Origin of the sequence: Alloprevotella sp. Lung230 (assembly GCF_014385435.1) — a bacterium.
Lineage (GTDB): Bacteria > Bacteroidota > Bacteroidia > Bacteroidales > Bacteroidaceae > Alloprevotella.
The window spans coordinates 1-57,671 of sequence record NZ_JACSUD010000004.1; the positions used below are offsets into that span (position 1 = coordinate 1).

The 57,671-nt window shown below is 53.0% G+C and carries 44 protein-coding genes and 5 pseudogenes (1 of these 49 running past the window's edge); 25 read left to right on the top strand and 24 right to left on the bottom strand.

Annotated features, from left to right (window positions below; translation table 11 throughout):
* The 4 genes and pseudogenes from H8527_RS03590 to H8527_RS03605 form a co-directional block, all read left to right on the top strand.
* Positions 1-1,117 (top strand): annotated as a pseudogene (locus H8527_RS03590) (ATPase); the annotation flags it as partial.
* Between the two features lies 1 nt (position 1,118).
* Positions 1,119-1,685: a glycoside hydrolase family 15 gene (locus H8527_RS03595; RefSeq protein WP_187545681.1), complete on the top strand. Its 567-nt coding sequence runs from the start codon at positions 1,119-1,121 to the stop codon at positions 1,683-1,685.
* 69 nt (positions 1,686-1,754) lie between these two features.
* Positions 1,755-2,507: a LemA family protein gene (locus H8527_RS03600; protein ID WP_187545683.1), complete on the top strand. Its 753-nt coding sequence runs from the start codon at positions 1,755-1,757 to the stop codon at positions 2,505-2,507.
* Positions 2,508-2,517: 10 nt separating this feature from the next.
* Positions 2,518-3,699, top strand: a pseudogene (locus H8527_RS03605) (NfeD family protein); the annotation flags it as partial.
* On the opposite strand, the pseudogene H8527_RS03610 reads toward H8527_RS03605, so the two are convergent.
* A pseudogene (locus H8527_RS03610) lies at positions 3,685-4,976 on the bottom strand (IS5 family transposase). The pseudogenes H8527_RS03605 and H8527_RS03610 overlap by 15 nt on opposite strands.
* Before the next feature lie 313 nt (positions 4,977-5,289).
* On the opposite strand from H8527_RS03610, the gene H8527_RS03615 reads away from it, so the two are divergent.
* From H8527_RS03615 to H8527_RS03625, 3 genes are read left to right on the top strand one after another with little or no spacing between them, the layout of a single operon-like run.
* Complete coding sequence (locus tag H8527_RS03615) at positions 5,290-6,483, top strand: ATP-binding protein (RefSeq protein WP_187545686.1); 1,194 nt, start codon at positions 5,290-5,292, stop codon at positions 6,481-6,483.
* Positions 6,484-6,525: 42 nt separating this feature from the next.
* Positions 6,526-8,085 (top strand): RNA-binding domain-containing protein, encoded by a 1,560-nt coding sequence (locus H8527_RS03620; RefSeq protein ID WP_187545688.1) that lies wholly within the window; start codon positions 6,526-6,528, stop codon positions 8,083-8,085.
* A 13-nt stretch (positions 8,086-8,098) separates the two neighbouring features.
* Positions 8,099-8,899: a metallophosphoesterase family protein gene (locus H8527_RS03625; protein ID WP_187545689.1), complete on the top strand. Its 801-nt coding sequence runs from the start codon at positions 8,099-8,101 to the stop codon at positions 8,897-8,899.
* A 462-nt stretch (positions 8,900-9,361) separates the two neighbouring features.
* Here H8527_RS03625 and H8527_RS03630 read toward each other — a convergent pair whose 3' ends face one another.
* The 6 genes and pseudogenes from H8527_RS03630 to H8527_RS03655 form a co-directional block, all read right to left on the bottom strand.
* Complete coding sequence (locus H8527_RS03630) at positions 9,362-9,709, bottom strand: helix-turn-helix domain-containing protein (protein WP_255498506.1); 348 nt, start codon at positions 9,707-9,709, stop codon at positions 9,362-9,364.
* Positions 9,710-9,753: 44 nt separating this feature from the next.
* Positions 9,754-9,933: a ribonuclease P gene (locus H8527_RS03635; RefSeq protein WP_187545690.1), complete on the bottom strand. Its 180-nt coding sequence runs from the start codon at positions 9,931-9,933 to the stop codon at positions 9,754-9,756.
* A 17-nt stretch (positions 9,934-9,950) separates the two neighbouring features.
* Complete coding sequence (locus tag H8527_RS03640) at positions 9,951-10,109, bottom strand: hypothetical protein (RefSeq protein ID WP_187545696.1); 159 nt, start codon at positions 10,107-10,109, stop codon at positions 9,951-9,953.
* A 99-nt stretch (positions 10,110-10,208) separates the two neighbouring features.
* A pseudogene (locus H8527_RS03645) lies at positions 10,209-11,145 on the bottom strand (IS982 family transposase).
* A gap of 203 nt (positions 11,146-11,348) precedes the next feature.
* Positions 11,349-12,200 (bottom strand): DUF4435 domain-containing protein, encoded by an 852-nt coding sequence (locus H8527_RS03650; RefSeq protein ID WP_187545698.1) that lies wholly within the window; start codon positions 12,198-12,200, stop codon positions 11,349-11,351.
* Positions 12,201-12,202: 2 nt separating this feature from the next.
* Entirely contained in the window at positions 12,203-13,573 is a 1,371-nt protein-coding gene (locus H8527_RS03655) for an AAA family ATPase (RefSeq protein WP_187545699.1), read from the bottom strand.
* Positions 13,574-14,524: 951 nt separating this feature from the next.
* Between H8527_RS03655 and H8527_RS03660 the strand changes: the two genes are divergently transcribed.
* Both H8527_RS03660 and H8527_RS03665 read left to right on the top strand, forming a co-directional pair.
* Complete coding sequence (locus tag H8527_RS03660; protein ID WP_255498507.1) at positions 14,525-15,025, top strand: DUF4372 domain-containing protein; 501 nt, start codon at positions 14,525-14,527, stop codon at positions 15,023-15,025.
* An 18-nt stretch (positions 15,026-15,043) separates the two neighbouring features.
* Positions 15,044-15,799, top strand: coding sequence for an IS4 family transposase (locus tag H8527_RS03665; RefSeq protein WP_187545701.1), 756 nt, complete (start codon positions 15,044-15,046; stop codon positions 15,797-15,799).
* Positions 15,800-16,116: 317 nt separating this feature from the next.
* Here H8527_RS03665 and dnaK read toward each other — a convergent pair whose 3' ends face one another.
* The 8 genes from dnaK to H8527_RS03705 all read right to left on the bottom strand — a co-directional run bounded on the left by dnaK (position 16,117) and on the right by H8527_RS03705 (position 29,578).
* Positions 16,117-18,030 (bottom strand): molecular chaperone DnaK, encoded by a 1,914-nt coding sequence (dnaK, locus tag H8527_RS03670; RefSeq protein ID WP_187545702.1) that lies wholly within the window; start codon positions 18,028-18,030, stop codon positions 16,117-16,119.
* Positions 18,031-19,094: 1,064 nt separating this feature from the next.
* Positions 19,095-20,564: a glycoside hydrolase family 57 protein gene (locus H8527_RS03675; RefSeq protein WP_187545704.1), complete on the bottom strand. Its 1,470-nt coding sequence runs from the start codon at positions 20,562-20,564 to the stop codon at positions 19,095-19,097.
* A gap of 54 nt (positions 20,565-20,618) precedes the next feature.
* Positions 20,619-21,905, bottom strand: a complete 1,287-nt coding sequence (locus tag H8527_RS03680) for a glycosyltransferase family 4 protein (RefSeq protein ID WP_187545706.1) — start codon at positions 21,903-21,905, stop codon at positions 20,619-20,621.
* Between the two features lie 78 nt (positions 21,906-21,983).
* A complete protein-coding gene (locus H8527_RS03685; RefSeq protein WP_187545886.1) occupies positions 21,984-23,942 on the bottom strand; it encodes a glycogen debranching enzyme N-terminal domain-containing protein in 1,959 nt (652 codons plus the stop codon).
* Between the two features lie 457 nt (positions 23,943-24,399).
* A complete protein-coding gene (locus H8527_RS03690; RefSeq protein WP_187545708.1) occupies positions 24,400-25,593 on the bottom strand; it encodes a pyridoxal phosphate-dependent aminotransferase in 1,194 nt (397 codons plus the stop codon).
* Between the two features lie 33 nt (positions 25,594-25,626).
* The gene (locus tag H8527_RS03695) at positions 25,627-26,346 is read right to left on the bottom strand and encodes a Bax inhibitor-1/YccA family protein (protein WP_187545709.1); all 720 of its coding nucleotides are present in this window, start codon (positions 26,344-26,346) and stop codon (positions 25,627-25,629) included.
* A 28-nt stretch (positions 26,347-26,374) separates the two neighbouring features.
* Positions 26,375-27,589, bottom strand: coding sequence for a bifunctional 3,4-dihydroxy-2-butanone-4-phosphate synthase/GTP cyclohydrolase II (locus tag H8527_RS03700; protein ID WP_187545711.1), 1,215 nt, complete (start codon positions 27,587-27,589; stop codon positions 26,375-26,377).
* A gap of 12 nt (positions 27,590-27,601) precedes the next feature.
* Positions 27,602-29,578, bottom strand: a complete 1,977-nt coding sequence (locus H8527_RS03705; RefSeq protein ID WP_255498508.1) for an LptF/LptG family permease — start codon at positions 29,576-29,578, stop codon at positions 27,602-27,604.
* Positions 29,579-30,067: 489 nt separating this feature from the next.
* Between H8527_RS03705 and fabG the strand changes: the two genes are divergently transcribed.
* The 11 genes from fabG to H8527_RS03760 all read left to right on the top strand — a co-directional run bounded on the left by fabG (position 30,068) and on the right by H8527_RS03760 (position 39,641).
* Positions 30,068-30,796: a 3-oxoacyl-ACP reductase FabG gene (fabG, locus tag H8527_RS03710; RefSeq protein ID WP_187545713.1), complete on the top strand. Its 729-nt coding sequence runs from the start codon at positions 30,068-30,070 to the stop codon at positions 30,794-30,796.
* Positions 30,797-30,830: 34 nt separating this feature from the next.
* Positions 30,831-32,054 carry a beta-ketoacyl synthase gene (locus tag H8527_RS03715; RefSeq protein WP_187545714.1) on the top strand — a complete coding sequence of 408 codons (1,224 nt, stop codon included), beginning with the start codon at positions 30,831-30,833 and terminating at the stop codon, positions 32,052-32,054.
* Between the two features lie 20 nt (positions 32,055-32,074).
* The gene (locus H8527_RS03720; RefSeq protein WP_187545716.1) at positions 32,075-33,172 is read left to right on the top strand and encodes a class I SAM-dependent methyltransferase; all 1,098 of its coding nucleotides are present in this window, start codon (positions 32,075-32,077) and stop codon (positions 33,170-33,172) included.
* 114 nt (positions 33,173-33,286) lie between these two features.
* Complete coding sequence (locus tag H8527_RS03725) at positions 33,287-33,532, top strand: acyl carrier protein (protein WP_187545718.1); 246 nt, start codon at positions 33,287-33,289, stop codon at positions 33,530-33,532.
* Positions 33,529-34,443, top strand: coding sequence for a lysophospholipid acyltransferase family protein (locus H8527_RS03730; protein ID WP_187545719.1), 915 nt, complete (start codon positions 33,529-33,531; stop codon positions 34,441-34,443). The genes H8527_RS03725 and H8527_RS03730 overlap by 4 nt, the downstream gene beginning before the upstream one ends.
* A complete protein-coding gene (locus H8527_RS03735; protein ID WP_222935107.1) occupies positions 34,436-34,879 on the top strand; it encodes a pseudouridylate synthase in 444 nt (147 codons plus the stop codon). The genes H8527_RS03730 and H8527_RS03735 overlap by 8 nt, the downstream gene beginning before the upstream one ends.
* 205 nt (positions 34,880-35,084) lie before the next feature.
* Complete coding sequence (locus H8527_RS03740) at positions 35,085-35,540, top strand: thioesterase family protein (protein WP_187545721.1); 456 nt, start codon at positions 35,085-35,087, stop codon at positions 35,538-35,540.
* On the top strand, positions 35,537-37,291 hold the full coding sequence (locus H8527_RS03745) for a beta-ketoacyl synthase N-terminal-like domain-containing protein (protein ID WP_187545723.1): 1,755 nt from the start codon (positions 35,537-35,539) through the stop codon (positions 37,289-37,291). The genes H8527_RS03740 and H8527_RS03745 overlap by 4 nt, the downstream gene beginning before the upstream one ends.
* A gap of 27 nt (positions 37,292-37,318) precedes the next feature.
* Entirely contained in the window at positions 37,319-37,576 is a 258-nt protein-coding gene (locus H8527_RS03750; protein WP_187545725.1) for a phosphopantetheine-binding protein, read from the top strand.
* Positions 37,573-39,309 carry a beta-ketoacyl synthase N-terminal-like domain-containing protein gene (locus H8527_RS03755; protein WP_187545727.1) on the top strand — a complete coding sequence of 579 codons (1,737 nt, stop codon included), beginning with the start codon at positions 37,573-37,575 and terminating at the stop codon, positions 39,307-39,309. The genes H8527_RS03750 and H8527_RS03755 overlap by 4 nt, the downstream gene beginning before the upstream one ends.
* A complete protein-coding gene (locus tag H8527_RS03760) occupies positions 39,288-39,641 on the top strand; it encodes an EamA family transporter (protein WP_187545732.1) in 354 nt (117 codons plus the stop codon). The genes H8527_RS03755 and H8527_RS03760 overlap by 22 nt, the downstream gene beginning before the upstream one ends.
* 204 nt (positions 39,642-39,845) lie before the next feature.
* On the opposite strand, the gene H8527_RS03765 is transcribed toward H8527_RS03760, so the two are convergent.
* From H8527_RS03765 to H8527_RS03785, 5 genes are all read right to left on the bottom strand, one after another.
* Positions 39,846-41,015, bottom strand: a complete 1,170-nt coding sequence (locus tag H8527_RS03765) for an OmpA family protein (protein WP_187545734.1) — start codon at positions 41,013-41,015, stop codon at positions 39,846-39,848.
* A gap of 752 nt (positions 41,016-41,767) precedes the next feature.
* Positions 41,768-42,403 carry an LPS export ABC transporter periplasmic protein LptC gene (gene lptC, locus H8527_RS03770; protein WP_187545735.1) on the bottom strand — a complete coding sequence of 212 codons (636 nt, stop codon included), beginning with the start codon at positions 42,401-42,403 and terminating at the stop codon, positions 41,768-41,770.
* A gap of 17 nt (positions 42,404-42,420) precedes the next feature.
* On the bottom strand, positions 42,421-43,716 hold the full coding sequence (locus H8527_RS03775) for a hypothetical protein (protein WP_187545737.1): 1,296 nt from the start codon (positions 43,714-43,716) through the stop codon (positions 42,421-42,423).
* Positions 43,717-43,752: 36 nt separating this feature from the next.
* A complete protein-coding gene (locus H8527_RS03780) occupies positions 43,753-44,469 on the bottom strand; it encodes a type III pantothenate kinase (RefSeq protein WP_187545739.1) in 717 nt (238 codons plus the stop codon).
* Positions 44,466-46,592 carry a family 20 glycosylhydrolase gene (locus tag H8527_RS03785; RefSeq protein WP_187545740.1) on the bottom strand — a complete coding sequence of 709 codons (2,127 nt, stop codon included), beginning with the start codon at positions 46,590-46,592 and terminating at the stop codon, positions 44,466-44,468. Before H8527_RS03785 ends, H8527_RS03780 begins: the two co-directional genes overlap by 4 nt.
* 153 nt (positions 46,593-46,745) lie before the next feature.
* On the opposite strand from H8527_RS03785, the gene H8527_RS03790 reads away from it, so the two are divergent.
* The 4 genes and pseudogenes from H8527_RS03790 to H8527_RS03805 all read left to right on the top strand — a co-directional run bounded on the left by H8527_RS03790 (position 46,746) and on the right by H8527_RS03805 (position 50,553).
* Positions 46,746-47,186 (top strand): hypothetical protein, encoded by a 441-nt coding sequence (locus tag H8527_RS03790; protein ID WP_187545742.1) that lies wholly within the window; start codon positions 46,746-46,748, stop codon positions 47,184-47,186.
* Between the two features lie 247 nt (positions 47,187-47,433).
* A pseudogene (locus tag H8527_RS03795) lies at positions 47,434-47,862 on the top strand (ribonucleoside-diphosphate reductase, adenosylcobalamin-dependent); the annotation flags it as partial.
* Between the two features lie 61 nt (positions 47,863-47,923).
* On the top strand, positions 47,924-48,295 hold the full coding sequence (folB, locus tag H8527_RS03800; RefSeq protein ID WP_187545743.1) for a dihydroneopterin aldolase: 372 nt from the start codon (positions 47,924-47,926) through the stop codon (positions 48,293-48,295).
* A gap of 32 nt (positions 48,296-48,327) precedes the next feature.
* The gene (locus H8527_RS03805; protein WP_187545745.1) at positions 48,328-50,553 is read left to right on the top strand and encodes a S9 family peptidase; all 2,226 of its coding nucleotides are present in this window, start codon (positions 48,328-48,330) and stop codon (positions 50,551-50,553) included.
* Positions 50,554-51,204: 651 nt separating this feature from the next.
* Here the strand turns inward: H8527_RS03805 and H8527_RS03810 are convergent.
* Positions 51,205-52,227 carry a YafY family protein gene (locus H8527_RS03810; RefSeq protein WP_187545746.1) on the bottom strand — a complete coding sequence of 341 codons (1,023 nt, stop codon included), beginning with the start codon at positions 52,225-52,227 and terminating at the stop codon, positions 51,205-51,207.
* Positions 52,228-52,475: 248 nt separating this feature from the next.
* On the opposite strand from H8527_RS03810, the gene H8527_RS03815 reads away from it, so the two are divergent.
* Positions 52,476-53,648: an RtcB family protein gene (locus H8527_RS03815; RefSeq protein ID WP_187545748.1), complete on the top strand. Its 1,173-nt coding sequence runs from the start codon at positions 52,476-52,478 to the stop codon at positions 53,646-53,648.
* Positions 53,649-53,882: 234 nt separating this feature from the next.
* On the opposite strand, the gene mnmE is transcribed toward H8527_RS03815, so the two are convergent.
* The 3 genes in view from mnmE to H8527_RS03830 are tightly spaced (at most 20 nt apart) and all read right to left on the bottom strand, a layout consistent with a single transcriptional unit that may run on beyond the window.
* Positions 53,883-55,343: a tRNA uridine-5-carboxymethylaminomethyl(34) synthesis GTPase MnmE gene (gene mnmE, locus H8527_RS03820; protein WP_187545750.1), complete on the bottom strand. Its 1,461-nt coding sequence runs from the start codon at positions 55,341-55,343 to the stop codon at positions 53,883-53,885.
* A 20-nt stretch (positions 55,344-55,363) separates the two neighbouring features.
* On the bottom strand, positions 55,364-56,662 hold the full coding sequence (locus H8527_RS03825; protein WP_187545751.1) for a DUF4421 domain-containing protein: 1,299 nt from the start codon (positions 56,660-56,662) through the stop codon (positions 55,364-55,366).
* A protein-coding gene (locus H8527_RS03830; protein ID WP_187545753.1) for a bifunctional UDP-sugar hydrolase/5'-nucleotidase crosses the window boundary here: on the bottom strand, positions 56,659-57,671 show its 3' portion. Its footprint extends 628 nt past the window's final position; the window shows 1,013 of its 1,641 coding nt (coding positions 629-1,641); its start codon lies off the right edge, out of view; its stop codon occupies positions 56,659-56,661. The genes H8527_RS03825 and H8527_RS03830 overlap by 4 nt, the downstream gene beginning before the upstream one ends.

Consider the following 57,671-nt stretch of genomic DNA (forward strand, 5'->3'; position numbering starts at 1 on the left):
TAATCAGGAAACTATGGAAGAGATGCTTCATGACCACATCTGTAAAGTTTGTGGTCGACCTGCACCAGAAGGTTCAGAAGCTTATGACTTCATGCTGCATAAGCTTGAAGACTATAAGCGTCATACTGAAGCTAAAATCAAGAAGGAAGCTGCAGAAAAAGAAATTGAAGAACAATTTCTTTTCAAAAACCGCTACATAGATGAATTACATAGCTTGAGTATTCAGCTTAGTGGAACAGAAGAGTCAAAAATATCAGCTATCGCAGGTGACATTAAAGACCGTATTGAGCTTGTTGCAAGACTTACGAATGATCTCAATGCAATCAATGAGGAAATTCGTGATATTACAGACGAAAAGTCAAGGTTGTTGATTCAAGCTGGCAACATACCAGAGAGTGTTCTTGAAGCACAGTTCAATGACATACGTGGCTTATTCGATCAAAAAGAAAGAACCACAGTGAGACTTGCCCAGTTGAATAATGACCTGTCTAAACTCAATAACGAGATGGATGAGCTACAAGGTATGCTCGATTCATTATCGCCCTCAAGTTCACAAGTAAAAGCGATGAGGGATGTTCATCGAACGCTTGATGAGATTTCTAAGGCTTTTTCTAAGGCCAAGAAAGAAAACCTCAGAAGATTCCTGAATGATATGCAGGATAGAGCGAATGAATATCTTGAAGAGTTAAGTGCGAATGATTTTCATGGAGAAATCAGACTCATGCAAACAGCTGATGATTCGACAGAAATTAGATTGCACAGCTCGAACAATACAGAAATTAAGAAGCCTTCTGGCTCACAAAAAACGGTTATGTACATTTCCGTCTTATTTGCTATTTCTGACTTTACCAAGCAAAAAAGAGATGAGGATTACCCTCTAATCTTTGATGCCGCGACGTCTTCTTTTGGAGATTCAAAAGAGAAGGAGTTCTATAATGTCATTGATAAACTAAGCAAACAGTGTATCATTGTCACCAAGGACTTCATTTCTGAGGGTAAGGTTCGTCAGAAGGATATTGAAGGACTTACGTGTTCTGTATATCGCATTCAAAAGGCTACAGGTTTCGATCAAAGAAATATGGCAACCATTCGTACAACAGTTGAAAACTTGAAATAGTATGGAATCATTATATGAACTTTGGGGTAAAAGAAATCCTCAATGGGAAAAACGCTATCAAGATACAATCTTAGAAGTGTTTTCAGATTATGGTAAGGGCGTAAATAAGTATCAAGACGCTCGTGGTAAAATATTCGGCGCTGGCTATGAAATGTTTATCTTAGCGTTCTTTATTGGCCTATATTACGACCAAACAAAGCCTCTTACTGATGATAAGGCCAAATTAAAGTCTCTAGGTCAAGCTATCATGTATTGGGGTAATATTGAGACCAGAACAGGTAGAAGTGCATATCCGCGCATTCGTGACTACATGTTTGCTGCGTTGATTGCACGTACTGATATTGACTTCATTGCTCTTGAGAAAGGTGATATTACAGCGAGAAGTGTGGTCGATAAGATGATTGAGAAGATGGAGCAATATGCCAACTTCGGGTTTGATTATATTCAAGAAAAGCTTGAGGATGACCCCAACCACTTTTTCAAAGATACCGCCTTCCTTACTGTATTTCAAACATTCCTCAACAAGAAAGAGGAAGAGGTTGATTCTGATGGTCCAGAAGAACTGTAGACAACAATATTCCCCTGCCGAAGAAAATACGTCTGGGTAATCATCTTAAAACTTAATATCAATACGAATATGGCAAATTTATTAGATGAAGTGACTGGGCCGGTTAATGATAATGGCCGTGACATCCATGTAATCGATCGTCAGCTCCCTGTGCAGATTGGCATCGGTTCTACAATTTTTGAAATAGCGCTTTGGGTAACTATTCCAGTACTGGTATTACTGTATGTGCTCATAATGGGTGCTACCCTTGAAAATGCATTGCTGGTGGGTATTGTTGGTTGTTTGGCAGGCATCTTACCTGGAGTGATTTTCATTTTCATGAAGATTTCAGCTCGCAACTACTTCCAGCAACTTGAGCAACGCATTCAGGCTGAAGCTTCTAACATCGACAACTTCTTGGAACTGCGTGTCCAGATTCTGCAGAACGTAGTAGGTCTTGTGGATCGAGCTATCGACCTGGATAAAGATGTGATGAAAGCTGTGGCTGCACCTCGAGGCGGTGGTAGCATCAATCCAGAGAACCGTAATGAAAGGAGCCAACAAATCAATTCTGTCTGCGCACATCTTTTCCCGCAGGTGGAAGCTTATCCTGAGCTGAAAGCTCATAATGCAATTGCTGATGCAATGCAGCAGAACAGTTACCTTCAGCGTGAAATAACAGCTGCACGCACCGTTTATAACAGTCGTGTGACACAATGGAATACGGACATCTTTGCATGGCCAACCAAAATGATTGTGGCAGCTCGTCAAGGTTACATCACACGCATTCCATTTACAGCTTCGGCTGAAACTCGTGAAATGGCCAGAAGTAAGTTCTTTTAAGTAGAGAGCTATGTTGAAAGACATCTACGACCCACTAACAGAGTACATCAATGTATTTCGCGACCGCTTTAAGGTCGTTTCAGAAGAGACGTTTGCTGAATTAGCAGCAGAGGCGAATGTGAACATTGATGCGAACCATGAGACTTGCCGCCAGTTATATGCGACTGAAGATGTACTGTCTTCTGTAAAAACGCGTATTGGTTGGTGGACAGCTCTGTGTGTACTCTTATGGTTGGGCGTAGCGGGTGGTATTGTTGCTGCTCTCTTCTTTAATCAAGAGCTGGAATTACAAGTCCTTGTATGTGTAGCGATAGCTGCACTGGTGGCTATCATATATCTTTTGGTGAGCGTGCATCCTCGATTAAAGAAGTTGAAAGTTGAGCGTGATGATTTGGCTTCAGAAGCAGAACAACTGGAAAATGAAGCTTGGAAGCAAATGGCTCCACTTAATCGGCTGTACGATTGGGATGTGCTTACCCGCATGATGTCTAAAACGGTACCGCGCTTAGAGTTTGACCCCTATTTCACTACTCAACGTTTGGCAGACCTAAAGATGACCTATAACTGGGGCGAGTCCTTCAATGCTGAGCGCTCTGTGGTCTATTCTCATTCTGGTTTGATCAATGGCAACCCATTTGTGATATGCAGAACGAGAAAAATGGAAATGGGATCCAAAACCTACTATGGTTCGAAAACCATTACATGGACCCGGCGTGAACGTGGTGCTGATGGCAAGTATCATACCATTCGCCATTCTGAGGTCTTGACTGTAAGTGTTACCGCTCCATATCCTGAGTACTTTGAAAAGACGCGCCTAATCTATGGCAATACAGCGGCTCCTGACTTGATTTTCTACCGAAAACAAAGTGGGCTGGCAGGTAAAGAGGATACTCTATCTTTCAAATGGAAAAAACATTCACTGCGAAGGAGAGCTCGAAACCTAACGAATGCTGACTTTGCTATGATGACCAATGAAGAGTTTGAAGTAGCTTTCAATACTAGTAATCGCAATAATAATCAGCAGTTCGCCCTTCTGTTTACGCCCTTGGCCCAAGAGAGTATGCTCAAACTTTTGGAGGATAAAGAGGCCGGTTATGGCGATGATTTTGACAAGAATAAGATGATTAACACCATCATTCCAAACCACATGCAGGAGTTAAATCTAGATAGTCGTCCCTTAAAAAGCTTTGACAAGTGAAAAGTCATTCCTTTCCTGCCTCTCGCTTATTATTTTGAGCAGCCACAAAAGAACTCTCATGGCTCTTTTGAAGTTGTAAGCAGCTGCAGCCATCAGTATGTTTACAGCGTCTCCTGCCACACCTTTGTAAAAGTTGCGGCCTAAACGATGATCTGCTTTCAAATGTCCAATGGTAGGTTCTATGCCTGCCCGCTTGCAGAATAGTTTGTGTTTCTTGCGCCTTTGATATCTGCTCTCTGATGGCTTGGGGCTATCTGGTATTAAAATCTGAGTACCATTCACCTCTTTCCTACCTCGATAACCTCTGTCCCCTGCAAGTATTTTAATCTTTCGTTGTGTGAGACGTTCAACTTGCCCTAACGCAGCTTCTATCGTGTGGCCGTCATATTCATTACGAAAAGACATAGCACCAAGAATGATACCCCTAGCCGAACGTATGATGGAGACCTTGTTGCCGAATTCGTACTTCTTGTCTTCTTTTCCCTTACTGATACATTGCACCTGGGCTTCGTGAATGGAATAAAGCTTTTTCCGGCTGTTACGTCTTTGTGAAAGAATGGTTTGAAATCTATCAATGAGTTCAGTGTAGAGAGAATTCTCTCCAAGATTGCGCTTGAGCTCTCGAACCAACCGCCCGGCTATTGTCCGCAATTTCCGGTCTGCTCTCAGTGCCTTCTTGCGGTTCTTGGGGTGATTGCGAAAACGTTGGTCGCGATAAATGCTTTTCAACACAAAGGTATAGCTTTGCCGAAGAGGAAGATGCAGTTTATCGACGAGATGCAGAACCTTGCCCACTATCTTTTTATGCAACTTGGCATCCGTAGGAAAAGTGATGTTCTTTTCCTGAACGGTTGAATCGATAAAAGCAGTATCATGATGATGTTCATCATCATCTTCGTTATTGACACGAATGCTTTCCTGAAAGATGAGTTCAATACCCTCCTCCCCAATGCGATGGCGAAAGTGAACCAATTCGGAAGAGGCACAAGGAGCACCCGGTATAAACTCCTGCATACCACAAAAGTGTTGATAATAAGCGTTTTCACTCCATTGCTCCACAACGGATTCATCTGAGAGATTGCGAAGGTGCTTGAGTATCAACAAACCGGCTTACTTGGGCGACCATTGTGCTGACAATACAAAGGACGGAAAGCAGCATCGAATTTCTCCCAATTTATTTTGTCGGAGAGTTTGTAGAGAGGGTGAGAGGGGTTCAGCATATCCGACAAACTGCTGAATAATGAAGGGCTGATATAGGGCTTTTTAATCATAAAAATCTGCAAGTTTCTGAAGACAAAGATAAGAAAACTTGCAGATTTATCAAAGGAATATATTAATTAATTTACTGAATATCAGATGATAAATGGGAATTTAAGGGACGACTAAGATCGCAATCAAATAAGAGCAAATGAGACCACTTTTACAAGTAAAATCGTTGATGTTAGCATAAAAATCATAGAAAAGTATCTGATTTATTCCTGTAAAGGTATTCATTATCAGTGAAAAACATTATCTTTGCAGATAATTGAACATTTTTGTTCGATTCATTGAACATTTTTACTCGAGCAAATAAACATTCTATAGATGATGGGATATAAAAGAGCACAATATTCAGAAGTAATGGCACGCATCAACGAACCACGCAACAAGATGCAGGTCATTGTGGGCCCGCGTCAGGTAGGCAAATCAACTTTGATAGGTCAAGTGCTTGAAGCTTGCGATATGCCTTATGATAGCTACTCGGCTGATGATGTCGTAGGCGCATCAGCCGACTGGCTGGCAAGTATTTGGCAGACGGCGCGTATGCGCATGGATATGCGTGGGGAAGGGAAGCGCCTATTAGTGGTAGATGAAATACAAAAGATAACCAACTGGAGTGAAACGATAAAAGCGGAATGGGATCGAGATACACGTGAAAAGCGTGACCTCATAGTCGTTCTGTTAGGGTCGTCACGCATGTTGATAGAAAAGGGGCTCACCGAATCACTGGCCGGCCGGTATGAATTGATTCGACTGACGCACTGGACTTTTCCAGAAATGAAAGAGTGTTTTGGTTGGAACCTTTACCAATATGTCTATTTTGGAGGTTACCCTGGTGCAGCTGCTTATATCACTGACGAACGGCGCTGGCGAAACTACATAAAAGACGCCTTGATTGAACCATCCATCTCCAAGGATGTGCTGATGGACACCAAAATCATGAAGCCACAACTGCTTCGCCAGTTGTTTGAATTGGGTAGTAGCTATAGTGGCGAACTGCTATCTCTTACCAAAGTGGCTGCTCAACTGCAAGATGCAGGCAATGTCACTACATTGGCCGGCTACCTCCATCTACTGGATGAATGTGGCTTGCTGTGTGGCTTGCAGAAGTATGCCGAAGACGAAGCCCGCAAATACAACTCCATTCCCAAATTCCAAGTCCATAACAATGCTTTGCGCAATGTATATGCTGATAAGGATTATATGGAGATGGCGGAAGACCCGAAAGTTTGGGGACGTTATGTCGAATCTGCGGTTGGCGCCTACATCGTAAGCCAAGCACAGATCTGTGATTATAAAGCCTATTACTGGCGTGACAGTCATGATGAAGTAGATTTTGTACTTCATAGAAGAGGAAAGACCATTGCCATCGAGGTTAAAAGTGGAAGACGCACCACCAACAATGGTCTACCCAAATTTGAAAAGGCTTATCACCCGCATCGTGCTTTTGTGGTTGGTTCTGGAGGATTGTCATTTGAAGAGTTCCTATCCATGGATTTGAATCTACTTTTCAAATAAATCATTTTATAACCTCATTTGAATTAAAAAACAAAGACATAAATGACAGCAGAAGATATACTGAAACTGAGAAACCTCGGAGAGGTCAGCAAAGTTCAACTCAAGGAGCGCATCCTTGATTCCTACGATATTGGTTGCGAACTAGTGGCCATGAGTAACTCTCATGGCGGTATGTTGGTTATCGGTATTGATGATAAAACCGGTAACATCAACCCTCTCTCCTACAAAGAGGTGCAGGAGACCACCAATAAGCTCACCAATATTGCATCAGAGAATGTAGTACCAAGCATCATTCATACGGTTGATACAGTACCCGTGGAAGGGGGTTCTGTAGTAGTGGCAACTATCAAAGAGGGAAACAACAAACCTTATCATGACAACAAAGGAACGGTATGGCTTAAAAATGGAGCTGATAAACGCAAGGTGTTCGACAATGCTGAATTGGCGGAAATGATGACCGAATGCGGAAGCTTTGCTCCCGATGAAGCTACTGTGCAGAATGCTACTTTGGATGATTTAGATGAAGATACCCTCAAGCAGTACCTGCAAAATCGCTTTGCCATGGTGCTTGAGAAGAAAGGGATGATTGGCGATTCCATGCAGAAAGCGTCACTCGATGAAATAGCCGATACCATTGCCAAAGGGCACAACCTTGAGAAATTAATGCGCAACCTGCGCTTCATGCGCCCCGATGGAAGCCTGACAGTGGCAGCTATCTTGCTGTTCGGACGTTTCACGCAGCGTTGGTTGCCTGTTATGACCGCCAAGTGCATTTGCTTTGCAGGCAATTCCGTAGGAGGAAAAGTGTTTCGCGACAAGGTAAATGATGGTGCCATGGAAGGCAACCTCCTTCATCAGTTCGATACGATCATGGCATTCTTTACCCGTAATCTTAAGAATGTGCAGGTAGAAAAAGAGTTCAATTCGCTTGGTGAATTGGAGATACCTTACGTAAGTTTGATGGAGTTTACCGTGAATGCCCTCGTGCACCGATCTCTGAACTGGAACGCCCCGATTCGCATCTTCATCTACGACAATCGAGTGGAAATTCATAGCCCTGGCACGCTGCCCAACGGCTTGCAGGTGGACGACATCAAGAATGGCACTTCCATGCCCCGCAACAACTTCTTGTTTAGCAACGCCATCTACCTGTTGCCTTACACAGGTGCAGGTAGCGGTATCCAGCGTGCTTTGGAAGAAGGTGTCCAAGTTGACTTCACCAACGACGAGAGCAGGCATGAGTTCATGATAACCATTAAGAGAAATGCGGACTCTGACGCTCTGACACCAGACTTAGGTACCAACTTAGTTGCCAGTTTAGACACCAAGGCCGACTTAGATACTGACTTAGTTGCTAGCTTAGATACCCCTCAAGAGAACTTAGTTACCAAAAGAAGACTGTTGACAAATAAGGAAAAGGATTTGGTGAACTTCTGTAGTGTTCCGAGAACTGCCAAAGAAATCATTGAGCGAGCAGGCGTATCTAACCAAACCAAAAACAGAGAAAGATATGTCACATCTTTGGTTGAAGCAGGCTATCTGGAAATGACAAATCCCGATAATCCAAGGGCCAGCAACCAGAAGTACAGAAAGAAGCTATAAAAATAGCAAAGTCATGGTAAACGTATTTGCACTCACATATCCTGAAGCCAAGAGTGTCGTCATCTTTGGAGACCTCCATGGCGACTTCAACGAGTTGGTGTTCAAACTCTGTATTCAATATCAGATGAAGGACACCTTGCTCGTTGTAGCAGGTGATTGTGGCTTCGGCTTTGAAAAGAAAGAGTATTACGAGCAGATGCTCAGACGAAATGCCAAACGCTTGAATGATGTCAACAACTGGATAGTGCTCGTTCGTGGAAACCACGACAACCCAGCTTACTTCGATGGCACCACCTTCAAGCACAAACGTATGTTGTGTGTGCCCGACTATACCGTGTTGCAAGTCTGCGACCACACCATCCTCTGTGTGGGTGGCGCTATTTCCATCGACCGCAAAGTCCGCATGGAAGCATGGGACAAGAAGAAAGCCAAACATGGATTTGATTCAAATCCTACCGATGGTATTCCCCGTGCTTATTACTGGGCAAACGAAAGTCCTGTTTACGATGAAAAGAAAATGGAAGCTATTCGCACTACTTATAGCATCGATACAGTCATTACCCATACGGCTCCATCCTTTTGCGAACTGCAAACGAAAAGTGGACTAACAAGCTGGGCTGTAGACGATTCTGCACTCATGGACGATGTGCGAGCCGAACGGGGCACAATAGATCAGCTATTAAATCGCCTCCAAACAGACCATCATCCCGTGTCACATTGGTATTATGGTCACTTCCACCAAAGCTGGCATTCCGCCATTGATGGGATTTTGTATCGAATGCTTGATATAATGGAGTTCTGTATGGTGTATTAAGGAAATCGGTTAGCTTATTTCTAGGAGAAGATATGCGATGACGAAGCCCTCCGATTTATGAATAGGACTGTCGGGGTGAACGCCCATATTCTCAAATTATTTTTCATGAGATTTACCCATATTTCAATTTGTTTGGGCTAAAACAGTCCTTCAATCAGATTATATCGTTATAGAGATTAAAAGTGGAAGACGCACCACCAACAATGGTCTACCCAAATTTGAAAAGGCTTATCACCCGCATCGTGCTTTTGTGGTTGGTTCTGGAGGATTGTCATTTGAAGAGTTCCTATCCATGGATTTGAATCTACTCTTCAAGTAGGCGTACAAAAGGACCTTGCCTTTGCAAAAAAGAAAAGAGACTTACCTGTCACGGGGTAGGTCTCTTTACGTAGTGTATTCTACTGCCTGGAGTAGCTTTGCGTGCGGAAAGTGCTCGCAAAAGGCGATGGCTTGCGCTTTGACTTACTGTCTAGCCTCGTCTTCTATCTGTTCAATGCTCTTAAGATGCGCTTCCGGCTTTTTAAGCCAAGCGTCAATCTCAGACTTCAAAAAACGTAATCGCTTGTCTTCTCTATGGTAAGGGATGCGCTTTGCACTTGTCCACGAATAAATGGTTTGTACAGCAGGATGTTCCGGAAGGTAGTTGCTTAGGGCCTGAATAGAGAACCATTTATCTTCTTCCACCGCAAGTTGCTTTTTACCTTGAATCACGTCGATTTTAGCATCGAGTTCTACAAGTTTCCTCTTTATCCATCCTAAAACTTCAGGAATGTCGTCAAAGCGAAGAGATTGTTTGTTTTCTGTATTCATATTCTTTGTTTTTAGTGATTACTTTCTCTCTTTTGTTTGGCACATCAATCATAAATCAGCACATCATCCCGGCTCTCTACGATTTCTTTACCGTTATTCAATCTTACCACCAGGTCTTTGCCATAATCCCCCACGATATAGCCTTCACTGTGACCACGATAAGGGATGAGCAATGTACAACAGCAACCGACCACATCGGTTATTTCTTCAAATTCGTATAACATAATGACTTCATTTTGGTTTATTGTTCCTTTGCGTAAATCACGATACAAGGCTCAACCTCGGCAGCCTGACCGAATAGTGGATAATAGGAAAACTCAGGTTGAGCTTCGCCATCCACCTCGATGTGGAAAACCACTTGCACTTGCCACTGGTTGACGAAGTCATCTACTAACCTCAATTCGGTTTAAGGTTCCCTCCTTTTTACTCAGATTATAGTCCACAACGATTCTTTCGACCTTGTTTTAGGCCGAAGATTCATTGTTTCACGCAAGTAAATTTAGAAAAGTGTGAGCTGTTTCATTTCTGCTTCTCCCTCCATCTCAAACTCCATATTGATAGAGGGTTTTGTATCGTAGAAAGCATAAGCCGCCATCCCTGCCAAAAGATTGACAATAAAGTTTGAGACACTTCTGTGGCGAGTATGAACAATCTGCGCCACGTTCTTGAGCATATCGTTGATGGTCTCGATAATGCTTCTTTTACGGAGCATTATTTTGTCGTACACCTCCATTAAGCGGTTCTTCATATTAGTGCGTATTCCCGTGACAATGTGAACTCCCCTATCGAAGAGTGAAGCAAAAAGAGATTGTGAAATGTATCCCTTATCCGCATAGAGTTTTCCGAACAAATCCTTAGTCAAGTTATTGAAAACCTCCGGGTTACGATCGTCCACATTGGCTTTGGTAAGTGCAAAGTTGAGTAATTCCCCTCGTTCATTACACAGCAGATGCAGCTTAAAACCATAGTACCATCCCATCGTGCTTTTCCCTTTATGAGCATAGCCCTTGAAGACACGATTAGAATACTCACGCTTGTTTTCACACACGGGAATACGCGTTGAATCGATAAAAGTAATCCCTGTACATTCTCCCATCAAAGCTAATTTAAGGAAGAGCAAAAGTGGAATCGCCACTCGTGGCATACGTTCCACAAATCGGGTATATGAAAGTAGGTGGGGGAATTCTTCTTTAAGTTCTCGACAGACGTAGAAGAGATAGAAATGTTTGAAATTGCGAAACGTATTGCTGTGGAACAAGACAAGAATGGTAATCATTTCTGCATCGCTCATTCTTCCCTTTCTATTGCGAGTTTTAGGGATGTTTGGAGAGGGATTTGAAAGCGAAAGCGCTTTTGTGTTCAATTCCAACTCATATTGTATTGCAGAAATCATCTGCAATACAATAAATTTCCGTAACTTTGCTGATAAGTTTCATAGAGGATTGTTTTATCGTTATCTGTTTGGTTTTCAATAACAAATATACGAAAAACAATCCTCTTTTTGGGTTTTTATTGAAACTATTTTAGGGCAAAAAACAAGAGTTCCTTATCCCGAATTGGGGTTAAAAAAATTCTGGAATGCTTATTGAAGGACATTGTGGAAAAGGAAATAGTAGTGTCAGAAAAATCTTAGGTGTAATCACTTTACGGCATCTTTTATTGCAGTCTTCAAGTTTGACAGTCTATCTAATTTGCAATATTTGGAATATTGATACTTCCAATTTTCCTTGGTTAAACCCAAAGACAACGATAATTTTTTATCTGAGAAATTGCAAATATATGGAATCAGATAATCTTTGCCTGAAACATATCTCAAAAGACTATCGTAACAATCAGGAAACAGGTGCCCCTTATCTTTTATAATCTCATCTAACTCTTGATCTGTTATTCCTTTATTTTTCAATTGACTACTGATTTCTGCTATTTCCTTATCAATACTTAAGTTGTCTATCTCACCAACTTTGGATAAAAAACAGGTGGCATGTTTTACCTGGAATCTATCTAATAGTTCTTGGGATATTGAGAAATATCGGAATAATTTCATGAAAGGAACTATTGCCGCTTCCATTATTTTATTATAGTTGACAATTTGTTTAATTTCTTCTTCGCCGTGTTTATAATCTAATGCATCGTAAACTTTATAATAGGCTTCTTCATCAATTACATAATTTTCTATACAGTAGCAGTCAAGTACAAACAGATTCTCTTCCCTCTCCTTAGGTGTTGTCATGTTATATATATCTCCATCTATTATATACAGCTTAGGGAAAGTGCTTTTATCATTTCTGCAGGCTTTAACAACCTCTTCGCAACTGCCCAAAGGGTAAATGTCGTTTATTGTAATATTAGTGTCATCTAGAAGCCGTTTAAGTAGTGTTACATAAAACTTTTTGTCCTTATCGCAATCTTCTGTATAGATATTTATAGTGTTGCGGTATTCGGTGAATATAGTAGAGGCCTGCCGTACTTCAGTAGAAAATTCTATTCCCATTATTAAAACTTTGTTAGGTCCTCACACATTTCTTTTCTTTCAGGTTTAGCAAGAATGGCAGGTGCATGAGTTGCTATAATAAATTGTGTTTTAGGGCTAGCTTGTAGCAGTGCATCTATAAAAATTTCTTGCCAACTTATATGCAAGGACAATTCAGGCTCGTCAATAATTGCTATGCAAGTGTCTCTACTCCGCTTGAAAAAAGCTATATGTGCAAATAGAAGAATTAGTTGTTTTTCTCCAGAGGACAAATCGAAGATAGAGTTACTTTTCTGGTTGTTTTTAAATCTTATTTTTATTTCTCCTCTCTCATCCACTTCGATTTCTTTGCCACTTTCCTCAAAGAATAAATTTACGCTATTTGTAAATCTGTTTATAGGAGCTTTTAAATTTTGGATGTTATTAGCGTATTCTTCTGCGTATTTTATTATTTTGTCTATTTTGTCTAGCTGAGAACGATTAATCATCCATTCAAGCAAAGCATTATAATATGCAGGATTTGGGGTTCTATCTTCTTTTAAACCTGAAGTTTGGGTTAGAATTTTTAAAACATCTTTCATGCCGTTGAAATAGCTTGAAAAACGAGTCATCAAATCTTTCACATCAAGATTTTGAATAACGTCATTTAGGCTTTTTTGACGAATGTCCAGGTTGGAAAGTTCAGCTTTATAGTCTATATCTGTAATTGAAATGTTCTTTTCCACTTTAAAAGATTCCTCAAATACTTGTCTTTTAAAAAGATCCGATAATTTGAACTGACTTTGCGCCGTTCTTCTTATATTATTATAGAACATTTCTTGTATTTCATATAGCGCATTATCAACAGAATCCGATGGTAATTCAACTTGCTGTATTCTCCTTCGATATATAAACTCACTTTCTATAGGATGGAGGTTGTTATTTTCTACTATTCTCCTATTTAAACCTAAAAAGAGGGGAGTTCTTAAATCTTTGATCTTTCTTACAGCTTCTAAATCATCAAAATCACTAATAACTCTGTTCAATTTTTCGAAATCGACAAGGTGGCGCTCATTACGATACTTGTTTACGTTGCAAAGAACTAATGGTATCTTATTAGTAACTTTATTTCGTTTAGAGTCTAAATATTCTATCGTTAAAGTGTGACTATCTTTATAACAACAAATAGACTCTACAAAATGGTCCTCCTTGACGGTAAATTCAACAGAAATAGTTGAAAATTCGATTTGTGCAAGATCTAAATAAGATGGAGTTAAGAGCCCTTGAAGAAGTTTCAAAACAGTTGTTTTGCCAGAACCGTTTATTCCTATCAGAAATGTTAGTCCATCACGAAAATCAATACTATGATTTTGATAACCACGTACTTTCTCTCCTTTAAAGTTAATTAGTTTCATATCTATTCTTTCATTTGAATTATTGGTGTTTAAGGCTGTTTATACATCATTTTCACGAATCTCTAATATTAGTCTGATGTCGTGGAAGAGTTTCTCTTATCTGTCCACAATTCAGTTAAGGAAGTGCATGATTCCCAAAGAGATGTCGTGGAAGAGTTTCTCTTATCTGTCCACAATACACACTGTGATTACTTTTTCCGATGCATCGACAGCTACTTCTGGTTGCAATTAATAGAGCAGTTCTTATGCAAAGAGTAAGAGAGAGTGATTACAATTTCTCTCTAGATACATTATTTAGTTAATCCTGCAATATGAGAGCTGATTCTACTTATTGCAATTTTTTCTTCACTATTAATATGGAAATCCGCATATAATGTTAGAGACTGTGTCAAAGCGCACCTCTCTTATTAAACTGATTGCGACAGAGAGTGATACAATTGTATGCCATAATAAGGGGATTTTTATAGTGCAAATATACTAATTTAGGAGATAGCTTGAGTGTTTTTGCGTGTTTTTCTTTGAAAAGATTTGTCTTTACCTCAATTCTGCAACCTTTACATTCAGTTTTTCACATAGTAGTCAATGCACTTCTTGTTTGTAAAATCCCCTTTTTCGATAGCTCTCTCCTCACAAGTTCTGCCCAAAGCGCATAGTGCCCCTTTCCCCCAGGAGGGGGAGGGAGATTTGCCCTCGAAAACTATACATTATGGACTTGCAGCGTTAAAGATGGACCAATAGTGCAGACATCTATCTGTTGTGTAAATGTTCAGCGTCCATTGTCTGGCAATCTGAACCCATTTGTAGGAACAGCAATGAATGAAAAGATAAAGCGCTTAAGCCTACTTTTCATGTCAATGCAGGGAAAGATGCCGCTGACTTTTGACAATAAATGCTGATAAAAGTTTTTCAGCATGGAGGTAATGATCATAAACACCGTATTCTCTTCCATCTTTGAAAATATTGCTGTCCGGTAAAAGTTTTTCTGATGATAAAAATAAGGCTGAAACCCTCTTGCAGGATTTCAGCCTCTTTTGTTACTTTGCTTGTTGGAAAAAAACTAGTAACATGAGCAAAAGTACATATTTTACCGGACAGCCGGTCTATAGTCAGGTCATAAAATTGCTGGATAAAGCCAAAATTCAACAAATTAGTCTCGAAACGCTAGGGAGCGAGCGCTATGTTAAGCGCTTGACAGGCTGGAAACACCTGATCATTATGCTCTTTGGTGTTCTCAAACACTTTGATTCTCTGCGTGAATTGGAGATTGGCATGAAAGCCGAGACTATGAAACTCTCCCACTTGGGACTTGACTATGTTGTTCGTCGCAGCACACTTGCAGAAGCCAACCGGCGGCGCCCACAAGAGTTCTTTGCCAAGGTTTATGCCTCCCTGTTGGAACGCTACACTCCATTTTTAGCGGACAGCCGCTCTGTGGGCTATCAAAAAGCGTAGGAGAAGCAGCTTTATATGATGGATTCTACCACAATTACGCTCTTTGACAACATTCTCAAGGGAGTAGGCCGACATCCTAAAAGCGGAAAGAAGAAAGGCGGAATGAAGGTACACACCATTATGAAATATCAAGTAGGTGTGCCTATGGTGGTAGAACTGACTTCTGCCGCCAAACACGATCATTATCTTCTCAAAAAGGTGCACCTGCCCCAAGATTCCACCTTGGCAATGGATAGAGCCTACATTGACTATGCTCAGTTTCAAAGGCTTACGGAAGAAGGTGTCTGCTATGTAACCAAGATGAAGAAGAACCTCACCTACAAGGAGTTGTCGTCTACAGCCTATGTTTCTCGTGATGGTTTGGTCACTCACCTCGACAAACATATCCTTTTTGAGAAAGAGAAGGTAAGGCACGAAGCACGATGCGTAGAGCTATGGAGTAATAACTCTCGCAAGTCGGTGACGTTGCTGACCAACAATTTTGAACTCTCTGTTGAGGAACTTGCCGAAATCTACAAGCGCAGATGGGCAATAGAAACCCTCTACAAACAACTGAAACAGAATTTTCCCTTGCACTTTTTCTATGGCGAGAGCGTGAATGCCATCCAAATACAAACATGGGTGGTACTCATTGCCAATCTCTTGTGCACAGTGCTGTCTAGAATGATTAAAAGACACGTTTCTTTTTCTCAAATCGTGACTATGCTTAGATTGACTGACGCTCATGTATTACAGCAATTTCATCGATTTCATGGAAAATCCTCAAAAAGATGAATGCGCAATTTGGGCGGAAAGAGCTAAAGCCCCACCGCCGGAACCATCATTATTTGATTAGGGGGCTTGCTTTCTCAAAAAGAAAGCCCGAAGTCCTATTCTAAAGGGCTTCGGGAAACTTTCTTGTGCCGTTTTGAAGTTTACCGAACAGCAATAATTTCAAGTTATCAGTGTCCACCTACTTCTCCCCTCCTTATCACGAGTACATTTCATCATTAAGGCTGAAATCAAAAGCAATTGGTATAAAGACAAAAAATCCCAGTAACTTATGAGGTTACTGGAATTTCCTTATTTTCAATCAGTGTGGGTGAGCACCTTTATTTCACTTCCTCAAAATCGGCATCTTGGATGTCTTCCTTACCGTTTTGGTTAGGTTGAGCACCTTGGTTGAAGCCACCTTGTTGGAAGCCTTCGGCACCGGGTTGGGCACCGGGAGCACCACCTTGTTGGTACATCTTACCGACAGCGGTGTTGAGTTCGGACGTGGCAGCATCGATGGCTGCAAGGTCTTGTGCCTTGTGGGCATCTTTGAGCTTGCCGAGAGCGGTTTCCACTTCGCCTTTGACATCGGCAGGGAGCTTGTCGCCGTTTTCCTTGAGCATATTCTCCGTTTGGAAAATCATACTGTCGGCTTGGTTGATTTTTTGGATGCGATCAGCTTCGGCCTTGTCGGCTTCGGCGTTGGCTTCGGCTTCGGCCTTCATGCGGTCGATGTCTTCCTTAGAAAGGTTGGAGGACGCTTCGATGCGGATGCTCTGTTCCTTGCCCGTGGCCTTGTCCTTAGCGCTCACGTTGAGGATACCGTTGGCGTCAATGTCGAAAGTCACCTCAATCTGAGGAACACCACGCTGTGCGGGAGCAATGCCGGCGAGGTTGAAGCGGCCGATGCTCTTGTTTTGAGCTGCCATCGTGCGCTCACCTTGGAGGACGTGGATGGTCACTTCGGGCTGGTTGTCTTCGGCCGTGGAGAAGACCTGACTGCGCTTGCAGGGGATGGTGGTGTTGGCTTCAACGAGTTTGGTCATCACGCCGCCGAGGGTTTCGATACCCATCGAGAGGGGCGTTACGTCGAGGAGGACGATGTCGCTCACACCGCTTTCCTTGTTGAGGATGGCACCTTGGATGGCAGCACCCACAGCCACCACTTCATCGGGGTTCACACCCTTGGAGGGAGCTTTGCCAAAGAAGTTCTGCACGAGTTCTTGAACGGCGGGGATACGGCTCGAACCACCCACGAGGATCACTTCGTCGATTTCGTTCTTGTCAAGGCCGGCATCGCGGAGGGCGTTCTGGCAGGGCACGAGGCAAGCCTGGATGAGTCCGTGTGCGAGCTGTTCGAACTTGGCGCGGGTGAGGGTCTTCACAAGGTGCTTGGGCACACCACCCACGGGCATGATGTAGGGGAGGTTGATTTCCGTAGAAGCCGAACTGGAGAGTTCGATTTTTGCCTTTTCGGCAGCTTCTTTCAAGCGTTGCATAGCCATGGGGTCGGCTTTGAGGTCGGCACCCTCATCGTTCTTAAATTCTTCGACGAGCCAGTCGATGATCACTTGGTCGAAGTCGTCACCACCGAGGTGGGTGTCGCCGTTGGTGGAGAGCACTTCAAACACACCGCCGCCAAATTCGAGGATAGAAATATCAAACGTACCGCCACCGAGGTCGAACACGGCAATCTTCATGTCCTTGTTGGCCTTGTCTACGCCATAAGCGAGAGCAGCTGCCGTAGGTTCGTTGACGATGCGCTTCACTTCAAGTCCGGCAATCTGACCGGCTTCCTTGGTGGCTTGGCGCTGCGAGTCGGAGAAGTAGGCCGGCACGGTGATGACAGCTTCCGTCACTTCTTGGCCGAGGTAGTCTTCGGCGGTCTTCTTCATCTTCTGAAGCACCATGGCCGAGATTTCCTGAGGCGTGTAGTTGCGGCCGTCGATGGCCACGCGGGGGAGTCCGCCATCGTTCACCACCTTATAAGGCACGCGACCGATTTCTTTGTCTACTTGTTGGAAGGTTTCACCCATGAAGCGCTTGATGGAGTACACCGTGCGTTCGGGGTTGGTGATGGCTTGGCGCTTGGCGGGGTCGCCCACTTTACGCTCGCCGTCGCCGACGAAAGCCACGATAGAAGGTGTGGTGCGCTTGCCTTCGCTGTTGGCGATAACAACAGGTTCGCTACCTTCAAAAACAGATACGCAAGAATTTGTCGTACCGAGGTCAATACCAATAATCTTTCCCATAATCTTTTTTATTTATTTGTTTTGTTATTATTCTGGTTGTTTGTATGCCTCGTCTGAGGCGTTGTTGCCCCTTTCTTTGCAAGGCGCGTGCCAAAAGGAAAACGCGCGCCGTTCGTCTGCCACGGCTGACAGAACGGCAGAAATGTACTGCGGATTTCTGCCAAAGGCAAAATCAGATGAAGTCCTCGCGCACGTATACTCTACATAGTGCGTGTTTTTTGCCTTCACTGCCTTCACCTTCAACATAAAATCCAGTGAAACAATGGTTTGCGGGTGAAGGCAAATACCTTCACCTGATGGGCTATTCGTTGGAAATCAAGGAAGATGGGAGATTTTAGAAATCGGCTGATATTGAGCAGATTGAACTGCCGCGGTGAAGGCAGTGAAGGCAAAATGCAAGAACACTGTGTAGCGTTGCGCGCGCGAGGGTAGCGATGCGTGCCGATGCCTCCTCCGGCAGCGACCGGCCATTTGCTCAGAGGTAGATGAAACTACATCAGAAGTAGGAAAAACTACCTCTGAGAAAAATAAAACTACATCAGAGAAAAATAAAACCACCTCTGAGGGAAGTACGCAATTCCTGACGAGTCGGCACGCACGTCATGCCCATCTCCGGGGCCCAATATGTTAAAGTCGTGTTAAAACAGGAGGTCGGTGGCTGAAATGAAGAGCGAGATGTCTATATACAGATAAGAGGGTATTCAAAAGCCATCATACGTATGATGTCATCGGGCTGACCTTCAGCCAGCTTCTCTGCAGGGACAGCTCTACCCCACGAGAACGTGGGGTTACTCAAAGGTGTCGCTTTCAGCGACAAGAGATGGTAAACCGCTCAATTTTTCGACAGATTGTCTTTGTTCATCAGTCGTGTAGCCCACTACCCCCCCTCTTCGCAAAGACGAGCTGACGAAAAGGTGAAACAAATCTCATATCAATTCACGCTGAACACCGACTTACCCATAGAGGGCTTTGCCATCGGAGTTGGCCGGTGCAGACGCAACTGTGCCGAAACGGACAGCACGGGGAGTCCATTTCGGCACAGATAGAGATAGAGAGGCAGAGCTTTATTTCTTAGAGGCAGCCGCCTTCTTGGGTTTAGAGGTCGATGTAGCTTTGGGAGCTGCAGCCTTGGCAGGAGCCGATTTCTTCACAACCGGTGCTTTCGTGGAAGCTGCTTTCTTCGGCGCGGCTTTTTTGGCCGGTGCGGTTTCGGTGGTTTTCTCCTTTTCGGAGTCAGGCGAGAGACGGCTGAGGAGGTTTTTGAGCTTTTCGATTTCCTTGTCCTTCATCGCCAATTCGTCCCCCTGGTTTTTGATGGTGGTGAGGAGCGAATTGAGTTCGTCGTTTTCAATCTCAAGCGGGTAGAGGTTGTTGACGCGAGTGATGAAGTCGCCGAGGATGTTCATGTAGTTGGTGAAGGCATCGTAGGGCGAGGAGTAGATGCCGCGGTAGCCACCATAGCTGTTGGCTTTGGTAGAGATGAAGCGTAGGTTGTTGGAGGCTTGGAGGTAGTCCCAGTCCTGCATGAGCTTCTTGTCGCGGGCAATGCGCACGCGATCGGCCACGGAATAGAGTTTGTTGAGCGCCTCTTGCTGCATCACGTTGCCCAGCCAGGGGGAGAGGTCGCGCTCCTCGTCCACCCACGTGGTGGGATACTCCACATCGAGCGGAGCGACGGAGGGGATGTTGTCGCAAATCTCCGAAGGGGTTGAGAAGGTGATGCCCCGCTGCTTCAGTTGTTCGGGTAGCGCCTTGAAGAACTCAAGGATGTTGCTCGACAGCGGCTGGAACATGCCCAGAGCGCAGAGCTCCATAAAGAGGTTCACCACGGGTTCGTCGGCGGGCGTCTCGGCAATCCAGTTGGCATAAGTTTCGGCAAAGAGGGGATATTCGCTCCACGAACTGTCGTTGAAACGGTAGCTGATGTCCTCAGAGAGGGAGGGGTCGCGCAGCAACAATTTAAGTTTGGGATTGCGGTTGCAGTGGTAGATGAAGTGTGGCGACTTCCAGCCCAATGAGTGTTTTGCCCCTTCGGCCAGCATGCCTTTGAAACCCATATCGGCCACCAACTGCCCGATTTCGTCGGAGTACATCAGGCAGGAGTTGCGGAATACTTTGGGTTCTTTGCCAAATAGGCTCTTGATTTTTTTGGAAAGGCGCTTCACCTCATCGACGAAGCATTCGGGGCTCTTGATGGAGGAGAAGCCGTGGCTGTAAGGTTCGGCCAAAAAATCGACACAGCCCGTCTGGTTGAGCTGGTCGAGAAGTTCGAGCACCTCGGGGCTGTACTGTTCCAGCAATTCGATGGCCGTGCCGGAGAGGGAGAAGGCGCACTTAAAATAGTCGCCGTAGCGGTGGGCCATCTCGATGAGGGCATTGAGGGCGGGGATGTAGCTGTTCTCGGCCGTCTCGGTGATGGAACGCTCGTTTTCGTAGTCGTCGTAATAGTAGTGGTCGGTGCCGATGTCGAAGAAACGATAGCGCTTGAGGTGGATGTTTTGGTGGATTTCGAAATATAGACAAACGGTTTTCATATGGAGTCGATGTTTGGAAGATGGATGAAAGCAAAAGATGAACAGCAGCGAGGGTCAGCGGCGATAGAAATTGGCGATGGTCTCATCGTAGCAGCGGCGGATGCGGTGTCCCACTTTCTCCCACGTGATGGCATCGACCTCCTTCTTGCCCTCCTCTTGGAGATAGCGATAGAGGCCCTCGTTGGTGCAGATGGAGTACATGGCATCGGCCATGGCCTCAATGTCCCAATAGTCGGTTTTGATACATTTGTCCAGGATTTCAGCGCAACCGCTCTGGTAGGAAATGATGGACGGCACGCCGCACTGCATGGCCTCGAGCGGGGAGATGCCGAAAGGTTCCGAGACGGAGGGCATGACGTAGACGTCGGAGTCGCGGAAGATCTCGTACACCTGCCTGCCTTTCATGAAACCAGGGAAGTGAAAACGGTCGGCGATGCCGCGCTGTGCTGCGAGGTCGATCATGGCTTCCATCATATCGCCCGAACCCGCAAAGCAGAAGCGGATGTTTCGTGTGCGTTTGAGTACGATAGCAGCGGCTTCGACAAAGTATTCCGGACCTTTCTGCATCGTGATGCGACCGAGGAAAGTGACCACTCTTTCCTTGCGCTCTTCGAGCGGCCGACGTTGGGCGATGATGGCTCGGATGTCGGGGTCGAGGGGATAGACGGCGTTGTGCATGGCCACGCACTTGGCCGGGTCTTGGTGGTAGTGGTTGATGACGGTTTGGCGCGTGAGTTCGGAGACGCACATGATGCAGTCGGCATGGTCCATACCATCCTTTTCGATGCCATAGACGGTGGGGTTGACCTGCCCACGGGAGCGGTCGAAGTCGGTGGCATGGACGTGGATGACGAGCGGTTTTCCACTCACCTGCTTGGCGTGGATGCCGGCGGGATAAGTGAGCCAGTCGTGGGCGTGGATGATGTCGTATTGCTGTTGTCGGGCAATGACCCCGGCCACGATGGAGTAGTTGTTGATTTCTTCTTGAAGGTTTTGCGGATAGGTGCCGGAGAACTCGATGCAGCCCAGGTCGTTGACCGTGCGGTAGGAGAAGTCGGCATAGATGTGGTCGCGCAGGGCATAGTATTGTTCGGGCGACATCTTTGTGCCGAGCCGCTCTTTGAGGTAGTTGTAGTCGACATCGCGCCACACGATGGGGGTTTCGCTCAGCCCGATGATGTTCATGAAACTCTTGTCCTCATCGCCCCAAGGCTTGGGGATGCAGAAGGTGATGTCCATGTCCGGTTGTTGTGCCAGCCCGGCCGTGATGCCATAGGAAGCTGTGCCCAATCCACCGAGGATGTGTGGGGGAAACTCCCATCCAAACATGAGTACTTTCATAGGAGATGTGTTTATTTTGAGTCGGGTCGTGAAGGAAGGGTCCGTGGGGTTCGGTGCTTCCTCACGAGAGGGAGGGGGTTAATCTTCGGTGTTTTGTTTTTCAAGCAGGCGGATGGCATGGAGGATACCTGCCACGTTCATGGCAAAGGAGATGGCACCGCGACCCGAGAAGCGGGGGTTGCCATCGAAGAGTTCGGGGATGGTGCCGATGCAGTGGTAGTAGAGTTCTTCCTCAAATCCGATGAGCTGCCGCTCGATGTAGTTGACACCGCTCATCTTGTAGACGCGCAGGTAGGCTTCGAGATAGAAGCCCATCAGCCACGGCCAGGCAGTGCCTTGGTGGTAAGCGTAGTCGCGCTGTTCCTGTCGTCCCACGTAGTAAGGATTGTAGCCTCCGCTCTTGGGCGAAAGCGAACGGATGCCTTTCGGAGTTTTGAGTTCTCGGGTGACGATGTCGAGCACGGCCTTGCGCTCTTTGAGCGTGAGGGGAGAGTATTCGAGGGCGATGGCAAGAAGTTGGTTGGGGCGGACGTGATAGTCGCGGTTGTTGCCATCGACATAGTCCAGCAGGTAGCCATACTCGTTGAGGAAGGTCTGACGGAAGGATTGCTCAAAGAGTTTGCATTCCTCCTCGATGCGCTCGGCCACCACCAAGTTGGACTTCTCTCCGCTGTCGATGAGCATGTCGCGGAAGAAGCATTTGGCATTGTAGTAGAGCGCGTTGAACTCGACGATGTAGCCCGAACGCGGAATGATGGGGCGGCCATAGGCTTGGGAGTTCATCCAAGTGATGGCTTTGTCGCGGCCGTTGCTGTAGAGCAGTCCGTTGCTGTGAACGAATAGGTTGGGGTGCTTCCCCTCGAAGATGAACGACATCATCTTGCGCAACAGGTCGCCATACTTCTCAAAGCATTGCCGACGACCGACGTATTGGGCATATTGTTGGAGGCAATAGATGGCCCAAAGCAGGGTGTCGGGTTGATCCATCTCGTAGATGCCCACGCGGGCGGGCTGTTCGTCCATGAAGTCGTTGAGCGCTTTGGCAGCGGTCTCCATGTATTTCTCAAACTGCGCCGTCTCGCCGATGGCCAGTGTCAAGCCGGGCATGGCGATGAAAGTGTCGCGTGCCCGAGGCTTGAACCAAGGATATCCGGCCACGATGTATTCCTCGCCTTTGAGTTGTTGGCGGAACTGGTGGGCAGCGTTGACCAAGCAGTGATAGAAAGAGTCGCGAGGGTCGTGTTTTTCGATTTCCTCGTCCAGGATGGGCTGGAAGGTGTCGCAAGCGCGCGCCCCTGTGGAGGCGGTGAAGATAATGCTTTCGCCCGGACGGATAGGCATCTCAAAGTAGCCTGGCACGAGGAGGTCTTCCGTCTCTCCATAGCCGCGTTCGCGCTCTTTGGGATAGTCCAAACCACGATACCAGTTGGGCTGGTGGTGATAGGCGCTTTCGGCAGAGTCGAGTTGCATGAAAAGGTCGGGGTAGCCTTCATAGAGGCGCATGCGGATGCCGTTTTCAACGGTGTCGTAGCTGGTGTCGGCCAGTCCGTTTTCGTGCGTCCACTGCCGCACACTGCGGAACGCCAGATAGGGGCGCAGGCGGAGCGTGGTGGGCGAGTGGGCTTCGAGCAGGGTGTAGCGTACAAAGAGGCGGTCGCGCTCGCTGCGGAACATCATCTCCTTCTTCAGCAGGACGCCGCCGATGCGATAGATCCACGTGGGCACTTTCTCCCACTCAAAACTCTGAATGTATTTGTGTCCCTTCGGGCTATAGTTGTCGCCGACATATTTGTGCAACCCTAAGTTGAACTCGGCACCATGCTGGATGATGGTCTCGTCGAGCGAAGAGAGCAGCACGTGGTTTTCATCGTCCAGGTTTTCCACGGGCACCACCAGCAACCCGTGGTACTTGCGGATGTTGCAACCCACAAGGGTTGAGGAACAATATGCCCCCGACTTGTTGGTGAGCAAGAACTCCTTAGCGATGGCGTCTTGCAAGTTGGTCATTTGCGTTTTGTCGAATTTCAGAAAAGACATAGACTTAATGGAGGGGATAAGGTGAATGAACAAGTGGTCGGCGCCTCGTGCAATGGTGCCCATCGCTGCCGAAAGCGCTTTGGTTTTCACCTCCAAAGTTAAGTAAAAAAAAGAACGTAAGCGTGTTTTCCGAACAAAAAATGCGCTTTTTCTTTGATTTTTCAATCTCCATGCATCAAAACCACCTCAAAATCCCCTTTTTGTAGTGTTTTTTTGCTCATTTCCACTAAAACTGAAAATCCGACTTTACAAAGAAAGCGGTTTGGTCACTATACAACGAGGGCGCATCGGGATGGATGCGCCCTCGTTGTTGGATGATAAGTAGGTCTTCAATATCAATCTGTAGCTGTCTTCATCGTAAGATGTTCTCTACTTTGATATCCTCTTCGTTTCCCTCTTCCGCGATCTCGCCTTTACTCATCGGTCTGTACCCGTTAGAGAGAAGAAAGGTGAGGCATCAATCGTGCAGACGGGCACAAGCGGCCTTGATGCGCTGCATGGCCTCAACGATGTTTTCATCGCTCGTGGCATAGCTCAAACGATAGCAGTCGGGGTCACCGAAGGAAGCGCCACCCACACCGGCCACATGTGCAGCTTCGAGCAGATAGAGTGCAAAGTCGTTGGAGTCGTGGATCGTGGTGGTGCCATCGGTCTTGCCGAAGAAACTGGAAATCTTCGGGAAGAGATAGAACGCGCCATCGGGGTTGTTGACTTCGAAACCGGGAATTTCACGTGCCAAGCGCACAATCAGTTCTTTGCGGCGCTCGAAGGCCAGACGCATCTCCTCGACAGGAGTTTGGTCGGCAGCGAAAGCAAAGGCCGCCGCCTTTTGTGAAATGGAGCAAGGGCCGGAGGTGTACTGACCTTGGAGCTTGGAAATGCCTTTGGCCAACGCCAACGGAGCGGCTACGAAACCAATGCGCCATCCGGTCATGGCATAAGCCTTAGAAACGCCGTTGATGACGGCACAGCGGTCCTTCATCCCGGGGCAGGCGGCTATCGAGGCATGGGCACCAACGTAGTTGATGTGCTCATAGATTTCGTCGGCGATGACCACGATGTCGGGATAGCGGCGCAACACTTCGGCCAAACCTTCCATCTCCTCGGCCGAATAGACGGCGCCGGTGGGGTTGGAGGGAGAACAGAGGATGAGGGCACGTGTGCGGGGGGTGATGGCGGCTTCGAGCTGGGCAGGCGTCATCTTGAAATCTTGCTCAATGGGAGCAGACACGAACACCGGTTTGCCATCGGCCAGCAGCACCATGTCGGGATAGCTCACCCAATAGGGGGCGGGGATGATGACTTCATCACCGGGGTTGATGAGCGCCAAGAGGGTGTTGCACACGGCTTGCTTTGCGCCATTGCCCACCACGATTTGTGCAGGCGTATATTCGAGGCCGTTTTCGCAACGCAGTTTTTCGCAGATGGCTTCGCGCAGGTCGAGGTAACCGGGCACGGGGCTGTAGCGCGACCAGTTGTCGTCGATGGCCTGTTTGGCCGCTGTCTTAATAGCATCGGGCGTGTTGAAGTCGGGTTCGCCCACACTCATATTGATGATGTCGACACCTTGCGCTTTGAGTTCGGCACTCTTCTGCGACATGGCCAGTGTGGCCGATGTGGCCAGGCGGTTGATGCGTTCTGAAAGTTGCATGAGATGAAAGGTTTGGAGGTAAAAGAATAGTTACTATCGGCGGTTGCCCAAGAAGCGGAGCAGATAGAGGAAGAGGTTGATGAAGTCGAGGTAGAGGCTGAGACTGCCCAAGAGGGCGAGCTTCATGACGGTTTCGTCGCGACGGTCGCCAAACTGCACGAGCATATTCTTGATCTTCTGCGTGTCGTAGGCGGTGAGTCCCGAGAAGATGACAACGCCGGCATAGTTGCAAATCATGGCCACGCCGCTGTTGTGGAAGAAAGCATTGGCCACGGTGGCGATGATCAGACCGATGAGCGCCATATAGAAGAAGCGTCCGATGGCCGAAAGGTCGCGCTTCACAAGAAAACCGATGACGGCCATAGCGCCAAAGGTGCCGGCGGTGACAAAGAAAGTTTGGGCGATCGACTCGGCGGTGTAGGCCAGGAAAAGGCTCGAAAGCGTGACGCCGTTGAGCAGGGCGTAGACGACAAACACGATGCCGGCCGTGGCAAACGACATCGACATGATGCGTGCCGAGAGGTAAATCACCATACCGAGTTCGGCAAGTATGAGCATCCAGAAGATGGCGCGGTTGGCAAAGATGGCATAGACGATTTGCGGCTGCGTGGCGATGGTCATAGCGGTCAGGCCGGTCACGGCCAAGGCGAGTGCCATCCAGATGTAGACGCTGCGCATGAGGGAGGGGAAGGAGAGGCTGCGGTCGCGGCCGGGCGAAACGTAGCTGCGGTTGTAGTTGTCTTGTGGGAGCATAAGTGTAGGAGTTGGGGAGGGTTAGGGATTATTTCTGAAAGTGAAGGTTGTGCGACATTCGTTCCTTTTTGGTGCGGAGGTAGCGTTCGTTGTAGGGCGTGGGGGTGATCTCCATCGGCACGTTTTCGACGATTTCGAGGCCGTAGGCTTCCAAGCCGACCCGCTTCACGGGGTTGTTGGTGATGAGGCGGATTTTGGTGATACCGAGGCTGCGCAGGATTTGTGCACCCACGCCGTAGTCGCGCTCGTCGGGGTCGTAGCCCAGGTGGACGTTGGCATCGACCGTGTCATAGCCTTCCTCTTGGAGCTTATAGGCGGCCATCTTGGCCATGAGACCGATGCCGCGCCCTTCTTGGTTGAGGTAGAGGACAACGCCCTTGCCCTCCTTTTCGATGAGCTCCATCGAGCGGTGCAGTTGTGCCCCGCAGTCGCAACGCTGCGAACCGAAGATGTCGCCGGTCATGCAACTGGAATGCACGCGCACCAACACCGGTTCACCGGGTTGCCAGTCGCCCTTGAAGAGAACGATGTGTTCCTTGCCGTCGCTCTTCTGGCGGAAGGGGATGAGGCGGAAGTTACCGTGGTCGGTGGGCATAGACACTTCTTCGCCGCGCTCCACGAGGCTTTCTTCCTTCAAGCGGTAGGCGATGAGGTCCTTGATGGTGATGATGTTCAAACCTTCGCGCTTGGCAAACTCGATGAGCTGCGGCATACGCGCCATCGTACCGTCTTCGTTGAGGATTTCAATCAGACAGGCCACGGGTTGCAATCCCGACATACGTGCCAAATCGACAGCAGCTTCGGTGTGGCCGGCGCGGGCCAACACGCCGCGGTCTTGAGCATAGAGGGGGTTGATGTGGCCGGGGCGGCCGAACCACTCGGGGCGCGCATCGGGGTCAGCCATGGCGCGCACGGTGGCCGCACGGTCGTGGGTCGAAACGCCGGTGGTGCACCCTTTGAGCAAATCGATGGTGACGGTGAAGGGGGTGCCGAGCACCGAGGTGTTGCTCTGCACCTGGTGCTCCAAGCCGAGCCGGCGGCAGCGCTCTTTGGAAAGCGGAGCGCACAGCACGCCGCGGCCGTAGCGGAGCATGTAGTTGATTTTTTCGGGAGTGATGAGTTCGGCGGCGGTGATGAGGTCGCCTTCGTTTTCGCGGTCTTCATCATCGACCACAACCACGAACTTCCCTTGACGGAAGTCTTCGAGGGCTTGTTCTATGGTGGCGAGTTGGAGTTGTTCCATAATGCTATGTTCTTATTGGAGGTTTGACGGATTAGCGAGGAGAGATTCGAGACGTTCGCAGCACTTGACCACCTGCCGCAGGTCGGTGAAGAGGCGGAGGCGGAAGCGCCAGATGCGCACCCACAGCAGCAGGCCGAGGGGGAAGATCACACCGAACGTCCAGTTGTAGCGTTTGCGGACAAAGGGCGTGGTGTGGGCGTGGGCGTAGATGGTGGGGATGTCGTTGAGCACGGCCAGTACCTGCGGGCTGCGGGTGTTGGCGAGGTCGCCCACCACGGCTTCGATGTCGTTGCTCAGTTGTTCCATCCGCTCGTCGGGGCGGGTGCGGAAGAAGATGCGGAAGTAGCCGGGCGCCAGCAGCAGACGCTTCTCCTTGTTGTAGGCGGTGGCGGCGGCACGAATGTGTCGGAGTCGGCGGAGGTCGGCGGCGTAGTCGGGGGCTTCGATGATGACCTCCTTGCGGAAAAGGTTGCGCTTGGTGCGCAATCCGAGCAGACGGCGGAGCAGGGCAAGGTAGGCATCGAGGTTGAAGACGGTGGAGTCGCGGTTGGCCATGTAGGTCAGATAGGCACCGGCCGGAGCGAGGACAAAGGTGGAGAGCCACATACCCACGAACATGTTGAGCGTACCGGCGCGGGCCGACTTCATGCTGGAGATGTTGATGACGTAGTAGATGATAAAGATGGCCACCGACACCACCGTGGGCATCCCCAGGCCGCCCTTGCGGATGATGGCGCCGAGCGGTGCACCGATGAAGAAGAAGAGGAGGCAGGCCAGCGAAAGCGTGATCTTCTGGTGCCATTCAATCCAGTGGAGGCGGATGTAATGTTCCTGACTTTGCACCGTCTCGCTCTGCCAGTCGAGCTCGGCCGACAGCGTCTGCAAGCGGGCGGAGGCCTGTTGTCGGGCGGCTTGCAGGCGATCCTTGGGGGTCTTTTTGATGACCTCGTCGATGCTGAACGGATGCTTCCGGAAGTCCTTGACGGCGCGCAGAGAGTCGGCCTTGGTCCAAGAGGCAGCGGCGGCGAAGTTCTGCCGCTGGAGCGTTTCTTTGAAATAGCTCAACGCGGTGGAGTCGAGCACGTGGTTCATCGAGTCGACGTCGTGGACAATCTCGCCCATGTTCTTGGCCTGCGGCATCGACCCGAGCTGGTCGGCATCGAGTTGGGTGAAGTTGGAGTCGAAGTCGATGAGGATCTGCTTGTAGGCAAAGGTTTCGCGGTCGTAGGGCTCGCTCTGTGGGTCGAACACATTGCCGGCATTGTCGGCTTTGAGGCTTTGAAACTGTTCGCCGGCCCAGAGGGTGAGGCGGAGGTGGAGCTTGTCGGCCGTCATTTCGAGGCGGGCGGAGTCGGCCAGCACGATTTGTGCGCGGTCGAAACCTTGGTCGGTCTTGTAGATAATGGTGTGGTAGAGCATCCCCGTTTGGGCGTTCTTCCGCTCCACGTAGATGTTGGTATTGGGGATACCGTTGTAGAAGACGCCCTCGGGGATTTGCACCGCCGGCTGCGAGATTTTGATGGACGTGGCCAGTGTGCCGAGCCCCTTTTGGGCATCGGGCGAAACGGTGTTTTGGAAGTAGAACGACACGCCCATGAGCGGCACCACCACGCAGAAGATGGGCGCCATGATGCGCACCAGCGGCACGCCCGCGGCCTTCATGGAGAGGAGTTCGAGGTTTTCGCCCATGTTGCCGAAGGTGATGAGCGCGGCCAGCAGGATGGCCAGGGGCAGGGCGGTGGGCACGAGGGTGATGCCCATGTACCAGAAGAACTGCCCCAGGATGTCGAGGGTGAGCCCTTTGCCGACCAAATCGTTGATCCAACGCCAGGTGAACTGCATCATGAAGACGAACAGACAAATGAAGAAAGCCCCCACAAAGAGTTGTAGGAACTTGCCCAGGATGAAGGAATCGAGACGTTTGATTTTGATCATAGACGGCGCATCGCGGCGGTGGCAGCAGTCCACCATTAAATATATGCGGAGCAAATTTACGACTTTTTTTTCATCTATCCGCCCTCCCGGCTCTAATTTGCGCTTCCGGCAGCGGTGGGGCGGTGTGTGGGTGCGTGGCCGAAGACGGTTCTCCGCGGCTGCTCCATCGGCTTTCGGGAGTGCATCAGACGTATTGAAACTCCAAGTTTCATACGTTGAAACACTGAGTTTCAGACGCTGAAACACCAAGTTTCAAGCGCTGAAACACCGAGTTTCAGGCGTTGAAACTCTACTTACTCACGGCAGAGGGGTCGGAAGGAGGCCGAAAAGGAGGGGCGGCGAGCCTTCTGCGCGCTCACGGCCGCCCCTTCTGCACAGCGCCCACTGCGCACGGAAATGGCATAAAAGCGCAAGAAAGAATGGTGTAAACAAGAGTTTTTTCGTACTTTTGCACGCGCCTGCATCCACCACCGGGCTTTCCTGCCCGCTTCGTGCAGCGCTTCATCCCTCGTTTTTCCACCTCGACATTCCCCCTTCTCTCTTATGAAATATGCCCTCGTCACCGGCGGTTCGCGCGGCATCGGACGCGCTGTCTGCCTTCGCCTGGCCGCCATGGGACTGCCCGTGATCATCAACTACGTGAGCAACGACGCCGCTGCCCAAGAAACCCGAGCCGACATCCTCGCCCAAGGCGGAAGCGCCGAACTGCTCAAAGCCGACGTCGCCCGCCCCGAAGCCATCGAAACCGCGCTGGAAGAGTGGGAGGCCGCCCATCCCGACGACTTCATCGGCGTGCTGGTGAACAACGCCGGTATCCGCCGCGACAACCTGATGGTCTTCATGCAGGACGCCGACTGGCACAGCGTGATGGACACCACCCTCAACGGCTTCTTCTACACCACCCGACGCCTGCTCAAGAACATGATGACCCACCGCGAAGGACGCATCGTCAACATTGCTTCGCTCTCCGGCCAGAAGGGAGTGCCCGGACAGGTGAACTATTCGGCCGCCAAAGGGGCCCTCATCGCGGCCACCAAAGCGCTGGCACAGGAACTGGCGCCGCGCAAAATCACCGTCAACGCCGTAGCGCCCGGCTTCATTGAAAGCGACATGACGGCCGACCTCGACGAGCAGAAGCTCAAAGCGCTGGTGCCGATGCGCCGCTTCGGTCGGGCCGAAGAGGTGGCGGCGCTCGTGGCTTTCCTCATCGGCAGCGATGCGGCCTACATCACCGGCGAGGTGGTGAGCATCAACGGCGGCATGTACACTTAACCTCCTTTTTTTCACACCCCTACCCTTTTTCCTTATGAACACAAAACGAGTGGTCATCACCGGCATCGGCATCTGGTCGTGTCTGGGCAAGAATGTTGAGGAAGTGGCGCAAGCCCTGCGCGAAGGTCGTTCGGGCATCGGCATCGACCCCGAGCGCACGACCTACGGCTATCAGTCGGCCCTGACGGGCATCGTGGAGCGCCCGCGGCTCAAAGGTCTGCTCGACCGCCGCCTGCGCAATGGGTTGGCCGAAGAGGGCGAATATGCCTTCATGGCCGCCCGCGAAGCCTTTGCCATGGCCGGCGTGGACGAGACTTATCTCGACCGCAACGAGGTGGGTTGCCTCTTCGGCAACGACTCTTCCTCCACACCGGTCATCGAAGCGGCCGACATCATGCGGGAGAAGCACGACACGGCCTTGCTCGGCAGCGGCTACATCTTCCAGTCGATGAACTCGACCGTGACGATGAACCTCACCACCATCTTCCGCCTTCGCGGCATCAACTTCACCGTCAGCGCCGCCTGCGCCAGCGGCAGCCACGCCATCGGACTGGGCTGCATGCTCATCCGTCAGGGGCTGCAGGAGATGGTGCTCTGCGGCGGTACGCAGGAGGTGAACAAGTATTCGATGGCCACGTTCGACGCCTTGGGGGCTTTTTCCAAACGGATGGACGACCCGCAACGCGCCTCCCGTCCCTTCGACCACGACCGCGACGGCCTCGTGCCGGGCGGCGGGGGTGCAGCGCTTGTGCTGGAGGAGTACGACCACGCCGTGGCGCGCGGTGCCCACATCCTTTGCGAAGTCGTGGGCTATGGATTCTCGGGCAACGGCGGCGGTATCTCGCAGCCCAGCGACGAGGGTTCGTTCATCGCCATGCAGCGTGCCCTCGACGATGCCGGTCTCTCCCCCGATGCCGTGGACTATGTCAATGCCCACGCCACCTCCACACCGCAGGGCGACAGCTTCGAAGCCATCGCCCTCGACCGCCTCTTTGCCGGCAAAAAGGCGTGGATCAGCAGCACCAAGGGCATGACGGGCCACGAATGCTGGATGGCCGGGGCGAGCGAAATTGTCTACAGCATCCTGATGATGCAGGGCGGATTTGTCGCCCCCAACCTCAACTTTGAGCACCCCGATGAGCATTCGGCCAAGCTCCGCCTTGCCACCACCACGCAGGAAGCGCGGCTGGACGTGGTGCTCAGCAACTCCTTCGGCTTCGGCGGCACCAACTCGGCGCTCGTCATCCGCCGAGTCTAACCCCCTCACCTCTCCTCCTTATGCACCTCTTTCCCAACGTCGAAAAGCGCTATTCCCACGAGCAACTCTCCGCCCTCGAAGCACAACGCATGGCCCAGTTTATTGCTTGGAGCCCCGTGGTGTTTCAAGTGTCGCGCCTGCTCTTGAAGTGGAACGTGCTCACCCTGGTCCGCGAAAGCCGCGAGGGGCTGACGCTCGAAGCCCTCATGGAAGCCACTGGTCTTTCGCGCTACGCCCTGACCATCCTCACCGATGCGGCGCTGAGCATCGGCCTGCTCCTCATCGACCCCGCCACCGACCGCTTCCGGCTCTCCAAGACCGGCTGGTTCTTGCTCACCGACGAGGGGACGCGCGCCAACCTCGCTTTCAACCACGATGTGAACTACCGCGGTCTCTTTCACCTCGAAGAAGCTCTCCAAGAAGGGCGCCCCGCGGGGCTGAAGACCCTCGGCGACTGGAGCACCATCTACGAAGGCCTTTCCCAACTCCCGCCCGAGGTGCAGCAGAGTTGGTTCGGTTTCGACCACTTCTACAGCGACCACTCGTTCGACGAAGCCCTGCCCATTGTCTTCTCCACCCGCCCCCACCGGCTCATGGACGTGGGCGGCAACACCGGTCGCTTCGCCCTGCGCTGCGTGGCGCACGATCCACAGGTGGAGGTCACCATCGTTGACCTCCCCGGCCAGATAGACATGATGCGCCGTAACGTGGCCGACCATTCCGGCGCCGACCGCATCCACGCCCACGCCACCAACCTCTTGGCGCCCGATGCCACGCTGCCCGAGGGTCAGACGTGGGATGTCATTTGGATGAGCCAATTCCTCGATTGCTTCTCGGAAGCGGAGATTTGCGCCATCCTCACCCGCACTGCCGCGGTGATGACGCCTGCCACACACCTCTACATCATGGAAACCTTCTGGGATCGGCAGCACTTCGAGACGGCTTCGTTCTGCCTGACGATGACGAGTGTCTACTTCACCACCATGGCCAACGGCAACAGCAAGATGTATCATTCCGACCGCATGGTCGCGCAAATCAAAAAGGCCGGTCTGCAAGTGGCGCGCACCTACGACCACCTCGGCCCCGGCCACTCCATCCTCGAAGTGGTGAAGCCCTGAGCGCCACTGTCCCCATCCTACGGCGCACCCCGCAGCAGCGGCATGGGCGCCCCTCATCGGAAGTGCTGTTCTTCCGCTCTTTCCCCTAATTTTCATTCTATCATTCCTCCTTTTATGACGCGTACTGAAATCGAAGAAAAAGTAAGAGAGTTCCTCATCGACGACCTGGAAATCGATGAAGAAAAGATTGTGCCGGAAGGCAAACTCAAAGACGACCTGGGCATCGACAGCCTGGATTTTGTCGACATCGTGGTGATTATCGAGCGGAAGTTCGGCTTCAAAATCAAGCCCGAAGAGATGGCCGGTGTGGTCACGCTCCGCCAATTCTGCGACTACATCGAAAGCAAGGTGGGCGAATGAAGCAAGCGTGGCAGGGCCACACCGATGGCAACCGCTGGATGCAGCAGCAACTCATCCGCTGCTTCCGCTTCCTCCATCTCCGCATTTACTATGCGGGGGTCTCTGTGGTCGTGCTGTTCTACATGCTCTTAGCGCCTGGTTTCCGCCCCTCCTATCGGTTCTACCGCCGCCGACTGCAACAAGGCCGCCTTCGCGCCCTCCGTTCTTCCTATCTCAACCACTACCGCTTCGGGCAGGTCATCATCGACCGCTTTGCGTGCTATGCCGGCCTGCACTTCGACATCGAGGTGGAGCACAAAGCGCGCTTTCAGCAGTTGGCCGATGGGCCTGACGCTTTCGTGATGCTCAGTGCCCACGTGGGCAACTACGAACTGGCAGGCTACTCGCTGGCCTTCTCCACCAAGACGCTCCACGCGTTGGTCTTCGCCGGCGAGACAGCCACCGTGATGGAAAACCGCCGCATTCAGTTCGGCCGCACCCACATTGAGATGATTCCGCTTCGAGACGACCTGAGCCATCTCTTTCGGCTCAACAATGCCATTGTCGAGGGCGATGTCGTGAGCCTGCCGGCCGACCGCTGCCATGGTTCGGAGAAGTCGGTGGAATGCTCGTTTTTCGGAGCACCGGCCCACTTTCCCCTCGGTCCGTTTGCCCTCATCGATGGGCGACGGCTGCCGGCGCTGGCCGTCTTCGTGATGAAAGAAGATGTCCGGCGCTACCGCCTCTTTGTAGAGCAACTCAGTCTGCCGACCGCCGACCGGCCGCGGGCAGAGCGCATCCGACATCTCGCTCAGCAATATGCCACCCTGCTGGAGACCTACGTGCGCCGCTATCCCGAACAGTGGTTCAACTTCTACGACTTCTGGGCTCGCCCCTCCTCTTCTTTCGCTCCCTCCCCCCGCCATGATTGATTTCCATACTCTTCCTGCACCGGCCGACGTCGATGTCCGCACGCTCCTGCCGCAACAACCGCCCTTTGTGATGGTCGATACATTGGTGCACTTCGGTGAGCGCACCACGACGTGCGCTCTCACGGTGAGGCCCGACAACCTCTTTTGCGACGAAGGCTGCTTTTCGCCTGCCGGCATCACCGAAAGCATCGCCCAGACCTGCGCCGTTCGTTTGGGGTTTTACAACAAATACGTGCTGCACCAAGCGGTGCAAATCGGCTACATCGGTGCCATCCGCGACCTCACCTTCCACCGCCTGCCCCGAGTGGGCGAGAGGCTCGACACCACTGTCACCATCTGCGAAGAGGTGATGGGGATGACGCTCGCCGAGGCCGTCGTCGAAGTTGATGGCGAGCGCATTGCCGAAGCCTGGTTCAAAATCGCCCTGCAACCTTAAAAAGTTGCCGCGCTCCCTCAAAAACTTATTTTCCTCAAAGATAATCTATAAACCAAGGTTTGGTTTATGTAATTCAAAGTTTGGTTTATGTAAACCAAAGCTTGGTTTATATAATTCAAGGTTTGGTTTATAGTTTACTCCTTACCCATGGAAGTTTTTCGACTTCCGACAAAGGTTTGTTTCGCAGACCTTTTCTCCTCACCTTATGGCCACAAATCCTGCAACTCTTCCCCTCACCGCCTCCAAGGAATTTGATGTGCGCTTCAGCGAAGTGGACGCCATGAATGTGGTGTGGCATGGGGCTTATCCTCTCTACTTTGAGGATGCCCGCGAAGCCTTTGGCACACGCTATGGTTTGGAATATATGACCATCGCGCGTCACGGCTATTTTGCCCCACTCGTGGAACTCAACTTCCGCTACCTCCGTCCTTTGCGCTACGAGCATCGCTACCGCATCGACATCATCTACCGCCCCACCGAGAGTGCGAAAATCATCTTCGACTACGCCATTCACGACATCGCGACCGACGAACTGATGGCCACGGGACACAGTGTGCAGGCGTTTATGGACAAAGCGTATCAGTTGCAATGGTATCGCCCGGACTTCTACCGCGAATGGCAGGAACGATGGGGGATACTTGACTTTCCCGACAAACTATGACCTACTGCATCGCCCACAACATCACCTCGCCGCTGGGCAGCACGAGCCAAGCCAACTTCCAAGCGGTCCGTACCGGAAGCAGTGCCCTCCGCCGCCATCAGCACCGAGGGCTGCCCGAAGCCTTTTGGGGAGCACTCTTTGAGGAGAATGAGGTGGAGGAGCGGTTTTCGACGGCTTTCCCCGATGCCGCCCCCGATGCCTTCACACGGTTCGAACAACTGGCCTTGATGTCCATCTGCGAAGCCCTCTCCCACACCTCCGTCCGCCTCGACAGCGACGACACTCTGCTGGTGCTCTCGACGACCAAAGGCAATGTCGAGCTGCTCGATCCCATCCTCCGCCCCGACCTGCCGCGGGAGCGCGTGTGCCTCAGCGTGGCGGCCGAAGTCATCGCGACCCAACTGCACCACCGCGGCACGCCCGTGGTCGTTTCCAACGCCTGCATCTCGGGCGTCTCTGCACTTGTGGTGGCTTCGCGCTTGTTGGAAAGCGGCCGTTGGCGCCACGCGGTGGTCTGCGGTTGCGATGTGCAGTCGGCTTTCATCGTGTCGGGCTTTCAGTCCTTCAAAGCGCTGAGCGATGCGCCCTGCCGCCCCTTCGATGCCGACCGCACCGGACTGAACCTCGGCGAAGCGGCTGCAACGATGGTGCTCACCACCGACAAGCAGTTGGCCACGTCCTCCTCTTGGCACCTCGCGGTCGGCGTTGTGCGCAACGATGCCAACCACATCTCCGGCCCATCGCGAACGGGCGAAGGAAGCTATCTCGCGCTGCGCGATGTGCTTGCTGCCGGCCAGTGCACACCGGCCGATTTGGCCTTTGTCAATGTCCACGGCACAGCCACGGCCTACAACGACGAGATGGAAGCCATCGCCCTCTCGCGGGCAGGAATGGAAGCCGTCCCCGTCAACGCCTTGAAAGGGGTCTTCGGCCACACGATGGGCGCTGCGGGAGTGCTCGAAAGCATCCTCTCGATGCAGGCGGTCGAAGCGGGGGTGGTGCTCCCCACGCGCGGATTTTCCCACCTCGGTGTGAGTCATCCCATAGCCGTGAGCACCGACGAACGTCCCACCTGCGGGCAGCAGTTCGTCAAGATGTTGTCGGGCTTCGGTGGGTGCAACGCCGCTATGCTCTTTGCCCACGGTGAGCAACCTTTGTCTGCTCCCTCCACCACTCACCGCCCCACCCTCGCCCCGCTCCACACCGTCCGCATCACGCCTACGAGCGTTGCGGTGGACGGCACACCACGCCCGGTTTCTGGCGAAGGTGGTGCGCTCTTGGTGGCGCTCTACAAGTCCCTGGCCATCGCCTATCCGAAATTCTACAAGATGGACGCGCTCTGCCGCCTGGGCTTCCTCGCGGCAGAATTGTTGATGAATGCCCTCGCCCCCGACGAACGTTGTCATCTCGAACAGACGGCCGTCATGCTGGTGGGGCGGAGCGGTTCGCTCCTCTCGGACACCAAGCACCAAGCAGCCATACAGTCGTCCACGGCTTTCTTTCCCAGTCCGGCAGTTTTTGTCTACACACTGCCCAATATCGTGTCGGGCGAAATCGCCATCCGACACCACTTCCTGGGCGACACCACCTGCTTTATGGCCGAAAGCAAAGCACCGGAACAAATCGCCCTCCTGCTCGACACCATCACCCACGACCCGCAGGCACGCCATCTACTGGGTGGATGGCTCGAATGCACCGACGAAGCTCACTTCGAAGCCGAACTCACCTTCTACGACCTTCGCCCCGCTTAAACTCGCTCCTTTACACACTTATATTATATGGACACTCTCAAAGAACAACTCAAACAGCAAATCATCGAAGCCCTTTCGCTCGAAGACCTCACTCCTGCCGACCTCATCGACGATGCTCCGCTTTTCGGTGAAGGGCTGGGACTGGACTCCATCGACGCCCTCGAACTCATCGTGCTTTTGGAAAAGGAATACGGCATCCGCCTGAACAATCCCGCCGAAGGCAAAGCGGTCTTCGCTTCGATTGACGCCATGGCCGACTACATCACTCAACACCGCACCCGATGATTGCCATCACAGGAGCCGGCATCGTGTCGGCCATCGGCCACAACACCGCCGAGGTGCTCGCCTCCCTGCGGCAGGCCACGGACGGCATCGCGCCGGTTCGTCAGCTCGACACGCGCCATCGTGAACTCCCGGTCGGTGAAGTGAAACTCACCAATGCCGAACTCGCTGAGCAAACCGGTGCTGCCACAGAGGTGCAATCACGCACTGCTCTACTGGGCATCTTAGCACTGGGCGAAGCGCTGGCACAAGCCGGACTCACCGCGGCCGACCTCCCCACCACAGCACTCGTGTCGGGCACTACCGTGGGCAGTATGGACGTCGTAGAGCGGCTTTATACGGTGGAAAGCAAAGTTCCCCATCTCGGCGATTGTGCGGCAGTGACCGAACAAACTGCCCGCCACTTCGGCCACTTCGGATTCGTCACCACTTGCAGCACTGCCTGTTCCTCGGCGGCCAACGCCTTCATCCTCGGCGCTCACCTCATCCGCAGCGGCCGTTTCGACCGCGTGGTGGTGGGCGGCAGCGAGTGTCTTTCGCGCTTCCATGTCAATGGTTTCCACTCGCTGATGATTCTCGACAGCAATCCCTGCCGACCTTTCGATGCCCATCGTGCCGGACTCAATCTGGGAGAAGGGGCTGCTTTTATGGTGCTCGAAAGCGAAGCCGCCGCCCGCCGCCGCGGTGCACACATCCTGGCCATGCTCTCGGGCTGGGGCAACGCCTGCGATGCCTACCACCAAACGGCCTCCTCGGAGGATGGAGAAGGTGCTTTCCTCGCCATGCAGCAAGCCCTGGCCACAGCAGGGCTTGCCCCCACCGACATCGGCTACATCAATGCCCACGGCACCGGAACGCCCAACAACGATGCGAGCGAATGCGCTGCCATCGCCCGTCTCTTCGGGGCAGCCCCTCCCCCATTCTCTTCCACCAAGTCGGCCACGGGACACACCACCAGTGCATCGGGCGCCATCGAAATGGTCATCTGTCTGCTCGCCCTCCGGCACGGTTTCCTCCCGGCCAACCTCCATTGGCAAAACCCCATGCCCGAGGGTTTTGTCCCCGTCACCCGACCGACTCCGGCACAGCTCCGCCACGTGCTGTGCAATTCCTTTGCCTTTGGCGGCAACGACACCACACTCATCCTCTCCACACCCAACCACCGAATGCCCGAACGCGCGCCGGCTCCTCGACCGGTCTACGTCAAAGCCGCCCTGCGGTATGCCGACATTCCGACCGACGAACTCCCGCGCATCCCGCCGATGGTGGCGCGCCGACTGAGCGGTGTGCTCAAGCGCGCTCTGCTCTCCTCCCTCACCCTGCTCCGCCGCATCGGAGTGGAGCGTCCGGCGGCCATCGTCACCGGAACGGCCATGGGATGTGTCGACGACACCCGCCGCTTTCTCATCGACATGATCGAACAGGACGAACAGTGGCTCAAACCCACACACTTCATTCATTCCACCCACAACACCATCAGCAGCCTCATTGCCATCCACACCCACGCTCACGGCTACAACAGCACCTACTCCCATGGTGCCGACTCGTTCACCGCGGCCTTGCTCGATGCCTACTTGCAAATCGGGCAAGGGCGCATCGACAACGCTTTGGTCGGAGCACACGATGAGGACGACGACTCCATCGTGTTCTATCTCGATGCCGACCCTGACAATGCCCTCTGCACCATCGATGGAGTGCTCAATCTCTCGGAACTATGTGGACGTTGCTTCTCTTAGCCCTCCTCCAGTCGGCCCTCTTGGCGCTCGGGCAGGTGGCGCTCAAACTGGCTTTGTCCTCCTTCCCACCGCTCGAATGGTCGTGGCATTGCGTTGCCTCCATCCTCACCAATGGGTGGTTTGCCGCTTGCGGTCTTTGCTTCGGCACGGCTTCTTTGCTATGGACGTACATGGTCAAGCACTTTCCGCTTTCTGCCGCCTATCCACTATTGAGTCTGAGTTACGTCATGGGGCTGCTGGCCGCTGCTTTTATTTTTCACGAGCACATCCCCCTCACCCGATGGATTGGTGTTGCCCTCATCTTGATGGGTGTCTTCCTCGTGGCACGATAGTCAACACCAAGACTTCTCCTTCCTCCTTCTCCACAGAAAAACTCCTAAGCTTTTCAGCAAAAGCTTAGGAGTTTTTCGTAAAAAGCTTAGGAGCTTCTTGAAGAGAGATTATAAGTTAATTCCAAGTGAATGGAAGGAAAACGAAAATCCCCCGACATCCTACTAAGAGAGGATGTCGGGGGAAGCTTATGAATACCTGTGTGCTTATTCTGCGATGCAGATTACAACACGGTTGTCATCGTTGTTGGGGAAAGGTTGAACGGTGTCACCCTTAGAATCCTTCGTGATGCGGCTGGCAGCGATGTTCTTCTTGATGAGAGCATTGAAGACAGCATTTGCACGCTGCTGAGCGATGCGCTTGTTCACGAGAGCAGTACCGGTACCCTTGTCAGCGTAACCCGTGATGGCAACGCGAGCGTTGGGGTTGGCGTTGAGGTAAGCCACAACTTCGTTGACCTTAACGAGTTCGGTAGCAGAGATCTTAGCAGAGTTGATCTTGAAGAATACGTTCTTCGTGATGTTCTTGGGAGCAGGTGCGGGAGCGGGAGCAGGTGCGGGAGCAGGTGCAGGTGCGGGAGCAGGTGCAGGTGCGGGAGCAGGCTCGGGAGCAGGTGCGGGCTCGGGAACAACAGGAGCAGGAACGTAAGTGTTGATGGGCTCGGTGTTGATGTGACCGATGCGGTAGCTTACGCCGGCGAAAGCGTTGAACTGCCAGTCGAGGTTACCCTTCTTGGTAGAACCCACGAACTTGCCGTTTACATAGTTTTCGCTGCTCTTAGAGTTGAAACGGTCGTCAGTAGCAGTGGCGAGAGCTTCAACGTTGAGCGAAAGACGCTTGCTGAGGCGGAAGTCTACTTGCAAACCACCACGAGCACCCCAAGTGTTGAGCTTGTTGTCTTCCCAAGCGAGGGTCATTTGGCGAGGGTTGGCAGCGTGCCAGTCGCGCGCGTTTTGGTTCTTGATGCCATGGAGATAGCTCACACCGAGGATGGCATTGAGGGTTACGGGACGGTTGGGGTTGTAACCAGCGAAGAGAGAGTTAACGTCCACAACGAGGTCGAGACCGGCCTGAGCGTAGTTCCACTTGTAGGTTTCGGCTTTACCGTTGAACTTGAAGTCCCAGCCATTCTTGCCTTCCCAGCCGCTCACGTGTACACGAGCGCCAAAAGCGGGAGCAAAACGATAGCCTACAGAAACTGCGGCAGCGGGAGTAATCATGTCGGTGAACTTGTCAAAGCCACCGAGAGAGTAGCCCGCACCACCCTGAAGCTGGACAGTCCAGTAAGGGTTGAATTCATACTTGGGACTTTCCTGTGCGGAAGCTCCAAGCGAAACTGCTGCGAGAGCAGCTACGAGAAGAGTTCTAAACTTCATAATAGAATAAATTTATAAATTTATGAATTTGATTTGGTCAGATTTTATTCGCTGCAAAGTTAGTACTTTTTAGTCTGCCTGCAAATGTTTTGTGTAGAAAAAACGACATGATGGGGCATAAACAGAGGAAAATCGCGTTTTTCGGCCATTTTTTGACAGGTATATATGCTATTCCGGGATAAAATAGGCCCTCTGCCCATCATTTCGGGTGCACTGTCGACAAGGGCATAGGAAATAAAAACACCTACTTCTGAGGTAAATGAAATTATCTCTGAGGTAAATGAAATTATCTCTGAGGTAGATGAAACTACTCTTGAGACAAATGGCGTTCCTTCCCCTACCCTCGTTGCTCGGTTTCTCACGCGCGCGTCACTCTCTGTAATCCTTGCTTTTTGCCTTCACTGCCTTCACCTCTTCTCTAAACCACTCATAGAAAGAGGCTTACGGTGAAAGCACATAAAGGGAACAAATGAAGGAGGGGAGAAGCAGCGAGCAAGAAAGGTGAAAGCAGGTGAAGGCAAATGCTTTCTCTTGCCTTCACCCTTAATCCAAAGAATATCAACGGATTGGCTACCTCGGTGAAGGAGTGAAGGATGAAAACACAATACTATATAGGGTATACGCGCGCGTACGCGAGAGAAAGTCTATAAGAAACACGCCTCAAGAAGTCTCATAACGAGTTCATCCTCAAATCACATTGATTTTATCTTCCAACAACCAAGCCACCATTTTGGATGGACTGCAAGCTCAAGTTATTTACCGGGCACGGATTGGACTTCTGTTGTTGAGGACTGCGAGGCAGGCTCTGAGGTAGGGGTCGCCGGTGCTGTCGGAGAAGACATACTCTTGGGGAGAGGGATAAAACCACGGGAGCGAATCACTTCGTAGCGCATCAGTTGTTCGTCGGAGCGGAAGCGGTCGCCTTGTATGTCGCGGTCGGGGGTGGTGATGTGCATGTAGACGTTGGAGTAGAACTCATGGCGGCTCATGTCCCAAAACAGTTGCTGGCTGCGGTAGAGCGTGCCATTCTCAAGATTGCGCACCCGAACGCGGCCGCGGAGTTCCCATAGATTTTGGTCGTACCAGTAGGCTGTGTCGGCCGTGATGTAGAGGTTCACCTTAAACTGATTGTCATAGCGCTCCAAGAAGACGCCCTTCACAAACTCCTGACGGGGTGGGTGGGTTTTGTCGTAGACTTTCCATTCCTCGGTGAGGATTTTGTAGCGCGTGATGCCCGAATCGCTGATGAGTTTCGAAACGCCATAACTCACCATCACCGGGAGCGAGTCGCGATGGCGCACGGCACGCCCCTGAGGCGGAGCATCGTTGCCACACCCCAAGAAGGTGATGCCCATGAGGAGGAAAAGCAAGGAGAGGAGATGACGCATGAAGAGAGGGGCAGAACTTAGTTGATTTTCCACTTTTGGAACCAACGTTCGTTAAAGGTGATGCCGACAGAGAGGCGGAGGTAGTTTTCGGTGATTTGTCCGGGCATCTGGGGCTTGACGTGCTCCCACTGCGCGGAGAGATTGAGGAAACTACGGTTGTTGTGGAGTGTGAGGATGGGAAGACCTACGCCAAGCCCCACGGCATAGGTGCGCGGGCCGGGCTGGCCTTTGATGCGAGCATAGGGCGAGGAGTAGGACGCACCGAGGCGGTAGCGCACACGACCGCTCCACGTGAAGCCGTCCGGATCATCGACATATTCCGCACCGAAGTTCACCTTGTGGCTGTTGTCATATTGTCCCTTCATGGCGGTATAGGAGAGCGTGTTGTTTTGTTCTTTCAGCGTAGGCGCTGTGCAGTCGTTCCAAAGTTGGCGCGTGTAGTCAATGCCGACACGCAGGCGATTGTTCCACTGCCAGGCCAGTCCGGCTCCGAAAGTGTGGGGCAACTGGTAGGCATCGTGGAGGGTGAGGGTGTCGGGGGCTTCGGTGCCACGACGGTTGTAGAAATAAGAAGTGCCGTTGAGGCGGTGTCCCAAGCCGTAGGTGAGACCGAGGGTGAAGCGGTGCTTACTGCCCACGGGAAGGGTGTATTGCAGACCGGTTTCGAGGTTGTAGGAGCGCACTTCGTTGTCGTAGGTGCGGCTGAGGGGTTGCACCGTTGCATCGCTGTAGGAGTTGGTGGCTGTGTGGGTGAGCGTCCCCCAAAGATAGGAGAAGTTTACACCGACGGCCAGCGGTTTCCAAGGCGAGTAGCCCAGCCCGACGTAGGCTTCGTGCAGGCCGCCATCACCGACATAGTGGGTGGTGGGAGTGATTTTCCCAGAAAGGCCGTGGCTGATGGGAGCTCCTTTTGTCGTGATGTCGTAGCCCACGGAGGTGAGGGGACGCAATCCCAGACTGATACCGAAGTTGCGCGCCAAACGGAAACCCATGGCGAGATAGTCGAACTGTGCCGTGTGACGATTGATTTTGTTGCCTCCGGCATTGAGGTTGGCATTTTGCAGCGAGAGGCCGACGTCCATCAAGAACGTCAGCGAGTCGATGCGCGCCAACGATGCGGGGTTTTGCAGGTTGAGTTGTCGTCCATCGGCCATACCCAGCCCCACACCACCCATACCTTTGTTGAAGCCCAAGGAGCGGTCGGCAGGAAGTCCCAGTCCGTAGCGGGAGTAGGGGGAAGTGGTGCCCGTCTCTTGTGCGGCGGCTGTGAGGGCAAGTGCGCCCCAAGCAATGAGGAGAAATATCTTCTTCATGAACAATAATAATAGTGGTGAGATGGTCAGAGTTCATCAGAGCTGTGCAAGTCCTCTGGCCACGAGAAAATCGTCTGCAAAGATGCAACTTTCTGATGAGATATGAAAATTAAAACGATTGCCACCCGTTAAAAAAGCGCAAATGCTTCCATATTGCGCTTGCAGTCGGCGGATGTAGCCTTCGATTTCGAAACTGATGCCTCGGACCACGCCGCTCCGCAGGGCGGTGTCGGTACTGGTGCCGAGCAGTGGGGTTTCGCCTTCGGCCTCGGCAAGAGGTAGGCGGGCTGTAAACTCGTGCAGGGCACGCAGCCGCATGGCTACTCCGGGGCTGATGTTGCCGCCCAGATAGCAGCCCTCGTGCGTGAGGACATCGAAGGTGATGCACGTTCCGGCATCGATGACAAGCAATGTGCAGTCGGAGCGCAAAGCACGAGCGCCCAGCACAGCTGCGAGGCGGTCGGCACCGAGGGTTTCAGGGGTGGTGTAGTCTATGGTGATGCCCTGCGGCGGCCGAAGGGGTGAGAGTTGTTTGACGGTGAGGGGAAGTTGCGCCAAATAGCGCTCCAACAATGGGAGCGGTGCGGCCACCGAGCACCAGCAAAGTCGGGTGATGGCCGGATGGTGCTGCAACATCTTCGCGATTGCGGTGATGCAATCGGCATGCACGCACGTCCGATGTTCTTTCACCGTGTCGCCATCAAAAAGCACCAGTTTTGCGCAGGTGTTGCCAAGGTCGAGAGTGAGGGTCATTGCACTACAATTTCGTCGGTGAACAGCCAACCGCCGAAAGCGGAAGGCGTGGCTTGGATGCGGAGATAGCGGGCGCGAACCGCTTTCGGACGCTGCACGCGGAAGGTGCGGATGTCAGGCTGTCGAGTGCGTACCGAAGAGAAAAGGGCTTCGCCCATCGGGTGGAAGTCGATGCCATCGGTCGATGTCGCCACGCGGAAGGCCGAGGGGTAGAAAATCTCGGGGTTGCACACCTGCATGAAATCGGCACTGACGGACGTGATGCGCTGCACCCGGCCGAGGTCGAGCGTAACGTCAAATGTGGGAGAAGAAGTATCGCTGCCTGAACGGATGAAGCCCTGCCAGCGTCCATCGTGGTAGCTCCACCCACCATGGTGTCCATCGGTGAGGGTCAGAGCGGCGGCAGCGGGATAAACTTCGGCATAAGGCACATGGTAGACCACGGTTGCTCCTTCGGCCAAATGGTGTCGCACACGAAAGGCTTCGGCCCGTTGTCCCACTTCGGTGGTGAGGTCGAAAGGCTGCACGCCCAAAGCCCTCAGACGGGGCGTTTGGGCGATGGTTGCTTGACGCAGTTCGGCCACCGGACGTGTGCGACGGCCGCACCAGCCGATTTCGGCCAAGGCCAACAAGCGCGGATAGAGCATACGTTGTGCGGCAGCCGGTGTGGGGACATATTCCGTCCAAAGGTTGCCCTGCACGCCCAGCATCCGCGAGCGCAAGGAGTCGGGAAGGAGCGCACCGTGGGGAAACTGCGCCACATCGTCAAAAGGAAGGTAGCCACCGATGGCTTCGGGCTGCGAAGGCGGTGCGTCCTGGTAAAAGTCGAAGTAGCAATGTGAAGCCGGTGCGAGCACGACATCGTGTCCCAACGCGGCAGCGCGCTGCGCCATCTCCTTGTTGCGCCACACCATCACGGCAGCGTGTTTCGGCAGCAGTGAGTCGACCACCTCGTCCCACCCCATCATCCGGCGGCCGTGGGCAGCAAGAAAATCGGCCATGTGGCGCATCAGTACCGCTTGCAAGCGGTGGAGTTGCGCTTCGGTGGGCGTAAGGAGCGAATCGGCCGGTGCAACAATCCCCTCTTCCATCATCCGACGACGACACAGCGGGCAGTGCTTCCAGTCGGCCTTTCCCGCCTCGTCGCCCCCCAGATGAAGGTAGCGTGAAGGGAACACGTCCATCATCTCGGTGAGCACCCCTTCGAGAAAAGCATAGGTTTGTGGGTTGCCGGGACAGAAGTCGGCCGCTTTGTAAGGGACGTGCGTACAAGAGAGATTGGGATAGGCGGTGAGCACCTCTTCCGAGTGGGCGGGCATTTCAATCTCCGGCACAATCTCCACGCCGCGCTCTGCCGCAAAAGCCACCAGCTCGCGCAACTGAGCCTGGGTGTAGTAGCCACCATAGGCATTGGGCGATCCCTCCTCGACATATCGCCGGCCGCCGTTCCACCACGCTTCCCACGAGGCATCGGTGCGCCAAGCCCCGAGTTGGGTGAGGCGAGGGTAGCGCAAGATTTCCATGCGCCACCCGGCTGCATCGGTGAGGTGGAGGTGCAACCGATTGAGTTTGAAGGCGGCCATCGTTTCCACCTGCTGTTTGAGAAAATCCAAGGGGTAGAAGTGACGACTCACATCAATCATCGCACCTCGCCAAGCGTAGGAGGGAGCATCGTCAATGTCGGCACAGGGGAGCGTGCCGTTTTCGCTCCGCAGTTGGACGAGAGTTTGCAAGGCCCGAAGGCGGCCGAGACGACCGGTGGCCCGCACCACCACACTATCGGGAGTGATGTGGAGGGCGTAGGCTTCAAGAGATTTTACACCCGACGGTTGCAAAGGTTGCAGAGAAAAGACCGCGGGCGGTCGGTGGGCGTGTTTGGCGACCGAATTTGTAGAAATCGGTGCCGCAATCTGCCGAAAGTAGGCCAATAGTCCGGCATCACCTTGCACAGCGTCCGGAGCAGTCATCCCTGCCACGCGGCTCTCTCCGGGTCGATAAGAGAGCGACTGCGGACGTGGAAGCAACAGCTGTTCGTTCTCCCCGACGGCACTATCGCTCTGCGCTGCCGCTGTAAGCGAAAAGAGCGAAATCATCGATAAAACCAGCAAAGAGAGGGCCGACATAAGCAGAAATGGTTTGTATTTCGCGCAAAGTTACGTCCAAAAAAGAAAAAAAGCAAATTTTATTTTGCTTTTTGGTACGTAGAGACTATCTTTGCTGTGGAATAGGCAGGAGAAGCACGTTGGCTTCTCTTTCCGATACAACAACATTGTGCCATGAACGCTTCAGAACAAACCTACCACCAGATTGAGCGCGCGCTCAAAAAAACAGCGGCAAAATGCCCCACCTTGGCCGAAGATCCCATCCTCACCGACCTCTACCTGCAAGTGAAGCAGGACAGCGGTGAGCTTCTCGTTTTTGACGATGACGACCACGAACTGACGCGTTGCGTGGTGGAAGAGTGGATAGACAACAACGAAGAGAACTTCTATGCCGAAGTGCAGCCCATCCTGCGCAAAGTCATCGAGGAGCAAAAGGCACTAATCGACAGTATCCACATCCTTCGCCCCTATTCGTTTGTCTTGGTGGACGAGGATTTCGAAACCATCGCCGAACTCTATTTGGTGGACGACGACACCCTCATCCTGAGCCACGAACTGATGGAAGGTCTTTCCGACGACTTGGACAAGTTCTGGCAGGAATTGTCGAAAATGTAACCCCCCGGCCACGAAAATGAACAACACTCAAAATGCTCGTTATACGCCCGACGACCTGCTGCGCCTCGCCCACGAGCTCGTCCAAATCGACATCTCGCTCTCGGGCGAAGACGTGATGGGACATCTCAAAGCAAAGATGCAGCAAGACCCCGACGGCAGCTACCTGCCCGCCCCTCACAGCAACGCCCTTTCCGACCGCATCACCGCAGCGCTCTACCACCTGTTGCTTTGGCGCATGCAGACCGGTACTCGCGTGCGTCCGCAATCGCTGGAATGCGATGTGTGGCGCTTTCAAAACAAAAAAGAGAAATGGGTGGCGTTCGTCGGATTGCTTGACGGACGCCCCTACGAGATTTTTACGGGACTGCAAGACGATGACGACGGCATCGTGCTCCCCAAAAGCGTCAACAACGGCTGGATTGTCAAGAATTTCAACGCCGACGGCACCACACGCTACGACTTTGCCTTCCAAAACCGCCGCGGCTACAAGATCACGGTCGAAGGGCTTTCGGCGCGCTTCAACAAGGAGTATTGGAACTACGCCAAACTCATCTCCGGCGTCCTGCGCTACCAAATGCCGGTGGACAATGTCGTCCACCTCATCGACTCTCTCCAGCTTGAGAGCGACACCATCAACACGTGGAAGTCGGGCGTGGTGCGCGCTTTGAAGAAATACACCAACACCGACGAGACCGACGATCCCGCGGCCGAAGTTTAGTGCTCCTTATCCTACGCCTATGCACCTCCAATCCACCGAAATCCTCCTGCGTGATTTGCGCTTCTACGCCCGCCACGGCGTGCTGGAACAAGAGCGCACGGTGGGCAACGCCTACACCGTCAACCTCACGTTGCGGCTGTCCGACGCCGGCGCCGCCGTTTTCGACGACCGTCTTGACGGCACCATCAGCTATGCTGAAGTCTACGCCTTGGTGCGCGAAGAGATGCACACGCCCTCGTCTCTCCTCGAACACGTGGCCGGACGCATCCTCCGCCGCCTTTTCGAAACTTTCGATCTCTTGGAGCATGCCGTGGTTGAGGTGTGCAAGGACAACCCACCGATGAGCGCCCATACCGCCGGCTGCTGCGCACGCCTCACCGCCACACGCTAATCCCCACTTCCCCCTCCTTTTTCTCCCTGTTTATGAAGAAAACACTCCTCTCGATCGCTGCGAGTTTCTTGTGCCTTTTTGCCGCTTTTCCTTTCTGTGCAAAAGCCCAAACCGAGGCCGACAAAATCTCCCTCCAACAACTGACCGACGGCACGTTCTCACCTCAACATCTCTACGGCGTGCATCCGCTCAACGACGGCGAAAGCTACTCTCGCCTCTCCGACGACGGGCGGCGCATTGTGCGCTCTTCCTTCAAGACGGGACAGGAAGTCGGCGTCCTCTTCGACCTGGACCAGGCGCGCACCACCGCCAAAGTCTCGCGCATCGACGGCTACATCATGAGCCCCGACGAGAAGCGGATACTTCTCCAGACCGAAACGCGCGCCATCTATCGCCGCACCTTCACCGCTGTCTATTACCTCTACGATGTGACCTCGCGCAAGATGGAACGCCTCTCCGAGGGCGGACCGCAGATGTCGCCCCTCTTCTCGCCCGATGGCAACGTCGTTGCTTTTGCCCGCGACAACAACCTTTTCGTGGTCAAACTCCTCTATGGCAATGCCGAAATGCAGGTGACCACCGACGGACGTCGCAACGAAATCCTCAACGGCATCCCCGACTGGGTCAACGAGGAGGAATTCTCCACCGCCCGCTCCTTTGCTTTCTCGGCCGACAGTCGGATGCTCTGCTGGGTGCGCTATGACGAAACGAAAGTGCCGGTCTACCGGATGCAGATGTTCAAAGGATTGAAACCTGAACACACAGAAAATGATGCCTACCCCGGCACCTACGACTACAAATACCCCATCGCCGGGGAAACCAACAGCAGCGTCAGTCTCCATAGTTACGACCTCCAAAGCCGCGCCACGCGCCGCCTCGATGTGCCCCTCGATACTGATGGCTACATCCCCCGCATCGCCACCACTTCCGACCCTAACCGTTTGGCCGTCGTCACCCTCAACCGCCACCAAGACCGCATGGACCTCTACATGGTCAATCCCCGCAGCGGTGTGGCACGCCTCGCCCTGCGCGAAACCAACGACAAGTATCTGCGCGAAACGGCCTACACCGATCTGCGCTTCTACGACGGCCACTTTGCCCTCCTCTCTGAGCGCAGCGGCTATCAGCACCTCTACTGGTACACCCTCGACGGCACGCTCAAAGGCACCATCACCCAGGGCGACTACGAGGTGAGCGACTTCTACGGCTACGATGCCCAAAGTGGCCGCTTCTTCTTTGCCGCCCACAAGGACAGCCCGCTGCAAACCGCGGTCTACTCCTCCGACCTCAAAGGCCACCTGCGCCGCCTCACCCCCGAAAGCGGCACCCACGCTGCCACCTTCTCCCACGACTTCCGCTACTTCCTCGACGTCCACTCCACCCTCGGCACGCCGCCCGTCACCACCCTGCGCGACAATGCCGGCCGCACCCTCGTCACCCTCATCGACAATGCCCCGCTGCGCGAAAGGATGGAACGTGTAGGCGCTCGGCAGGAACTCTTCACCTTCACCACGCCCGACGGCACACAGCTCAACGGCTGGATGGTGAAGCCCCGCAACTTCGACCCGAACCGACGCTATCCCGTGCTCATGTACCAATACAGCGGTCCCGGCAGCCAAGAGGTCAAGGACGCCTGGTCCACGGGCTTCTACGGTGGAGGCGTGTGGGAAAGTTTCTTGGCGCAGGAGGGCTACATCAGTGTCATCGTCGACGGCCGCGGCACCGGTGCCCGCGGGGCGGCTTTTGAAAAGAGCACCTACCTCCGCCTCGGCGACCTTGAGTCGCGCGACCAAGTAGAAGCGGCCCTCTATCTCGGCACACTCCCTTATGTCGACAAGACGCGCATCGCCATCTGGGGCTGGAGCTTCGGTGGCTTCAACACGATGATGTCCATGACCGACGGACGCCCCGTCTTCCGTTGCGGCGTAGCCGTGGCCGCCCCGTCCAACTGGAAATACTACGACACCGTCTACACCGAGCGCTACATGCGCACGCCCAAGGAAAATGCCAACTACGACCAAGTCTGCCCCATCGCGCGGGCTGAAAAACTGAGCGGCGATCTCCTCCTCATCCACGGCACGGCCGACGACAACGTCCACTTCCGCAACGCGGCCGAGATGTCCGAGGCTTTGGTGCAGGCCGGCAAGCAGTTTGACATGCAGATCTACACCAACCGCAACCACAGCATCTACGGCGGCCGCACCCGCGAGCACCTCTTCACCCGCATCTTCCAATACTTGGAGCACCACCTCAAGTAAAGACAACGCTTCGACCGGTCGCTCTTCGGTCGCCCCCTCATCTCCACCCTTCGTCCAAGGGTGGAGATTTTTTTGGTAGGTGCTCAGAATGAATGGATACTATATTTGTTTCCCTTTTCCGTCATCTCGCCTTTGCGAAGAAGAAGTGTAGCGGGCTACACGAGGGATGAACAAAGACGAGCTGGCGGACAAGAGAAACAAAGAGGGTGTCAAAGTAGAGAACAACCTACGGATAAGATAACTACGATTAATTCTGAACACCTACTTACCTCTTCGCGCGCGTTCCCTACAATAGTGTGTGCATTTTGCCTTCACGCCTTCACCAGAGGAGGTAAGTCACAGAAAAGCAGCAGGTTGCGGGTGAAGGCAAGCGATGGTTTTCCTTCACCGCCTTCACAAACTTTGCCTTCACCGACAACTCACTTATTCTCAATGGTTTGCACCCTTCGGTGAAAGCAGTGAAGGCAAAAAACACGACTTTCAGTAGTAACGCGCGCGTACGCGCGCAAGAAAACAAGAGGAAACAATAGGAAGGAGGGAATTTTCCTCGGAGATAAATACAACTACCTCAGAGGAAGAAAAAACTACCTCTGAGGTAAAATTGAAAATTGTCTTGTGAAGACGGAAAGTAAGATGAAGGCTTCGGGGCACTCACTCCAAGGCCTCATCGTAGTGCTCTACGGCTTGGCGGAACTGTTCGCGCAGATAGCGGGCAGCTTTGCGAGGAGAGAGGATGCGCACACCAGGGCCATAGCTCATGAAGACGGAGAAGAGTTCGCTGTTGATGATGACCTCTATTTGAAAGGTGCAACTGCGGTCGTCCGGGTTTTCGTGGAGCAGCCGCTGGGTGTGGTGGAGGGGTTTGGTTTTGATGTAGCGGCTCTGCATAGAGTCTGCCCAGAAGGTGATGCGGCGCGTCACATTGCCGGGGTCTTTCGACACACCGATGACGTTGTCGAAGAAGTGGAGATCGAAGTCGGGATTGTCGCGAAAGGGGACATCGACGGGTTCAATACTGAGGATGCGATCGAGCGAAAGGTTGTAGAGTTGAAGTGTGTGGGCTTGCGATCCGAAGAGAAACCAGCGGTTGCGAAACTCTTTAAGGAGGTGGGGACAGAGGATGAATTCGCTCTGACGGCGCGACTTGAAGGACTGGTAAGCAATTTTCAGTGTTTGTCGCTGCGCGATGTAGTTGTAGAGTGGGCTGAGCAGTCGGCGACCTTGTAGATTGGGGACGCTGTCGAAATGGATGATGGGTTTGCGGTCATTACGTCCCAGGGCGAGCCGGTCTTGGAGGCGGCCGATGACGTCGGACATTTCGGAAAATTGCTCGAAGTCTTCCAACTCTCGGAGCAAGTCTACAGCCTCCTGCATGACGAGAAGGTCGTTGGGCGAGAGGGGCATCTGCATGATGGAGTAGTCGGGGCGGGCGTAGCGGTAGTATTTCTGGTCGTACACCTCGATGGGCGCGTTGTAGCCGAGTTTGTCGGAACGCATCATCTGTAGGTCTCCCTGCACGGTGCGCAGGGAGACGCCCTTTCGGATACCTTCGCAGTCGTAGAGGGCTTCGGAGCAGGCATCGACGAGGTCGTCGAGCGTCCATCGGCGAAAGGGGTTGCGCAGACAGTTGTCAATGGTCTTGTAGCGAATGAGTGCGTTTTTGTTGGCCGGCATGGTGTGTTGTTTTTCTTTTGAAGCGGTAAAATCTGTTGCAAAGGTACGCACTTTGCGGGCAGCAGCGTGGGTGAATTCCTTGAAAAATACTCTTTTTCACGCTTTTCTGAAAGATTTTTCGGACTACGCAAAAAGAGTGCGTAGTGCCCTTCTACCTTTGCACTCGCAAGCCGGAAGTCACACGGTTGCAACGGGCGACCGCCTCTCTACTTTTTTCTCTTTCATTCACCCTCAAACAAGAAACCATCATGCAAGAACAACTCATCAACCATCGTATCGTAAAGATTTGGACCAACGACGTGGAAGACTCTGCCCTGCGTCAAATCGAAAACCTCACCACTCTGCCCTTCCTCTTCCACCACCTCGCTCTCATGCCCGACGTCCACGCCGGAGTGGGAATGCCCATCGGTGGCGTGCTGGCCTGCAAAGACGTCGTCATCCCCAACGCCGTGGGCGTGGACATCGGGTGCGGCATGTGCGCCCTCAGGACGAGTTGGCAGGTGAGTGACATCACGCCCGATGTGCTCCGCAAGAAAATCATGCGCGGCATCCGCAAGCGCATCCCCATCGGTATGGGCCGTCACAAGGTGGTGCAAGACGAAGCCTTTCTGCCCACCGGACACGATGTAGAGAATATGGTCATCGTCAAGCAGCGGCAAATCTCCGCTACCAAGGAAATCGGGACGCTCGGCGGCGGCAACCACTTCATCGAACTCCAAAAGGACGAAACCGGCCACCTCTGGGTGATGCTCCACTCCGGTTCGCGCAACCTCGGTGCCCGCGTAGGCGATCACTACAACAAGATTGCGGCCGATCTCAACGCGCGCTGGCACTCTGCCGTTTCGCCCGATCTGCGTCTGCCGTTCCTGCCCAAGGGTACACCGGAGTTTGACCTCTATTGGAAAGAAATGCTCTATTGCGTGGACTTCGCCTACTGCAACCGCCGCTTGATGATGCAGCGCATCCAAGAGGTGCTGGCCGAAGTGTTGCCCGGCATCGAGTTTGACCCGATGATCAACATCGCCCACAACTATGCTGCGCTCGAAGAGCACTTCGGCGAACGGGTCATCGTGCACCGCAAAGGGGCCACCCTCGCCACGGTCGGCACAACGGGCATCATCCCCGGTTCGCAAGGCACAGCCTCCTACATCGTCGAGGGGCTGGGCAACCCCGAAGCGTTCAACTCCTGCTCGCATGGAGCAGGACGTGCCCTCAGCCGCGGGGTCGCCATCAAAACGCTCGACATGGCCGAAGAGTTGGCCGCCCTCGAAGCCAAAGGTATTGTCCACGCCATCCGCTGCCAAGACGACATGCAGGAAGCCACCGGTGCCTACAAAGATATCGAAGAAGTCATCTCCAACGAACTCGACTTGGTCAAGGTGAAAACGCGCCTGCTCCCCATTGCCGTGATCAAAGGCTGATGCAGGTAAGTATGGTGGGCTGCTCGTCCGCTGATCGATGCCAAATCCTGCCTTTCGCAGGTCGCTGCGCTCGGTGGGGCGCGACGGAAGTGTAAATGACGACAACGGCTCGATCTGGAAACTCCGATTTCCCCCTCTGCGCTCACCAAGGGCCGACCTTTCCTCAACGAAGGGTCGGCCCTTTTGAAGCAAAAGGACGTTCCTTTTCCTGACAAAGCACGTTTTTTCATGTTTTCATTTGCCCACACAGAAGTGCCGGAAGATGGTACCCAAGACCTCGTCGGTGGTGATGGCACCTCCGGTGATTTGGGCGAGATGGAAGAGGCACTCGCGAAGGTCCTGCGCAACGAAGTCGCCGGAGAGGTGGGTGGCGAGGCCGTGGCGCACGCGGTGGAGGTCGGCGAGGGCTTCGGTGAGGGCGGCGTAATGGCGGGCGTTGGTCACCACTACGGCACCAGCATCGGCGGTGCGGGCGGCCGCCACCTCGACAAGCAAGGTTGTGAGGCGCTCGATGTCGGCCGCAGCGTGGGCGCTGCCTGCCAAGGTGTGGAGGTCGGGAGAAGCGGCCTCATCAGAAGAGATGCCCACCTTGTCAGAAGGAAGGAGAGAAGAAGTCGCTTCTTGCAGATACTTCTGCGTGAGGGCTTCGATGTCCACGGCCACGAGGTCGGACTTGTTGAAGAGGACAATGAGCGTTTTGCCCCGGGCATCGCGGAGGATTTGGGGCGCCAGCGCGGCGAGTTGCGTTTCGGCCTGCGTGCTGTCGACCACAAAAAGGACGATTTGTGCTTCGGAGAGTTTCTGCCAACTGCGCTCGATGCCCATCTGCTCCACGGTGTCGGTGGTGGTGCGCAGGCCGGCGGTGTCGATGAAGCGGAAGAGCGTGCCGCCAAGATTGTAGGTGTCCTCGATGACATCGCGGGTGGTGCCGTGGATGTCGCTCACGATGGCGCGCTCGTCGTGGAGAAGGGCATTGAGGAGGGTGGATTTTCCAGAATTGGTACTGCCTACGATGGCCACGGGGAGGCCATTTTTGAGGGCATTGCCGGTGGCGAAGGAGTGCACCAGCCGCGCCACCATTTGTTCCAGGTCCTCGGCCAGATGGGCCAGTTCGGTGCGGTCGGCAAACTCCAAGTCTTCATGGTCGGAGAAGTCGAGTTCGAGTTCGAGCAGGGCGGTGAGGTGAAGCAGGCGTTCGCGCAGCTGTTCCAACTCTCGGCTGAAGTCGCCGCGCATCTGACTCATGGCGATGCGGTGGTTGGAGGCGGTGGTGGAGGCAATCACATCGGCCACGGCTTCTGCCTGCGAGAGGTCCATCCGTCCGTTGAGAAAGGCGCGTTGGGTAAACTCCCCCGGGGCGGCCGGAACGGCTCCGGCGTCGATGAGGAGGCGGAGGACGGCCTGCAAGATGTACTGCGAACCGTGACAGGAGATTTCGACAGACTCCTCGCCGGTGTAGGAATGAGGGGGGCGGAAGAGGCTCACCAGCACTTCATCGATGAGACTGCCATCGGGGGCAACGAGGGTGCCGAAGGTGAGGGAGTGGCTCTTGCGCTCACGGAGCGGTGCGCCCTGTTGTGGGCGAAAGAGGGTTTCGGTGAGGGCGATGGCCGAAGGTCCGGAGATGCGGACAATGCCGATGGCGCCGCCGGGAGCGGTGGCGATGGCGCAGATGGTGGAGGAGGTGTGCTGCATGGGGTGAAGGAATTCGGTGGTTAGAAGAAGTCGCTTTTGCCCTTGAATTTCTTCTGCCGATGGAAGTAGAAGCCGAGGTAAAGGCGGAGGTAGTGGAAGGAGTTGGTGAGGTGGAAATCGCCGTCGCGATAGTCGTAGAGATAGCTCACCGTCGAGCCGCCCACATAGTAGCGACCGTTGGTCCAGACGAGGCCGGCACGGAAGATGAAGTCGAAGTTGAGCCGGCGGATGCTGCGCCAAATCTTGTGGGTGGAGAGGCTTTCGCCCTTCTGATACTTATAGCCCAGGAGAGGCGTGCCGCCGAGGGAGATGAGCCAGCCTCGATGAGGCACGAAGTTATAGGCATAGCCGAGAGAAAGGCTGATTTGCCGATAGTTGACGGAGGAAAATCGGAGTTCGTCCATCAGTTTCGCCTTGGGGTTGAGTTGTTGCAGAACGCTTTCGGCCCGGGCAGCATCGAAGGTGATGCGCTGGCGGTCGTAGCGCACGCCCATGAGCCACGAGCCTGCGCTGCGGAGCTGCACGGTGGTCATGGCCATGGCAGCGGGATAGGAGAAATGGTGGTTGTTGAAGACGTAGTAGAGGTTGATGGCGGTGGTGTTGCAGGTCATCGCTTCGAGGCGGATGTGGGCAAGACGGTCTTCGTCGATGCCTTCAAATCCGGAAGCACTGACGAGGTTGAAGTTGCCCTTGGCGCGGGTGTAGCGGAAGTCGAAGCCCAGTTTGGCGGCATAGGCCGTGGCGCTGAAGTCGAAGGTGCGACTACCGTAGCGGTCGGGCACGAGACCGAAGGAGTAGCCCAAGGTGATGCCCAGCCACCCGCCGTAGGGGCCGAGGCGCATGGTGTGGACGGGGGCGAGGGTGAGAACCTGTCGCCGGCCGTCAGCATTGCGTCCGGCGATGCGGATGCGCTGCAAGAGATTGAGGTTGTCGAGCATGAGCATGCCGTCGTAGCGGTTGCGCGAGACGTAGGTGGTGTCGAAGGCTTTGAGATAGCGGCTCACATCGGTGACGAAGTCGAAGAGGAAGTGCTTGCGCGGTCGCGACCATCGGAAGCGGCACTCTTCGGGGATATTTCGCCAGCGGTCGGCCCGTGTCTGCCGATGGGGTAGCAAGCCGTCGCGCGAAAATCCGTAGGGAAACCAGCCGCTGCGAAGGCTGTCGCGGCAGAGGCTGTCGTTGCGGAGAGTGTCGGTATAAGCAGTCATACTGAGCGGCTCACCATCGAACCGCTCAGTATGATTTTGCTTTGCTGCGTCCTCTTCAGCCCATGCCGAGAGCGAACCGAGGAAGGCGAGCACGATGAGAAGAAACTTCACTGGATTTCGGGGAGAGTTTGAAGATAGGAGATGAAGGCGTCGGTCGAGGTGGGCACCGTCACGGCAATCTCCTGCGCTTTGGGGAATTGTGTGGGCAGATAGCCGTCGCCGCCGGTGACCATGTATTCATCGGCCACGAGCACCAATTTGGTGTCAGCCTTGATGGGCACAACTTTGCCCGAAGGCAGGGTGAGCGAAAGGCGCTTGACGTGCCCCTGCTTATCCTGCTCGACGTTGACACCGGAAGTCTGGATGCGACCGAGGGTGCAGACGTTGATACCGTGCTCCATGAGAGCGAGAAGCTGCGCACCGGTATAGCGGTAGCACTTGAGGGGGTTGGCAAAGGGGAGCGCTTCGCCCACATCGAGCACGGAGATGTTGCCGGCGGGGAAGCCTGCGCGGATACTGCCGAAATGGCTCACGCCCACCACGAGGGCATCGTCGGAGAGATGTGCCGCACGGCGGTAGGCTGTGGCGTAGCTTTCGCACACCAGGCTGCCCATCTTGGTTTGCGTGGTGCTGACCTTTCGGTCGTGGAAGACGCCCTTTGCCGTGTGGGAGAGCACCTTGTTCAAGGGCATACCGCGGAAGAGCGTGGTGTGGAGTTGCTCCTCAATCTGCGCTTGCAGGCGGGCGGCTTTGGGTGAGAGCACGGCGTGGGGATTGACGCGCACCAGCTCGGGCGTCACACTCACCACCTGTCCGGCGGCGGTGTCGACTTCGCAACGGAGCATGGAGATGTAGATACCGTGCCACAAGCCCTGCGTGAGGGGCATGGGGCGCACTGTTTCGCTCATGCCAATGACACGGCTGTGGGAGTGAGCCGACAAGAAGGCATGAAAGTCGGGACGGTTGAGGGTGCGGAGGTTTGCAGCATCGCGATCGTCCCAAACAGGACGTCCGTCCTTCATCTGTGTTCCGATGTGTGCCAATATCAAGCGCAGCGGGGCGCGGCGTACGGCATCATAACCGGGCAGTTTTGCCACGGAATCAAGCACGGCTGTGTAGT

Bases quoted from the DNA above. Each gene is read 5' to 3' on its own strand.
- H8527_RS03595 (WP_187545681.1), top strand. From the start codon at position 1,119: ATGGAATCATTATATGAACTTTGGGGTAAAAGAAATCCTCAATGGGAA.
- H8527_RS03600 (WP_187545683.1), top strand. From the start codon at position 1,755: ATGGCAAATTTATTAGATGAAGTGACTGGGCCGGTTAATGATAATGGC.
- H8527_RS03615 (WP_187545686.1), top strand. From the start codon at position 5,290: ATGATGGGATATAAAAGAGCACAATATTCAGAAGTAATGGCACGCATC.
- H8527_RS03620 (WP_187545688.1), top strand. From the start codon at position 6,526: ATGACAGCAGAAGATATACTGAAACTGAGAAACCTCGGAGAGGTCAGC.
- H8527_RS03625 (WP_187545689.1), top strand. From the start codon at position 8,099: ATGGTAAACGTATTTGCACTCACATATCCTGAAGCCAAGAGTGTCGTC.
- H8527_RS03630 (WP_255498506.1), bottom strand. From the start codon at position 9,709: ATGAATACAGAAAACAAACAATCTCTTCGCTTTGACGACATTCCTGAA.
- H8527_RS03635 (WP_187545690.1), bottom strand. From the start codon at position 9,933: ATGTTATACGAATTTGAAGAAATAACCGATGTGGTCGGTTGCTGTTGT.
- H8527_RS03650 (WP_187545698.1), bottom strand. From the start codon at position 12,200: ATGGGAATAGAATTTTCTACTGAAGTACGGCAGGCCTCTACTATATTC.
- H8527_RS03655 (WP_187545699.1), bottom strand. From the start codon at position 13,573: ATGAAACTAATTAACTTTAAAGGAGAGAAAGTACGTGGTTATCAAAAT.
- H8527_RS03665 (WP_187545701.1), top strand. From the start codon at position 15,044: ATGGATTCTACCACAATTACGCTCTTTGACAACATTCTCAAGGGAGTA.
- dnaK (WP_187545702.1), bottom strand. From the start codon at position 18,030: ATGGGAAAGATTATTGGTATTGACCTCGGTACGACAAATTCTTGCGTA.
- H8527_RS03675 (WP_187545704.1), bottom strand. From the start codon at position 20,564: ATGAAAACCGTTTGTCTATATTTCGAAATCCACCAAAACATCCACCTC.
- H8527_RS03680 (WP_187545706.1), bottom strand. From the start codon at position 21,905: ATGAAAGTACTCATGTTTGGATGGGAGTTTCCCCCACACATCCTCGGT.
- H8527_RS03685 (WP_187545886.1), bottom strand. From the start codon at position 23,942: ATGTCTTTTCTGAAATTCGACAAAACGCAAATGACCAACTTGCAAGAC.
- H8527_RS03690 (WP_187545708.1), bottom strand. From the start codon at position 25,593: ATGCAACTTTCAGAACGCATCAACCGCCTGGCCACATCGGCCACACTG.
- H8527_RS03695 (WP_187545709.1), bottom strand. From the start codon at position 26,346: ATGCTCCCACAAGACAACTACAACCGCAGCTACGTTTCGCCCGGCCGC.
- H8527_RS03700 (WP_187545711.1), bottom strand. From the start codon at position 27,589: ATGGAACAACTCCAACTCGCCACCATAGAACAAGCCCTCGAAGACTTC.
- fabG (WP_187545713.1), top strand. From the start codon at position 30,068: ATGAAATATGCCCTCGTCACCGGCGGTTCGCGCGGCATCGGACGCGCT.
- H8527_RS03715 (WP_187545714.1), top strand. From the start codon at position 30,831: ATGAACACAAAACGAGTGGTCATCACCGGCATCGGCATCTGGTCGTGT.
- H8527_RS03720 (WP_187545716.1), top strand. From the start codon at position 32,075: ATGCACCTCTTTCCCAACGTCGAAAAGCGCTATTCCCACGAGCAACTC.
- H8527_RS03725 (WP_187545718.1), top strand. From the start codon at position 33,287: ATGACGCGTACTGAAATCGAAGAAAAAGTAAGAGAGTTCCTCATCGAC.
- H8527_RS03730 (WP_187545719.1), top strand. From the start codon at position 33,529: ATGAAGCAAGCGTGGCAGGGCCACACCGATGGCAACCGCTGGATGCAG.
- H8527_RS03735 (WP_222935107.1), top strand. From the start codon at position 34,436: ATGATTGATTTCCATACTCTTCCTGCACCGGCCGACGTCGATGTCCGC.
- H8527_RS03740 (WP_187545721.1), top strand. From the start codon at position 35,085: ATGGCCACAAATCCTGCAACTCTTCCCCTCACCGCCTCCAAGGAATTT.
- H8527_RS03745 (WP_187545723.1), top strand. From the start codon at position 35,537: ATGACCTACTGCATCGCCCACAACATCACCTCGCCGCTGGGCAGCACG.
- H8527_RS03750 (WP_187545725.1), top strand. From the start codon at position 37,319: ATGGACACTCTCAAAGAACAACTCAAACAGCAAATCATCGAAGCCCTT.
- H8527_RS03755 (WP_187545727.1), top strand. From the start codon at position 37,573: ATGATTGCCATCACAGGAGCCGGCATCGTGTCGGCCATCGGCCACAAC.
- H8527_RS03760 (WP_187545732.1), top strand. From the start codon at position 39,288: ATGTGGACGTTGCTTCTCTTAGCCCTCCTCCAGTCGGCCCTCTTGGCG.
- H8527_RS03765 (WP_187545734.1), bottom strand. From the start codon at position 41,015: ATGAAGTTTAGAACTCTTCTCGTAGCTGCTCTCGCAGCAGTTTCGCTT.
- lptC (WP_187545735.1), bottom strand. From the start codon at position 42,403: ATGCGTCATCTCCTCTCCTTGCTTTTCCTCCTCATGGGCATCACCTTC.
- H8527_RS03775 (WP_187545737.1), bottom strand. From the start codon at position 43,716: ATGAAGAAGATATTTCTCCTCATTGCTTGGGGCGCACTTGCCCTCACA.
- H8527_RS03780 (WP_187545739.1), bottom strand. From the start codon at position 44,469: ATGACCCTCACTCTCGACCTTGGCAACACCTGCGCAAAACTGGTGCTT.
- H8527_RS03785 (WP_187545740.1), bottom strand. From the start codon at position 46,592: ATGTCGGCCCTCTCTTTGCTGGTTTTATCGATGATTTCGCTCTTTTCG.
- H8527_RS03790 (WP_187545742.1), top strand. From the start codon at position 46,746: ATGAACGCTTCAGAACAAACCTACCACCAGATTGAGCGCGCGCTCAAA.
- folB (WP_187545743.1), top strand. From the start codon at position 47,924: ATGCACCTCCAATCCACCGAAATCCTCCTGCGTGATTTGCGCTTCTAC.
- H8527_RS03805 (WP_187545745.1), top strand. From the start codon at position 48,328: ATGAAGAAAACACTCCTCTCGATCGCTGCGAGTTTCTTGTGCCTTTTT.
- H8527_RS03810 (WP_187545746.1), bottom strand. From the start codon at position 52,227: ATGCCGGCCAACAAAAACGCACTCATTCGCTACAAGACCATTGACAAC.
- H8527_RS03815 (WP_187545748.1), top strand. From the start codon at position 52,476: ATGCAAGAACAACTCATCAACCATCGTATCGTAAAGATTTGGACCAAC.
- mnmE (WP_187545750.1), bottom strand. From the start codon at position 55,343: ATGCAGCACACCTCCTCCACCATCTGCGCCATCGCCACCGCTCCCGGC.